This window comes from Moritella dasanensis ArB 0140 (genome assembly GCF_000276805.1).
Lineage (GTDB): Bacteria > Pseudomonadota > Gammaproteobacteria > Enterobacterales > Moritellaceae > Moritella > Moritella dasanensis.
In genome coordinates this window covers 1-57,671 of sequence record NZ_AKXQ01000010.1, presented here as the reverse complement: position 1 = coordinate 57,671, position 57,671 = coordinate 1, and the positions used below count along the sequence as shown (strand labels likewise).

Below are 57,671 nucleotides of genomic sequence, written 5' to 3'. Positions count from 1 at the left end.
CGCTCAAGGCGACCATAATAAAAATGCTTATTTGATTTATCAGCCAACGATCTATGGCGATAACACCATGAGTTCTACCTGCAATAGTGCTGGTAACAACGGTATTTTCTTAACCGAATTAGGCAAAAATAGTCAAGTTTCTCCCCTGTCTTCTGCACCGCAAATTAGTACCTACAGCAGTGCATCTGGTGGTACAACACCTCCAGTAGTAGTGCCGGTATTGCCGGTTTCATCTGCGGCCTGTAAAAACAACCATATTAATACCTTAATCGTCTCGCAGAATCACGACACAGTGACGGCCGTATTTAGCAAAGGTTATTATGGACAAAGTGCTGAATTAAAACAGTTAGTTAGCGGTACTTTAAAGCCCACTGGTAATAGTTATGATCTATCCTCAACTCAGCCAGTACTCATATTAAGTAAGCAACAAAAATCATTATTCGTGCTGCAAAATGCTGGTACTCCAGCGGTTGTGATTAATGCTCAAACCTTGAAATTACAAAGTGAAATCATAAAAAATGACATAGATAAAGCCGCATTCGTCAATAATGATAAACAGCTGATTGTCAGTGATCAAACTAATACCCTCCGTTGGATTGATATTGCGCAAGGTTCATCAATCGCAACATTAGCATTAGCTGAAAATGTGCTTAAACTCACTTCCGACCCCACTGGTAAATATAGTGCTGCGTTAACAAATAAAAACTTGTACCTTATTGATAATGAAACAAAATCCATCATCTACTCGCAAGCTTATACCCAGCGTAACGTGTACGGAATGAGCATGCTGAGTAATCGCATCATTATTAGCCGTGCGGGTGCGATTGATTATATTCAATTTGATAATTTGACCGGTACACCAATCAAAGTAGCCAAGCAGATGTTATCTAAAGACTTGCTACAAAATTGGTCAACAAAGTCCGGTGCTTCATTAACGGATATGACGCTTGCAGAACTACTGCGAGATATTGGCGAAGAGGATGTGATTAGCCAACAATTTAGTGATATTGACCTGCAGTGGCGACCAACAAGTGCCACTAATATAGAAGGCGTAAAAGAGGTTATTATAACGGGGGATTATCGCGGCCAACGCATTAGCATATCTAAAATGCTATAACATCAACTGGCAGCGATTAATTACTTAAATCCAGCACGAGTCCACTCAGCATCACCGACAGACGTTCAATTTTAATATTGGATAACTGTCGGTAATCAAAATACGGGCACACAACTAAACGGTTTTTGACATCAATTGCAAATTCATCGTCTATCCACACCAGGTTAGCCTCTAGCTTACCTGATGAAAGTAACGCCTTTGCATAAGTACGTCCGCATATAATATGAATAGTTTGGGTATTGGCATTAAGTACTGGCGGGCTAAATAACAAGGCAGTTGCACTACCCGTTTGCAGTAAATAACTATCACGGTACTGCTGCCAAGTCGGTGCACGTTGTGCAAAGTCAAAATCGGTAGGGTTTAAGGCATACAAGAGTTTTGCATAGACGTTAAATACTTTACGCCAGCCATTACCACAGGCTTGACCGATAGCATTCACTTCACCACTGACGAGTGAATTAACGTTGCTTATGTCTTGGTATTCCAACATATTCGGCGTATTTGCTAGATATACTGCAAAGGTAAATTTAGAACAGCCAAGGCCTATGTTTGTCATTATGTCACTACGCCTATATATTATTAAACAGAGGCGTATTATACATAGCTATTAGCAACTTAAAACATACTTCAGTTCAAGTAAAAGCAGAAACATTAATGACTCATGGTATAAGGTATCGAGCCTATGATCCTGCATCGAGAATTATTTCAATAGAGTGACTTTGATATCAGCTAATTCATTTTGGAACGATTCGAAAACAGTATCCTCGGTATAGATAACATATAATTCATTCACAATTCTAGCCAAAGGTAAGTCCTCTAAGCTGTCAGTATAAAATCGTAACAAACTGAATTCAATGTTATTATCTTCCATTTCGTTAACCACTGCGACCTTTTTAGCGTCACCGAGAAGTTCTATATAATGCCCATCAGATAAACTCGAAAATAAAACATGGTCAAACTGATCAAGGAAGGGTAAGCATTTTCCATAGATTTCAGGCGCAGCAGACGCAATTATATTTATGCCAGGTTGTTCTAAATGCTTTAATACTTGTTTATTGATAAATAAGCATAAATACCTGGAAAAAATAAATCCAGCGATACTCCAGTATTTACTTTCCGATTGAATTATTGTTAATCTTTTTTTAAATTCGAACCTACCTACAAGACCAGTACATCGATGATAATACAATCTTAAAATAGGTAGGAAAGTAAACAAATTAAAAGGTAACAAAATAAGTGTAAATATTACCCAGTGTTTAAAAGAATTAACTCTGATTAATGTTAGGTCAAGATCATAAATTGATACCATTTATCTTGCATCCAAAGCCCATGGACATCTTAATAATATTTTGGAATAAAGCGTGAAATCCGCATTATGAATCGGATTGGTAAAGGTTGTCGTTAATACAGCAGTCTTTACATCACAGCTATCATTGATATTTGAAATGAAGTCAAACACGTCTAACATCGTATTTCCGCTATCGACAGCATCATCTACAATGAGCACTTTACAACCTGGTTTTTTTAAACAAGAAGCATCACCAGAAATAAGTTTCACATCCGAAGCGCACCTTTTCACTTCGTTATTTTTAAATTTTCTCTCTTGATAATAGACTTCAAGGCTTCTTAAAGAATCTAATGAAAACTTAGGTAAATATTTTAACATATTGAGGATTTTCAACTTTTCTTTTTTCTTTGTTGCCGGTCTTTGTCTTTTGACAATTAATTGATTAAAATTCGTAAATGAACTTTTAGCCTCGACGACATACTTGCCACCAGTCGCAATGCCTATCACCACGTCAGGGCGGAAATCCCGCAATGCTAAACTCGCTAAATTGTCACACTTTTGTACAAAATCATCACCTATTAATGTTAATACTTTCATTTATACCTCTCTACGAATATCTAAATAAAGGTTTTAAATCACTTAATAATAATTATGTTGGGAAAGTTAAATATTAAAAAATATAGGTACTAAACAAAATCAAGGCGCGCTTATTCATCATAATATATACAGGCCGTCACTTATATTTAATGCCATGATATTTGCACTAACTCACCTGCAGCATAACTATAGACTAACTATTAATAATGGAGTGTTTCGTGCTGAAAGATGAGCGCAAAATAGAATTAAAACAATTATTTAAATATCTAAATAATTTATTATAAAATAACGTTTTCGTTAAATACGATGACTCACCATGTGCTTAATTTGGTCACAACAAGACTGTAACGCCCCCTCGAAAGGAGCAACAATCAGCTGTCATTGTCAGCATGGCGAACAAGTGTTTATGAATGACTAATTCCTTTATAAAATTAATCCAGATCAATAAAATCGCTGTTATACAGCCGTTTCAGCAGACAGTCATTTACAGCCTTATCTCACGATGTAAAAATCACATCACTCTCGATATTAAGGCTTATGCATGCAAACAACTCTCGACCAAGCGATGTTACAAATTGCACTCGATCTCAATTTAAACTTGCCGTCAGGGCATCATTACCAGCGTTTAATGCAGTCGCTACAGTCTGTGTTACCTTGCGATGCCAGTGCCTTGTTTATTCTTGATGATTCAGGTCTATTGTCTGCCGCTGCCGTAAATGGCTTGACTGATGAAGTATTAGGACAAAAATTTGATCCAATGCAGCACCCTCGCCTACGCGCGATTCTAGCCAGTCGCGAGCCCGTTCGATTCCCAGCGAGTTCGACCTTGCCAGACCCTTTTGATGGGTTATTAAAAGATGATCCGAACCGCTCGATTGATGTGCATGATTGCATGGGTTGTAGCTTATATGTGGAGGACCATTTAGTCGGCCTCATTACCCTTGACGCTATGCAGGTCGGGGCTTTCAAGCGTATTGATGATATTACTGTAGCCACTTTTGCAGCATTAGCGGCGGCAACAATAAGAAACGTTAATCAAGTTGAAGCATTGCAAAAAAGCCACCAGCAACAACAGAATATGAATCAAGTACTGATCCAAGAGGCCCGTAATAAAGGCGGTGAATTGGTTGGTATTAGTCCTGAAATACAAACCCTGCGCAACAACATCAACATGGTGGCTTATTCTGATTACGCCGTGTTAATCAGTGGTGAAACCGGTACAGGTAAAGAGCTAGTTGCCCACGCGGTACATTCACAATCCTCACGCGCAACCAAACCGATGATTTACGTAAACTGCGCCGCGTTACCAGAAAGCCTTGCTGAGAGTGAATTGTTTGGTCATATCAAAGGGGCATTTACCGGCGCTACCAGTAATCGCGCGGGTAAATTTGAGTTAGCAGATGGCGGGACTATTTTCTTAGATGAAATCGGTGAGTTACCGCTGTTAATGCAAGCTAAACTACTGCGAGTGATCCAACAAGGCGAAGTACAACGTGTTGGCGCAGATAAGAACTTAATGATCAATGTCCGCATTATCGCGGCAACTAACCGCGAGTTAACCGAAGAAGTCGCTGCGGGACGTTTTCGAAGTGATCTATACCATAGGTTAAATGTGTTTCCAATTAAGGTTCCACCACTACGCCATCGCCAAGGTGATATAGCGGTATTATCAGGGCACATACTCGATCGTGTACGCAGTCAATTCAATGTAGCTAAGTTGCAATTGCACCCACAAGCATTAACCGCACTTAATCATTACAGCTGGCCTGGTAACGTACGAGAATTAGAACATACTTTGATGCGTGCCGGACTCCGTGCAATTCAAGCACAGCACAGTTTGATCTTACAGCAACACTTATCCGATGAAGTGAGCCACACTTACACCTATTCAGCAGAAAGCGACTCGAATACAGAGGCTGATGATTTACCCACGACTTCATTTGAGCTACGTGGGGCAGTAGAAAGCTATCAAACCAAGCTTATTTCCCATGCCCTGCAGCAATCTAACTTCGTGTGGGCGCAAGCAGCAGAGTTTTTACAGATGGATCGCGGTAATTTATACAAGATGGGCAAAAAACTCGGTATTGAGCCTAAAAAATTACGCGCTGCAGAATTGGTTTAAACAACATTAACGCATTTCCGATGTGATAATTACATCATAAAGGTTGTAGTTATTACATCAAGTATAATATAGCAAAAACACAATACCGTTAAATATCAACAACATAAAAGTTGGCACATTAACTGCAATGTAGATTATGAGATCATCGTTAATTCGATATCAATCATATAATTATAATGGAGTTTCAAATGTTCTGTATTCAATGTGAGCAAACGGTTCAAACACCTACAGCTAAAGGCTGTTCTTATACTCAAGGTATGTGTGGTAAAACGGCTGATGTTTCAGACCTACAAGACATACTAGTATTTAATCTTCAAGGTGTGTCTTTCTGGGCCGAACTAGCACGTAAATACGACATCATCGATGCTGAAATTGATGCTTGGGCACCACGTGCATTCTTCTCTACATTAACTAACGTCAACTTTGTTCCAGAACGTATCACTGAATACACTGAAATTGCTGAGCGTTACAAGATCCAATTAAGCACACAAGTAATGGCAGCCGCTGCAGCAGCTGGCGACACATTACCTGCATTATCTCCAGCAGCGCAGTTTGTATTACCAAGCACAGCTGAAGAAATCATGAACTTCGCACCTGAAGCAGCGGTTAACCGTGGTCATGAAGAATTACACGAAGACATCATTGGTCTACGTTTATTATGTCTTTACGGCCTTAAAGGCGCTGCAGCATACATGGAACATGCCCATGTTCTTGGTCAAAGTGAAGAGTCTATCTGCGCTGAATACCATCAAATCATGGCATTCTTAGGTACTGAACCGACAGATGCGAATGCGCTACTTGAAACATCAATGCAAATTGGTTTATTAAACTACCGCATCATGGAAATTCTAGACCGTGGTGAAACGAATACGTTTGGTCACCCACAACCAACACAAGTAAACGTGAAACCAGTTGCTGGTAAATGTATTCTTGTTTCTGGTCATGATTTACATGATTTAGAAAAAATACTGCAACAAACCGAAGGCAAAGGCATCAACGTTTACACCAATGGTGAAATGTTACCAGCTCACGGCTACCCTGAACTAAACAAATACCCACACTTAGTTGGTAACTTCGGTAGCGCTTGGCAGAATCAGCAAAAAGAATTTGCTAACTTCCCTGGCGCAATTGTGATGACATCTAACTGTCTAATCAATCCAAACGTAGGTCAATACGCAGACCGTCTATTCACACGTAGCATCGTGGGTTGGCCTGGTGTTGTGCATATTGAAGGTGATGATTTCACGCAAGTTATCGAATGTGCATTAGCGCAAGACGGTATCGCGCACACAGAAATCGAACACATGATCACTGTTGGTTTTGGTCGTAACGCGCTAATGGAAGCTGCTCCTGCAGTTATCAAAGAAGTTAAAGCCGGTAACATCAAGCACTTCTTCCTAATCGGTGGTTGTGACGGTGATAAAGAAGAGCGTAGCTACTTCACTGACATCGCTGTGAATACACCTAAAGATTCAGTAGTACTAACGCTGGCTTGTGGTAAATACCGTTTCAATAAGAAAGAGTTTGGCGATATCAATGGTATCCCGCGTCTATTAGATGTTGGCCAATGTAACGATACTTATTCTGCAATTCAATTAGTGTTAGCACTGGCTGAAGAGTTTGATTGTGGTGTGAATGAATTACCGCTAAGCATTGTTTTATCTTGGTTCGAGCAAAAAGCAATTGTGGTGTTATTAACCTTATTCGCTTTAGGTATCAAAGGTATTTATACCGGTCCTACTGCTCCTGCGTTCTTAACTGACAACTTGATTAAAGCGCTACAAGATAACTTTGATATGCGCAGTGTTGGTGACGCTGAAACTGACTTAGTGACTATGTTGTCTGGTAAATAGCACTCGCTGAACAATGCGGTCATATTCCGATATGCCGCATTGGTTAAAGACGTTCGACACGCCGTAAACCCATCCATGGGGGCTTGAGGTTGGCATCCATGCCAACAACAGTCGACTTACTTTAATCAATGCTCATGGTTTCAATCTGCATTCATCTTAGAAATACAATAGCTGTTACTTATTCAATCTGCGTTTTAATCAGCGCGATGATTTTAATAACAGCTTTTTTAAAAAAAAATTATTCCTAAATTATCACTGCGATAGGTGCAATAATGTCTTCTTCAAATACGCCGTCTTCAACTATTTCGCCACCAGCACTTAAGCCCCTAAAATTAAATAGCGCTGGCTTAGGGCAATCAACGACGAGCAAAGAAAAACCTGCGCCTGTAAGCAGTAAACTACAAGCTCCCAAGTTAAATTTCTCTCTTGGTGGTTCTGATAACAACAATTCAAAAAGCACAGCTAAATCAGCTACTTCTAAGCTAACGCCCCCTAAGCTTAACTTTGCTCTTGGTGGTAATAAGTCGTCGGGTTCTTCAAAACTAGCAACACCAAAGCTGAGTTTTTCACTTGGTGAAACAGCTGTAAAACCTGTTGTGATAAAAAATGTAACAGCAACAACTTGGTCACCGACTACAACGTCATTAGTATTGGTAAAGCGTGAACTAGAAACGCATGACTCGATGAGCTTTACCTTTGCGGCAGCAGACCAAACCTTATTTGATTTTAAACCGGGTCAATTCGTGACATTAACGGTAGAAATCGACGGTAAAACCCATTATCGCGCGTATTCAATTAGCTCTGTGCCACAGCAAAAACAATTACGTTTAACCATTAAGCGTGTCCCTGACGGTTTAGTATCGAACTGGTTAGCGGATAACTTAGCTATCGGCGATAACTTATCGGCATTGAACATTGCCGGCCAATTCAATAGCAGCGATTGCCAACACAAAGCAAAACTACTTTTGGTTAGCGCAGGTTGTGGTATCACCCCAGTCATGTCGATTGCCAAAACATTATTAGCACAAGATAGCGACGCTGACATTGAATTCTTACATTGCGCCAGAGACAAAGACAACGTTATCTTCCATGCTGAAATGCAGACGTTAATCGCTCAACACCGCAATTTCAAAGTGCAATTATTACTGGAAAACAGTGATGGTTTTGCTACTTTCAGTCGTGAAAACAACAGTAACGCGCTAGCACATCAAACAGGCATGGTGAGTAAAGACGTTATTCAACAGTTATATCCAGATTTACAAGATCGCACTATCTTCTTATGTGGTCCTGTTGGCTTTATGAAAGCAGTAGAGAATATCGCTCAAGAAAGTGATTTTGACATGGCGAATTTCTTCCAAGAAAGCTTTACGCCAGCAGCAGACAACAAGCAGCAAGATAACATCACGTCAGGTGCATCAACAGCCAGTGTGATGTTGTACGTACCCGACTTTGCTGTAGAGAAAGAAGTTGCACAAGGTTCATCACTATTAGAGTTACTAGAGAATAATGGTGTGCCGATTATCGGCGCTTGTCGTGCAGGTGTGTGCGGCTCGTGTAAATGTAAAGTCACGAGCGGTGAAGTAAAGTCCACCAGCAGTGAAACGCTTACCGCTGCAGAAATTGAACAAGGGTTTGTATTAGCCTGTTCAAGTACAGTTGAGGGTGATGTGACTGTCGCACTCAGCTAGTAAAGCTAATGAGTGAAATAACATAATACACCATTATTTACAGGACCAATTTACAGGGTCAATAAGCATCGAGGTATCGTGAAGTGGCAGGCTTTATCGGTAGCTCGATTTTATTTTTCGAGCTATTCCTCAATCCCTCTTTACACTCAACTAATGTATGGCTAGTTCTCTCTTAGATCAATAACGCGAAGCCCTTTCTCCCCGAAGTCGCTTAACGCAGCTACTCACTCAGTGTATCTTCATATCGATTCCCACACATTTACCCATTCGTGTAATAGGATTAATTTTCATTATTACAACCGGTTATGAGCGTATCTGTTTAATATTTTTCACTCCGACTTATATCTACAACTATGCCCAAGTACCCATAATTGAGTACTTAATCTACCAAAAGTTTTAAATATCACATAGAATCTAGCTGCGCCAACTGAAATAGATTCCAGGGGCGTTTATCTCCGTGTTTACAGGACAAACACTCCTAATCATTTTATAACTTCAAGGCCACTGTAAATGAAATCCCTAGGATTCAAAACCACAATCATAACCTCGGTAGCAGCGTTAATTACACTATGCTTAATGGCATCTAACTGGCTCTCTTACATCACTTTAAAAGAAACAACAATTCAGAACGTTGATGAAATGTCAGCATCTCTCGTTAACAATGAAGCCTACAAAATTGAAAGTTGGTTTCAAGATAAAATGCAGGTTATCGACTCGTTAACGGCCCATTACCAAGCAGGAATAAGCGGCGACAGTTATGTTGAATTAGCAGCTTTAAGTGAGGATATGAGTGGATTAAGTATGGTTGTTTACGGTCTTGATGATGGTAGGTCATTTGCTTCTTTAGGTCCCAGAAATCCGAGCGAATACGACCCTAGAACTCGCGAATGGTATCAAAAGGCTAAGGCGACAAATGGTCTCGTTCTAACAGATGTCTATAATGCCGCTTCTACAGGGAAACCTGTTATATCAATATCAAAAAGTGTTAGCGATGGGGTTATTTTGGGTGATATAGAGCTGGATATCTTGGGTGAAGTCGTTAACGACATCCAATTTCCCGGCGCGGTGACTTTGATTTTAGATGATTCAGGTAAGGTAATCGCTTCTAACTCGAAAGTGATGACAATTGGGACTCATTTTGCGGATGTTGGTATGGGAGATGTACAGCAGGCAATATTCTCTCAAGATGAAAGTTATTTTAATTATGAACTCAATGGTGTCGAAAAATTATCTTTCACCAAGAGTATAGATCTAACCAAAGGGCAAAAATGGTATCTTTTTATTGGCGTTGACAAATCTGTTGCTTATGCCGCTGTAGACGAAGCACTAACCAACGCTATTGTGGCCTCATTTATCATGCTTACTATCGGGATTTTGCTTGGTTTTACAATATTAAATGTCATTTATCGCCCAATCCTTACTCTTAAAGAAGTCGTAGTAGACTTATCTCAGGGTAATGGCGACCTTACACGCCGACTTCCCATAACGAGTGATGATGATTTGGGTCAGATTTCAGGCGGAATTAACGCCTTCATCGCCAACTTACAAACATTGATGCTGGAAGTTTCGCAAAGTTCCGATCATATTTCAGGTAGCGTTGAACAGCTTAAGAGGCAAACGGATGCAAACAATGAGGTGTTAAATGCGCATTCGATAGAAACAGACCAAATCGTTGCAGCGGTCGAAGAGATGAGTGCCACAGCTGGAGATGTAGCTAATAACGCCGCAGAAGCGTCTCAATTCACCCACAGTGCAAACTTGCAAGTTTCAGATTCAAGGAATATCGTGACCAATGCGGCAACAACGGTATCGCAACTTGTTGAAGATGTTGAGCGTACATCGAACAGCATTGCCGAAATAGGAAAAGATACGGTTGATATCACGAGTGTACTAAAGGTTATAGGTGATATCGCGGATCAAACCAATCTGCTCGCGTTAAACGCCGCCATCGAAGCTGCACGCGCCGGAGAGCAAGGGAGAGGTTTTGCTGTCGTGGCCGATGAGGTCAGAGCATTAGCATCAAGAACTCAAGTTAGTACAGCTGAAATTGAGCAGACGCTTAGTAAGCTACAGAATGGTTCAAAGACCACAATAACGGCGATGGAATCTACAAAATTAACTTGCAAAAAAACAGCCGAAAGCACAACACTAGTAGCAAAAGATCTTGATGCTATCGCACTATCGGTTACGCAGATCAATGATTTGAATGCACAGATTGCGACCGCCGCTGAAGAGCAAAGTTCTGTTGCTGGTGAAATAACCCGTAACATGGCTTCTATCCGTGAAATAGTAGGCGAGCTATCTGCAAGTGGCGAAGCGACTGCGAGCGAAACCATCAACCTCGCTGCTGCGAATAGCCAGTTGAAATCCGTTGTTGGTAAATTCAAGTTACAGTAGTTATATGTTGAATGAATAGACCCTCAGCTAGGTGTGAAAATCCTGGCTGAATAAATTCAGCTGTCGCGTATTCGCATCATACAGCTGACCATGACGCATGTTATAGTTAATGGGGTGATGGCGGGTGTTTGCGGTTCATGTAAGTGTAAAGACTTCAACAATGAGGCTAATATACTGAACCAGATTAACTCTGCTAATCTTAATAAGATACATCGTAGAGGATAAACTCAATGAATTATAAACATATATTAGTTGCTGTCGATTTAACTAACCCCAGTGAAATAGTGATGGGTAAAGCGACCGCATTAGCAAGAGAGACTAATGCTAAGCTTTCGCTTATTTATGTTAGTGCGCATCATTTGAAAGTGTCGGCTCCTGGCGGCATTCCGTGGTTAGCGTCGCATGACATCGAAGATACAGACCCAGACGAAAAAGAACAGGAACAATACCAAACAGAGCTCAACGCATTAGCTGAACAGCTTGACTACCCCGTTGAAAATAGGTTGGTTTTAATGGGTGAGTTGGACGTGGAATTAACAATAGCTATCCATCAATTAGAAGCTGATCTATTAGTGTGTGGACACCACCATGATTTATGGAGTCGGTTATTATCTTCAATACGAAAAATTGCTAACGCCGTCGACACCGATTTACTAATTGTTTATCTTTAAAAATAATAGCTAAACTTCATTCAGGCCTTCAACTGCGATAGTTGAAGGCTAACTCCTCCCCCCGCCGTTGCTCTCTTCTATTAATTTCTCATTATTTAAAAATGCCCCTTGACCTGTCTAAGGCTTCATAGTTTATAGTCTAGCTATCAACGAGGGAGAATCGAATGTATAAAATTTCTGAATTAGCGCAAAAAGTTAACTTAAGCCGTACGACTTTGCTTTATTACGAAAAGCTCGGGTTAATTTCATCGAAACGACAAGCGAATGGCTACCGAAGCTATTCCGAGTTCGATCTCCAGCGCGTTAAGCTCTTGCAACAATTACAGGCCGGTGGATTGTCACTTAAAGAATGCCAAGCATGCCTTGAAGCCAAAATTAATCGTGAGCAATTACTGCAGCGACTACAGACATTGGATGAAGATATTGCCCAAAAGCAGAAGTCGAGAGAACTGCTTTCGTCCATGTTAGGCATGAGTTCAATGCGAGATTGGCACCAAGCGACAGATAAACACGCGCCATCAGCCCACTTAGATTGGTTAATGACGCAGGGATTCAGTGAAAAACAAGCGTTAAGGTTAAAGTGGTTATCAAAAGATATGAATAATCATGAGCAGTATATGCGTGAATTTGAGTTCATCTTTGATGGATTAGACAGACTCGGTCCAAGCTCTACAGGTGATGCAATAAAGGCATTGAGTAGCATTCCAGTTAAAACGGGTGAACTATTGGAAATTGGTTGCGGTAAAGGCGTCACGACAATCGCCCTCGCTAAACATACCCAATTTGCTATTACTGGGTTAGATAATGATGAATATAATCTGAGTTGCTTAAAAGAACATTTAGGACAGCAGCTATCCCTTAATAAATCATCGTCACTAGAACCCGCACGACCACCGTCACTACAACAAATAGAACTGATTTGTGCCAGCATGACTGATATGCCTTTTTCAGATCAACAATTTGACGTTATCTGGTCTGAAGGCAGCGCTTATATCATGGGGGTTAAGCAGGCATTGGAAAGCTGGAAACCCTTTATTAAACAAGACGGGTATTTAGTGGTTAGTGATTTAGTCTGGTTAACGGATTCACCCGATGATGAGGTTCAGCAATTCTGGCTAGACGCTTATCCTGACATGGCCAGCGTTGCCAGTCGACAACAAATGATAGAAGACGCTGGTTATCAGGTGGTTGATAGTTATACCTTGAGCCAAGCATCTTGGGACAACTACTTGCAGCCTTTACAGCAAAAGGTTGCTCAGTTAGAAGACCATGTTTTTGTATCCCTTGCTTTTGCAGATTTACAAAAAGAGTTAACAATTCACAGACAGTATTTAGGCCAATATGGCTATCAAATGTTTGTACTTAAACTTAGAAATTAAAGTGAAAATGAGAATAACAATGACTATTAATATGACAATCAGAACAGAAACAACAGCAGATCATAACGCAATAGAAACCTTAACTTATCGTGCCTTTGAGAATCACCCACACCATTCTCCCGGCGCAAAGCCGACCGAGCATCTTATTATTAATAAGTTACGTGATGCTGGCGTATTGACGGTATCTTTGGTGGCTGAAGATGACACAGGCATTATTTGCCATATCGCCCTCTCTCCTGTCGCGATTAATGGCGTTACAACTAATTGGTATGGACTTGGACCAGTAGCCGTTGCCCCAGAGCGCCAAGGTGAAGGGATTGGTCGCCAACTTATCGAAGTTAGTTTAACAGCAATAAAGTCCCAACATGCAGCTGGTGTCGTCTTACTGGGTGAACCTGAGTATTACGGTCGCTTTGGTTTCGAAACCCATGCAAACTTAACGCTTGAAGGCGTGCCGCCTGAATACTTTATGATTAAGTCATTATGTGATGATGACTGCACGACGACAGACAAGGCGACCGCAGACAAAGCAATACCTGTGGGCGAAGTCACTTATCATGCCGCTTTTAGTTAGCGACAAATTTGCGACTGTTTGTGATAATGACATACAGTATGATTTACGTTGTCCAAGATGTCGTAGAACAATCGTGATGTGCACAAATGGCATCAGCACGGATTGCAGCAAATAAACGAGAGGGATTAAGTATGTTTGATATTAGAAAGTTGTTCGGAATAGCCCCTAAAATGGAAAGTGATGGTTCGTTTAGTCCTTCTCCCGTCGCGTTGAAATTAGCGACAAAAAGTAAGACTAATTATGACCATAAGGTATATGCAAATCCTTATAAAGGCAGTCAGCCTAAAGTACTCATGGTTTGCTGTGAAGAAAACAATATGACGATGAAAAATGGTAAACGATTTTTCACCGGTAATCACCCCGTCGAGATGCTAGTTCCGATGCTGCATTTGGAACAAGCTGGTTTTGAAATTGATGTTTATACACCGACAGGTAAGCCAGCAGAAATTGAAATGTGGGCAATGCCACAAGAAGATGACGCGGTAAAAGCGCTTTATCAAAAACATAAAGCTAACTTTGAGAACCCTCATTCGCTAAGTGATTTTGTGACAAATTCAATGAATGATGAGTCACCCTATATTGCGGTTTATATACCAGGTGGTCACGGTGCTATGCTTGGATTGCCAGAAAATAAAGACCTAGGTCAGGTGATTCAATGGGTTCATGCACAAGACAAATATATGCTGTCTATCTGTCATGGCCCAGCAGCACTGTTAGCAGCAGGTCTTGGTGATGATAAAAACACCTTTGTTTACCGCGGCTACAAGATCGCAGCATTTCCTGATAGCTTAGATAAAATGACGCCACTGTTTGGTTATTTACCCGGTGCAATGCCGTGGTACTTTGGTGAAAAACTCCGAGACATGGGGCTAGAGATCGTCAATAAGAAAGCGGATGGTACCTGCCATCAAGACAGAAAGCTTATCACTGGTGATAGCCCTGATGCGGCGAATATGTTTGGTGTAATGGCTGCCGAAGCACTGCTTTCTAGCGTTTCTAAATAAACACATCATAACTAAAATAGGTGTCGTGTAGTCGATACCTATCTCATTTAAATGCTGTGAATAAACTCAATGTAGATCCAACAAAACTAATTCTACTTGTCCAATCTTAGAAAGCCTTTTACCACAAAAACCGATCACATATTTGACACCGTATTTAGATACTGGGTTTATACTTATTTTACTAACTAATACGGACTAACCTCATACTTAACAAAGTAGGTTTAATATGAATAAAGAACGTCCACTACTAAAATGGGGCATTACAGGTACTGTGATTTTTGCACTGTGCTGTTTTACTCCAATTCTAGTTATCGCTTTGGGGCTTGTGGGTCTTTCTGGACTACTTGGTTATTTAGATTACGTCCTACTGCCTGCACTCGTTTTTTTTATTGGGTTGACGGTTTACGCATTATTTAAAAGTAAGAAAAAAGATAAATCTGATTGCTGACATATAAGCCCAAAGAATGGAAAAATAAATGCATAAATGAATGCGATTCTAGTAAGCAGCAATTAATTCAAAACACTCTTATGACGATGTTGATACGTCTTTGGGCTTAGTCCATAAAAGCGTTTGAAGATACGACTAAAATGACTGCTACTGATAAACCCGAGTTCAAAACTAACTTGAGTTATCTGCATCCCCGTCTTAATCAATTCCGCTGCTTTCTTTAAGCGTTGTTGCTGCTGAAAAGCCAACGGCGTACAACCAAAATTAGCTTTAAACTGATTGAAGAATTTGGTTCTGCACATACATGCAATACGGCACAACTGGTCTATCTCAATACTCTCGTTTAAGTGCTGCTGAATAAACTCAACCGCCATGGTTAACCCACTGTGGTCTGGCTCTTGTTGGCAAAACGACATCATAAAATCACGACTTTGCTGGCGTAACAAACGTACCGTCAATTCCGATACCGCTAAATTAATCATGTAACTACGATCAGGATCGTCATCCACATACAACTCGGTCATACGTTGCAATAGTGCCTGCGTCTGCGAATTATGATGAGTATGTAGTAACTGTTGTTGATATTGCACAGGGCCAAATTCACTGTGCTTTTCAGCTTGGGCATTAAGGTTATCAGCTATCTTCGCGATACGGTCGGTGGATATTTCAATCGCAAGACAACGAGTTGGCGCAGCTAAACTGGCAATAGGAAAATCAATTTCAACGCTTTGACTTGGCGCTAATACAAAAGATTCATGGGGTACAAAGTCACTGTCATAATTCGAGTCCTGACTGTGCATGACCTTTTTACCGCTGATCATGGCACAAAACAACGGGTTTTCTGACTTCAACTCCACCCGCTTAGCTTGTTGAAAAGTATCATAAATACTTAACTGAGACTCGGGGCCGTCATAGCTGGTTTGGTTTTCTACCATGACTTCTGGCTTAAATTCTGGATCGAGGTTGGATCCTCTATTAGGCACTATCTGCATCACACACTTCCTTGTTATGGACTGACAGTCAATTTTTGCGAACTCCCAGCGCAGTTTATGACACACCGTCATGATAACTTCACTCTCTCGCAAAAAACAATAACTAAAGGAAAGAGTTATGATCTATGCAGCACCTGGAACCAAAGATGCACTTATAAATTTTAAGCCTCGCTACCAAAACTTCATTGGCGGTCAATGGGTGGAGCCTCAAAACGGCTGTTACTTTGACAACATCAGCCCAATCAATGGCGAAGTCATCTGTCAAATTCCACGTTCAAACTACTTAGATATCGAACTTGCATTGGACGCAGCACATAAAGCCAAAGATGCTTGGGGTTCAGCCTCAGTAACTGTTCGCTCTAATACCCTACTTAAAATCGCCGATCGTTTAGAACAAAACCTGACTAAACTAGCCATCGCCGAAACGTGGGATAATGGTAAAGCCATTCGTGAAACATTGGCCGCTGACATTCCTTTAGCGGTTGACCATTTCCGTTACTTCGCAGGTTGTTTACGCGCTCAAGAAGGTAGTATTGGCGATCTCGATGAGAATACTGTCTCATATCATTTTCATGAACCACTCGGTGTTGTTGGCCAAATAATTCCATGGAACTTCCCTATTTTAATGGCGGCATGGAAACTAGCACCAGCATTGGCTGCTGGTAACTGCGTGATCTTAAAACCTGCTGAACAAACACCCGCATCTATCTTGGTATTGATGGAATTAATTGAAGACTTACTACCAGCTGGTGTACTGAATATCGTCAACGGTTACGGCGCTGAAGCAGGCCAAGCACTGGCTAGCAGCACACGTATTGCTAAGATCGCCTTTACTGGTTCAACACCTGTTGGTTCGCATATTCTAAAATGCGCGGCGGAAAACATCATTCCATCAACCGTCGAACTCGGTGGTAAATCGCCAAACATCTTCTTCCCCGATATTATGAACCATGAAGATGCTTATCTGAGTAAATGTATCGAAGGCGTGGTATTAGCGTATTTCAATCAGGGTGAAGTCTGTACTTGTCCATCGCGCTTGTTAGTACATGAAGATATCTATGAACAGTTTATGGCTAAGATCATCGAACGTACCCAACAGATCAAACGTGGTAATCCATTGGATACCGAAACCATGGTTGGCGCGCAAGCGTCAAAAGAGCAATTTGAGAAGATCTTAAAGTACATCGAGATTGGTAAAGAAGAAGGCGCTGAACTGCTTATTGGTGGCGAGATAGAAGAAGTGCATACCGATCATGAAAATGGTTTCTATATCCAGCCGACCCTGTTTAAAGGCACCAATAAAATGCGTATCTTCCAAGAAGAGATTTTTGGCCCAGTGATCGCAGTAACCACCTTCAAAACTGAAGCCGAAGCATTAGAGATAGCCAATGATTCTGAATTTGGTTTAGGGGCGGGTGTTTGGAGTCGCGACATGAATGTGGCGTATCGTATGGGACGTAAAATCCAAGCTGGTCGTGTATGGACAAACTGTTACCACATGTACCCTGCCCACGCAGCATTTGGTGGTTATAAGAAATCCGGTGTAGGTCGCGAAACTCATAAAGTGGCGTTAGAGCATTACCAACAAACTAAAAACTTACTGGTTAGCTATGACGTTAACCCGCTTGGTTTCTTTTAATTAACCTTCTATTTTAATTAGCCTTCTATTCTAGTTTATTCAATTAGCAACTTAACGGTTATCTTATTATCGTTAGGTTGCTCAATTCTGATTCTGACCCTGCTGTTGTGTACTTTATAACTCATCCATGCCCAAATCAATTTAGAGCTGCAAATCACTCACAATATGCTCATATCGATTTGCCATACATTTTCTTATGTGAGGAATGGGAGTTGTTTGTCATATCATAAATGATTACGCGGCCCCTATTATGAACGCAATTGGAGTCCTAAACTAGGTTCGCTATAATGCTAAGGTGAAAACGGGTCCTTAGCGAGCATCGCAACAGCTTAAATATTCACTATCTGAGCAGCCTCTTGGGCACAGAGCGCCGCAACTATGTATTCCGAATATCAATTCACTCAGTCTGGACTGTCTTAATATGCCCTATCTTTGTTAAGGGGGAATATTATGTCTAATTAAACTGCATATGAAAATTTTTAATGCAATTATTTAAATGAATAAAAGGAGTAGATGTTCAGACTTTTATTACTATTTTATAACCAATAACAGTATTGAGTTTACTGTGGGTGAATTATCATATCACTGAGGTGATGTTTATCCACTAAATTAAGTCGGTTACCTTTATCAATAATGAACTTAGGTTAATACCAAATCTTAAGTTTTATATCAGTAGCATATTTATTATTGAATAAGGACGACGGACGATGAAGTTTTTTAAATACCACTTTTTAACACTATTAGTTACCCTACTTGTTGCAGGTTCCTTTGTATCATCTGCAAAGTTATCTGGGATTATCAACCCTTTTTCTTTGACCTTATTAAGGTTTGTTATTGCTGCTGGTTTGTTATTGCTGCTGGTTTACTCATGCCACTCATTCTTTTCAATAAAAAATATAGGAATGGGATAGCTAAGGCGCTACCTAGAAGTCTGGTTATGAGCCTATTTTATGCTATTTTTTTCATTTGCATGTTTGAAGCCCTAAATAGCACAACAGCTTTAAATACAGGTACTTTATATACGTTAGTGCCATTTATCACTGCAATATTCAGTTGGTTTATTTTTAACGAAAGAATATCTACAAAAATGCTTTTTGTTTATCTGTTAGGTATAGCCGGTACTTGTTGGGTGATCTTTGGTGGTGATATTCATGCACTTTTGGCGCTCTCTTTGAATAGTGGTGACGCTCTCTTTATGGCTGGCTGTATATCGATGGTTTGTTTTTCAATTTCGATGAAGTTGCTCTACCGAGGTGATGAGATGCTGGTGTCGGTATTCTGTACATTATTAGGGGGTGCTTTTTGGATGTTGTAGCGCTGCTGCTGTTTAACAAACCACTTGAATGGCATTTATTGGATGACAATTTACTGTTTCACATGGGATACCTCGCAATATTTACCACGCTTATATCCACATTTATCATTCAAAAAACGACGGTGGTACTTGGCCCAACGAAAGTAATGGCTTATATCTACTTAAGCCCCCTCTTCGTCGCAATACTTATGTGGATGTTTGAAGGGAAGACCATACCCAGCATTGTGCTCCCAGGTATGATCCTTTCGATTTCGGCAACGGTATTATTACAATTACAAAATAGGTTTAAAAAGTTAGGTGCTTAAGTATGGTTAGGAAAGCTAATTTTTAGAAAAATATTCAATAAGAAAATCAATAAACGTACGTACTTTTTGTGATTGCTCTTTGTGATAAGGATAAACCGCATAAAGTGCGTGTTTATCCGCTTCCCACGATGGTAACAGCTTAATTAACTCACCTGATGCGAGCTCTTTCTTAACGAACAGCTCTGGTGTAAGCGTGATCCCGAGACCAGCCAAAGTCGCTTGCTTTAGCGCTAAACTATTATTAACAACATATGAGCCAGATTCAAGATCGATAGCTTTAATTTCATTTTTTTTTCGAAATACCCAATGTCGAGGTGACGATGATAAGTTATAGATCAAGCAATTTTGAACACAGAGATCATCGGGAGATGTTAATACTTCGGCCTTCTCAAGATAACGAGGAGAAGCACAGAGAACACGTTTTATATCCATAATTTTTCGTGATTTAAGACTCGAGTTCTTTAATTCGCCACCACCTCGAATTGCAACGTCTATTCCCTCTCCAACCAAATCGACATATTGATCACTCATGATAACCTCAACAGATATCTCAGGGTGAAGCAGCATAAACTCACAGACAACAGGATTTAATTGCAATAGCCCCATTGACATCGGCATGCTGACTTTGATCAATCCTCTGAGCTGATGAGGTGATTCCATTATCGATAAATCAGCGTTGGATAACTCATCGAGTATAGTGCAAACATGATTGTAGTAGACTTGTCCATTTTCGGTAATATGCATTTTTCTAGTCGTGCGGTTTATCAACGGACTTTTTAGATAGTCTTCAAGTTCATTGATGTTTTTACTGATCGCGGCTTTAGACAACCCCATGTCTTCGGCTGCAGCCTTAAAACTACCGAGTTCAATAACACGGCGAAAGACAGTAATAGCTCTTAACTTATCCATTTATAATTCAAAACCTTCCAATTGTACACTACCAGTAAACTATGATATCACTGGCCTGGTGTTTATCCACTAAAAAAAAATAGTTATATTCATAACTCGTTAGCGACAAAACCCCAGAGTAGTAAATTACGATATTACTATTTATATCTCACTCAAATGAATAGCAGTATTTTTACCTTTTGTAAAAACAGGAGTATCACATGGCAGTTTTAGATAAAGGCGTATGGTATCCCAACAAAGCGCTGCACGAATTACTGAAAGAAGATAGTTTTAATCTTTCTGCGGTTCCTGAGCTGAGCCGATACCATTTATACATTTCCTACGCATGTCCGTTTGCACATCGTTGTGATTTGGTGATTAATTACCTTGGCTTGCAACACGCTATTTCAGTATCTTCGGTTGCAGCAAAACGCGACGTCGGCGGCTGGTTATTTGATAAAGAACACCCAAATAAAGTCAATGCAGAGCCAAGTTTGGTTGCGTTATACCAAAAAACAATGCCGACCTATTCAGGAAGCGTCTCGGTGCCAGTGCTCTGGGATAAAAAGCTAAATCGTATAATAAGTAATGATTCATCATCAATGGCAATGGATTTAGCGACTAAATGGTTGCCATTAGCCAGCAATCAAATTGAACTGGTTCCAGAGCATTTAAAAAATGAAATCACATCGCTAAATAATTGGTTGCATCAACATGTTAATCGTAAAGTTTATCACGTCGGTTTTGCGACCGATCAAACAAGCTATGACGCAGCCAGCGAAGTGCTATTTGAAGCTTTAGAGAAACTAAATACTCGTATTAAAAAAACACGATATTTGCACGGGAATAAAATCACGTTGTCTGATTTGTTCTTAATCCCGACGCTAGTACGTTTTGAGACTGTCTACGAAGTACATTTTAAGGCGAATAAGAAACGGCTCAAATCGTTTGAACATCTTTATAACTATATGCTCGATTTAGTTAGTATTTCAAGTATCAGAGATACCATCGATATCGATTATATGAAACTTCATTATTACTTTTCTCATAAGCACATAAATCCAACAGGTATTGTTCCCGCGGGCCCTGAAATATCTTGGTGAAACCCGCGGGTTAAAAACTAATGACAATACACTGCAACACAATAACAACAACGAAAACAAGGTGGAAATATGAATAAGCTACAAGTAAATCAGTTGATAACATCCCTATACAAGGCCGTAGATAAGAAAGATTTGAACTACTTAGAGTCTATCCTTGCCGAGCATGTAAATTTTCGCATCGGTAATTTCGATACCATTACCGATAAGCGCACGGCACTGGACGCTAATAAAAAATTCTTCGGTAGCATAGACTCTATGAAGCATAGCATCGACAAGATATGGTCCGTAGACAAAGATATCCTATGCAGTGGCATGGTAGATTATATTCGCCATGATGGCACTGGGCACAGTGCATATTTTTCCACCCAATTAACCCTTATTGATGGGAAAATTACCGAGTATTTTGTTTACGCCGATATTTCGGGACTTTGAATAATAGCGACGCTATTTGTTATCAGATCGAAAGCCATGTGGCAGACGCAACATGCTTTTTGCTTGTCAGCTATTTAGCAATTTAGCAATTTAGCAATTTAGCAATTAGCAATGATGCCAACTTAAACTAGTATATTTAAGCGACGACTAATTTGATTAAACGTCGCTTATCGTATCGGCCGTAAGATCCAAGCAGGCCGTGTATGGACAAACTGTTACCACATGTACCCTCCCAACGCAGCATTTGATGGTTATAAGAGATCCGGTGTTGGCACGAAACCCATAAGTAGCACTAGAGAATTACCAACAGATTAAAAACCTACTTGTTAGCCATTATCACTTAACCTCTTCATATAAGTGTATCAAGTGAGCAAAACCAACCCCAGAACAGAGTAAGACTTTTATTAAAACTCTCCCTTTCCTTAAAGTTACATTGATCCTTTTTCGATATTCGTTCGTATAGATTCATTAAGAATGATGAGTCGGTAGGGAAAACTAACGTACTTAGATATCACGGTATGGCAGACGTCGATGGTTATACCTGTTGCTGACTTACAAATGTTCTTCAATAAAATTGAAAATTTGTAAGTCCGATTAACCCATTGCTAAAAGATGAGGCGTTAATGAATATTTTCATTTTAGATACTGACATTCAAAAATGTGCACAATACCACTGTGATCAACATGTGGTGAAAATGATTTTAGAAAGTGTACAACTACTCTGTACTGCATTAAATAAAAAAGGCTTCGTAACTCCTTACAAGTCGACCCATTCAAATCACCCTTCTGTATTATGGGTTGAAGAGTCTTATGACAATTTTTTGTGGCTTAAACAATTAACGTTGGCACTCAATAAAGAATATAAATATCGATACAATAAAGAAGTAGATCACAAATCAATAGCAGCGCTAAATGAAATTAGTCACTATTCATTTCCGGCCATTGGTCTAACCGCGTTTCCTCAAGCGATGCCAGACAAGTATAAAGTTGATAGCGATGCCGTCAGTGCCTACAGAAATTTCTATATCGGGGATAAATCCAAATTTGCAAAGTGGACTAAACGTGTGGCGCCAAATTGGTTTATCGAAGGGTTATAAGCGCCGAATAAGGCATTAATGGAAGCCGCTGCATTTACTAAAAAATGGTGAGTTTAAGTGAGTTATTCCAAGACGTCCAAAGAATTGGATAAATCACAATACGATAGAGTTTCATGGCAGTGGGTTGGGTAAAGTTAGCTTTGACGTTAAGTTGCTGAGTGAGAAAAAGAGACTTGTAAAAAGCAATATACTGGCGAGATGAGTCGCCAGTATATTTACAAAAATCAGCAATAATTAAAAAGTATACCCAACATCAAGTGTATAAGAGCGTCCAGGTGCTGGTACTCTACCGGCAGGTGAAACATCTAAACCTCTAAAGTAATATTCATTATCAAATAAATTATTTACCGCAAAACCCACTGTTAATGCTTTATTACCTTGACGATATAACTCTGAAGCCACACTTAAATTAACGACGGTATAAGATGGTAATTGACCTGCAGTACCGGCATCATTCTCTTCTATTGTATTCGCTAGATCTGAAAATGATTTACTGTAGTAATAAGCCATTAGCCCCAAATCAACCCCGTTTAAATCGTATAAAGCACTAGCGGATACTTGATGATTAGAAGCATAAGGCAGTTCATTACCGGCAAATGCACCTTCAAGTTGCTCGGTATCTAAGTAGTTGTAAGCGCCGCGCAGTGTTAATTCTGGTAACGCCATTGGCGTGAATGAGCCTTCAACCTCAATCCCCTGATTACGGGTTTCACCGACATTTATAAACTGGCTAACAGGTCGACTGTATTGGATTTTATTTTCAAAATCGATGCGGTAAAGCGCCAGATTAAGGTTACTGCTTACTGTCGGAGTAAAGCGTATACCCGCTTCATAGTTCCATGAAAGTTCCGACTCAAGAGTTTGATCTTTTGGCCATAATTGACTTATCTGTGGCGTTCTTAGCGATTTCTGTGCATTCGCATAGGTAAACCACTGATCAGAGAATTCATAACCTAACGTTAAGCCCGGTAGGATCTCGGTAACATGGTTATCTTGCTTATAATTACCGCCAATATTGGTAAACGTCATGCGTACGTCTTCGACACGAACACCCGGCGTAAAGGTTAAACTATCATTGAAAAAACCAAGTTTATTACTCGCATAATAAGCCATGGCATTGGTATCCATATGCCAGTCACGTGGCGTTGTCGTGATGCCCGTAACATTATCGGTTTGGTTAAGCTGATAGCCAATATCTTCGTTAACATAACGCACACCCGCGATCCAATCTTGCGTTATTTTACCGTCAATATATAAATTCGTTCTAGTTTCAAGACCATATACTTTAAATTCTCGCGGTGACGTTCTTAAGTCTGTTGGATCTTGAGTTGTATCACCCCAATGGTCTCCTAAATTTCCATCGGTATCTTTGCCTTTATTATAAAAATCCCACTGAAAATTACGCTTACTTTTATTACCGAAAGCAATCACATCAACCACACCATAATCAATGACACTTAAATCACTTAATACATGGTTATACTTCACTGAGACACGCGTAGTATCAGCCGCAAACTCATCATTAGGGCGTAATGACTGATTACGATCTTCTTCGTATGCAGACGTATTTAACGCACCAGGTAGCGCTGTGTCTGCATCATAATATTGCACTGTTGCTTCTAAGGTATTACGATCATTAATATACCAGGCTGTTTGTAACATCCAGTTCTGTACGTCTGTATCTGAATTCTCGCGGAATGATTCGCCAGTTAAAATATTTGTATCAAAACGTAATGAGAAATTATCAGTCAGCGCACCACCAGTGCTGATATAAGTATCATAAAGATTGTGACTGTTACCGCTGAAGGTAATACGTTCGTTAATGCTAGTTTGCCACTGCTCAGGGATTGGTTTTGATACTAGATTGATAACACCACCAACATTATTCGGTCCATATTGTACAGCCGCACCACCACGCACCACATCAATTCGGTCAACCATCTGCAGAGATGCAGGAAATAATGACTGTCCAGTGTGGCCATAAGGCGCTAATGTCATCGGAATACCATCAAGTAAAAATTGGGTATAACCACTTCGACTCCCCTCCAAACCTCGCACTGATACATTTGGCAATACGCCGGTGCCAGTTTCATCCGCGATTTTAATACCAGGGACTTGTTGTAAGGCCGTATCAATTGAGCGAACCGCCGTTTTTTTCATCACTTCAGAAGTGATAATACTGCGATTCCCTTGGTAAGTTCGAACTTCAGCAACTTCCGAATTCCCTAATATACTGGCGCTAACAACCGAAGTTTCAATAACCTGCGTCTCAGCAGCATATGCATAACTCGACATAATGCCTGCGAATACCGCAATAACAAGGGGATTGATTTTGAAGTGAGGGTGATTGGCTTTCATGGTGAAATGTTCCTTATATTTACACAATGTTTATACAATATTAAAAATAAATCGCACGCCAAAAATACAACTCATATACCACAAGGTACGGGGATTTAATGCCGTGCTCATAGGTCATAAATAGCGTGTGGAAATCAACGGAGACAAACTTACTAGATTGGCGCCAATCTGTAAAGCTAAATGATAATAATTTTCATTACCAATAGCGATTTATCCATAAAGAGGTGTAAATGTATTAATATCAGAATTTTAATTTAGTAGTGACAATAGGAAGTATGCAATAAAACGGGAGGGTGCAGACTGTAATAGTCTGCTTACTGATAGGAATAGTCTACTTGCTACAAGGTCGCGTGGGACACTATTCACAAGGTGTTTATAGTGTCTTTTTCCAGGCATTGAGGTGTTGATAAATTAAATTCTGTAAACCTAATAGATCTTTATTTTTTAACGCTTCCACCATAGCAAAATGTTCATCACGGGACTGTTCAGAAACATGAGGGCTGCGCCAAGCATTGCGACTAACCCGAATGCCCTTCTCTCTTAATTCATTAATAAGATCACACAAAAATACATTCTGGCAATAGCTATAATAAAAACTATGAAAAGCATAATTAGCGCGTATCTGCGCCTGTAAATCCAATGATTCAACCGCCTTTGCAAAAGTAACAGCGTGTTCATATAGTTGTGCTAAACCAGCTTCATCAATTTGCATAATGACCTGAGCTGCAGCGCCTAACTCTAATAACAAACGCGTTTCCGTGATCTGTTCGCGCTCATCAGCACTGTGAACTCGGACCTTATGACCACGATAAGGAATATGCTCGAGCACATTACGGTTAGTTAACTCAGTAAGGACCTGACGCACAGTGAATCGGTTCGCATCCAGCATTTTCTCCAGTTCATTCTGACGTAAAAACTCACTGGTATCAATTTCATCACTATGAATTTTGTCTTGTAAAATATTGGCCAATTCAGCGATGCGCTGCTCGGATATGGTTTTTTTTGTCACATGTATCTCGATCTCAGAAGCTGTTAGGCAAAATACTAACTAAAACAAAAAATTATCACAACAATTAAATTGGCGCCAAAAATATTTTATTGCACAATTAACATGTTTAAAAGCAGAAAATAACTATCCAGTCACTGCAATTAACGGGAATACCACTTAAAAAGTGGCAGGGAAACTAACCATTGTTGTTATAACGGAATACACATCGGCTTGTTAGCAATCGGGTCCATCATTATCGTCGCATTTAACGAGAACACCTCTTTTAATAATTGGCTATTGAATACTTTATGCGGTTCATCCTGTGCAATTATCGCCCCCTTTTTCATGACAATTAGGTGATCACAATAGCGACAAGCTTGGTTTAGATCGTGTAATACCACTACCAAGGTTTTTCCCCGTCGATTCATCTTTTGCATCATCTCCATTAACTCTACCTGATACGTTAAATCAAGATAAGTGGTTGGCTCATCAAGCAAAATATAATCTGTATCTTGTGCTAGTACCATCGCGATCCATACCCGTTGTCGCTGTCCACCTGACAGACTATCAACAGCGCGGTCTGCCAGGTCGCATAAACCAGTTTCGATAAGCGCAGCTTGAACCTCGTCCCGATCCTGTTGACTTAATCCGCCCCAGTGCGAAAGATAAGGATTACGCCCGCAGCTAACCAGTTGTCGAACACTGATCCCTTCAGGAGTGATTGGAGATTGAGGGAGTATTGATAATAGCTGGGCTTTTGTCTTATGGCTTAATTTACTGAGATCTTGCCCTGCCAAACTCACTTTACCCTTAGTGGGTTTTAGACTACCGGAAATAGTCTTAAGTAAGGTCGACTTACCGCACCCATTAGGACCAATCAAGGCGGTTATTTTACCTTGCGGAATGGTTATATTCAGACCGTCCAATATAACGACGCCAGCATAACCTATAGTTAAATTTTCAATCGTTAACACATTACCAACCTTTATATCGATGGAGCAAAAAAATGAAATACGGCGCACCTAAAATAGCCGTCAATACGCCGGCTGGTAGTTCTAATGGCGGTGCTAGATTACGAGCGAGCGTATCAGCGCTAAGCACTAACAAAGCGCCAACTAAAGCAGCAATAGGTAATACAAGCTGATGGCGAGAGCCAACCAGTAATCGAGCTAAATGGGGAGCAAGCAAACCAACAAAACCGATAGTGCCACACACTGCGACACTGACACTGGCAAGCGCGACAGCAGATAATAAGGCCATAATCTGTAAGCGCTGGGTATCAACCCCTAATGCCTGTGCGGTTTCTTCACCTAACGCAAATAGATCTAAACGCCAAGCTAAGTAAAAGGAAAATGGCACGAGGGTCAGCAACCAAGGTAACAGTGGCCAAATATAACTCCAGTTACGTCCCCATAAACTCCCCGTCAACCAGATCATGGCACTGTTTACTTCAATAGGATGTATCACTAACAGAAAATTAATACAGCTGGATAAAAAAGCACTCATAGCAATACCGACTAGGGCTAAACGCGCCGGACTCGGTTGTTGCCAGCGACTCAATAACCAGATTATCAACGCCGCACTAAATCCGCCGAACAACGCGACAACAGGCAACCAAACACTGCCGATATTAGGCCAAACCAACAATACAGTACAAGCAGCTAAGCCAGCGCCACCACTGATCCCCATCAGATCGGGTGACGCGAGTGGATTACGGATAATACCTTGTGTTAATACTCCTGAAACCGCGAGGCCAGTTCCCACCAAGATAGCAATTAATATACGTGGCAAACGGTAATCATTAACAATGAAGTCCTGTTCCCCACCTTGCCATAACGTGTGTAATACCGTATTTATCGACAACGTTTGCGCACCATAAATCAAACTAATGCCTGCTAACATCAGCAATAGCATCGCGCCACCGAATAATAATTGTTTATAGCGGCTCATTTATGACTTACCTCTTAACACTAGATAGATAAAGAAAGGTGTGCCGATAAGCGCAGTCACAATACCAACTGGCGTTTCTGCTGGCGGCACAATACTGCGGGAAAGTAGATCTGCCCAGCACACTAACGCGCCACCAATCAGGCCGCTCGCAGGTACTAGCAAAAAATAGTTATGACGAAACAGTGCACGAGCAAGATGCGGGGCGATCAAACCAACAAATACGATAGGCCCAGCCAGCGTGACAGAGATAGAAGTAAATAATAATACCGTTAAACACACTCGCCCCCTTAGAAAGGTGACATTGATACCCAAGCTACTCGCTGTCTGTTCTCCCAACGCCGTTAGGTTAAGTCCTCTGCAAGTTGAAAGCGCTAGCACAAATGCCAATAAGCTAACAGGCCAAAGCTGTGACCAACTCTGCCAGTCCACTTCACTCAGTGAGCCGGATAACCAATGCAGCATACTGTACGCCATATCATCAGCAATGATTAGCGCTGCACGAGTCAGTGATGTCAATAAACCATTGATCGCAATACCAGCAAGTACCAGTCGCAAGGGATTCGCATTTTGCTGTAGCCCCCCGCCTAATAAGAAAACCAGCAATCCGCCTATTAATGCTCCGGCAAACGTAGCAACTTCACTGGGTATATGCGTCAAGACACCGAAACCTATGCTATTCAATGCCATCAAGCAAGCGGCCCCGGAATTAATCGCAAATAAAGTCGGGGATGCTAAAGGGTTACGTGTCAGCCCTTGCATTAACGCGCCAGCAATACCCAGATTTACGCCAATCAAACAGGCAACTAAACTACGTGGTAAACGCAGTAAAAAGATGATCTGTTGATTAATATCATTATTATCAGGCGCGCTGATAAGCCGCCATACATCTCCCGCTTGTAACAAAAAATCTGATTGGCCATATAACGAAATAATAAAACCAATTAATCCAACAGAACATAATGATAACGCTTTAAAGCCGTTAATTTGTCTCGTATTTAGGTACATATTCATCGCTGCATTTGACTTGCTAGTGCTGTTGCTATCTGCTCGGCAGCTAACATACCCGAAGCTAGCGACCAAACCTCAGGCGATACTTCAATTATCTGTTTAGACTTGGCCACTGATAACATTTTCCATAATGGGCTTTTTTGCCATTTATCCAGTACCGTATTCTTCGTGTATTTACCCACTAATAACCAATCTGGATTGGTTTTTAGTAATTGTTCAAAACTGGTTTGTAAATAAGTATTATCATTATCTGCAGACAACGGACTCTTCAAACCCAGTTCAGCAATCACGCTACCCGCATAAGAAGTCGGTGTATGTAACCACATTCCTTTGTCAGTAAGCACGGCAAATTGAAAGGTTGAAACAGTTTCCATCTGTTGTTTTAAGCCTTGCATCATTTTTTTGTGCTCAGCTAAGCGATTGGCGACCTCTTCACTTTTACCGACAGCTGTCGCAATTTTCTGCATCACCACGAGGTTTTCTTGATATGTAATGCCGCGGTTTTTTAATAATAAGGTTGGCGCAATACGCGTTAGATCTGAATAAATGGATTGGTGACGACCTGTATCAGCAATAATCAGATCAGGCTTCAACGCGGCTATCGCTTCGATGCTTGGCTGATAACGGGATCCTACAGATTGCCAGTCACCGATATGATCACGCACACTTTTTATCACTCTATTTTTATCGCCATCGTCAGCAATGCCCACAGGTGATACGCCAGCAACGGCAAGCGCATCAACAAAAGAAAAGGCTAATACGACAATACGAGTTGGTGTTGTAGTCAAGGTTAAGGTACCCGCATCATGCTCTATCGTGGCAGCTTGAACTGAAGAGATTCCCAATATCAATTGGATAATGACAAATAGTTTAAAGATAGGTTTAATGAGCATCTCACACCTCTAAAAATAAACGTAATAATAATCATTATCATAACCATTGTCATTAAGTATATTTTATTTCAGCATATAGCATTATTTATCATGCCTGTCAGATACGTCAAAATACCTCAAGAAGCAGCTAGAATTTAACTCTATAAAAAGTTTACAGCGTGCTACAGGATAGTTTGATTCAGGTTTTTTTACATGATTAAAACTTTGCGGTCTTTTGATACGGTTAAACAACTTGCATTTCCTCACCAACTAATAGATCATTTGTATAGTCAATTAACCTTAATTGGCTACTTCATTACACAACTATTAAAATTAGACGTTATCAAGGTTAGACACTATGAACAGTTCGCCGCGCTATATTCAGATCCAAGACTTCATCCTTGAAAAAATAAATACCCATGTTTGGCTGCCTGGTAACAAGATCCCAACAGAGCTAGAGCTAACCAAACAATTTAACGTCAGTCGGATGACAGTGAATAAAGCCATACGCGATCTAGTCAATCAAGGTCTGTTAGAAAGAACGCCACGTCTAGGTACGTTTGTGTGCCAGAAAAAGGTCGAATCATCCCTGAGTGATATCCGTAATATTGCCGATGAGATCCGCCAGCGCGGTAAAACCTACAGCAATAAAATACTGCGTCAGGTGACAATACCTGCTGATGATGAAATAGCGATGCGCTTGGGTGTTAAAATAGACACGGCTATTTTCTTTAGTGAAATCATACATTACGAAGACGATGTCGCATTACAGTTAGAAGTGCGTTGGGTCAACCCACTGTTCGCACCAGACTACATAACGCAAGACTTCAGCCTAGCGACACCTAATGAATACCTAACCAAAAACTGCCCACTAAGCTCGATTGAACATACTGTTGAAGCGGTTATGCCTGTCGCCTCTATCCAACAGCACTTAAACTTAACAGCACTACAGCCTTGCCTGTTACTCAATCGTCGCACTTGGAGTAAGCAAGATTTGATCAGTGTTGCCCTACTTTATCATCCAGCAGATAAATACAAACTAAGCCTGAAAGCTGAAATATAGCACTGCCTATTCCACGCCAAATCAAATGATTCAGCTAAACTATTACCTTCTCTTACGTTAAACGATTACCGTCAGACCGTGTCGATTCAATATCGACACACATCATAAAAAACACCTCAAATAATTAACAAAACAACAACCAGGTCACAACAAATCGATTTGTAACTTGCGCTACATCCTTAAATTGTCTATTTAATTGTATATACATTTAAACCTGCATTTTAATAAAGGTTTATAATGTAACTTATACTTTAATCTAACAACGTGAGTGACTGATGAGTTTATTGCTAACCAATACAACAATTGTATCTATGGATCAAAGTGATTCCGATTACCAAACCCAACCTCATTGTTACATTGCAATGGCGTACGGTAAGATCGTCGAGATTGGTGCAATGCAACAATGCCCAACAGCCACTTTCACTCAGGTTATCGATTGCCAAAACCGCCTTATCACGCCGGGTCTTATCGACAGTCACACCCATCTGGTATTTGCAGGCAACCGCGCTAAAGAATTTGAGCAACGCTTAACAGGCGTGCCGTATGAAACAATCGCTAAACAAGGTGGTGGTATTCTCTCAACGGTTAACGCCACTCGCGCAGCAACGGAAGCAGAATTAGTCGAACTCGCACTTAAGCGCCTATCAGCACTGACCGCAGATGGCGTCACTACGATTGAAATAAAATCAGGTTATGGGCTAACGCTCGAAGACGAATTGAAAATGTTACGCGCAGCCAAGCAATTAGAGCAGTACGCCAATATCAAGGTATCAACCACACTGCTCGCAGCTCACGCCGTACCACCAGAATATAAAGGCGATGCCGATAGCTACATCCGTTACGTGTGTAACGAAATCATACCCGCCGCTGTTGCCGCTAAGTTAGTCGATGCTGTGGATGTGTTTTGTGAAGGTATTGGTTTTAACTTAGCGCAAACCAAAGCCGTATTCGACGCCGCTTTATCGCATGGTTTAAACATCAAAGGTCACACCGAACAATTAAGTAATTTAGGTGGTAGCGAACTGGCTGCCAAAATGGGTGCGACCTCGGTTGATCATATCGAATACCTTGACGAACAAGGCGTGAAAGCACTGGCTGAACATGGCACTGTCGCTACCCTATTACCTGGCGCATTCTACTTTTTAAGAGAAACCCAATTACCGCCCATTGAACTGTTGCGTCAACATAACGTGCCAATGGCGTTAGCAACCGATTTCAATCCGGGCACCTCGCCTATCGCGTCATTAACTATGATGATGAATATGGGCTGTACCTTATTTAGATTAACGCCGGAAGAAGCACTGCGAGGCGTAACTTGTCATGCCGCCCGTGCATTAGGGTTACAAGATTCTCGCGGCCAAATTAAAGTCGGATACGATGCTGATTTAGCAATCTGGGATATCGACCATCCAGCACAGCTATCATATGAAGTAGGAACACCAAGACTACACGCACGCATCTTAAATGGAGCGCTTTGTCATGACTAAACCTATGTACCCGGCAACAAGTAATCCGACAACAAGTAATTACGAAACGACCAAAGCGGATATCTGGCAAGGTCGTATTGACGCCGAGGACGGCGAAGCTGGTATGCGTTTTCATCAAAAGGTGCTCGTAGCAGATAAAGACGAACTACTTACAACTGACAGCCAAGATGGTGTTGTGCTACTCGGTTTTGCGTGTGACGAAGGCGTTAAGCGTAATAAAGGCCGTGTGGGCGCAGTACAAGCACCAGATGTGATCCGTAAAGCGTTAGCCAATATGGCTTGGCATCATGACCATCCAGCTGTGATGACGACTAATGAAAGCACTAACACATCAAGCTTTATTGATGGCGGCAATATCTATTGCAACGATACTGATTTAGCCCGTAGCCAACAAGAACTGGCGAAACATGTTGAAGCCGCACTGAACAAACAGAATAAAGTCATCGTATTAGGCGGCGGACACGAGATCGCTTGGGGCACATTTCAAGGACTTTCTCGGCACTTACAAACAGTTTATCAGCACTTTCAACGCACAAACGTTAACAAAGCCAATGTAACTAAACCGAAAATCGGCATTATCAACTTCGATGCCCATTTTGATTTACGTACCTATTCAGCAGACGATAAAGCATTCCCCACCAGCTCTGGTACGCCTTTTAATCAAATAGCTAAACACTGCCAACAACTAGGCTGGGAATTTAACTACGCCTGCCTTGGTGTCAGTCGCGCCAGCAATACCCAAGCGCTATTTACCTTAGCCGATGAGCTTGGCGTGCATTATCGCGAAGACCACCAACTGGCCTCTTATCACCTTGCCGAACGTATCAGTGAACTAAATACATTTATAGATCAGGTCGATTACCTCTACTTAACCATAGATATTGATGTGTTCTCGGCAAGTACAGCACCTGGTGTCAGCGCACCCGCAGCGCGAGGTATATCCCTTGAAAGTGTCGAAGCTTTATTACAATCCATCTTTAATGCTAAAAACGACGCAGGAAAAGCCAAGTTATTAGTGGCAGATCTGGCCGAATATAACCCCAATTTCGATATAGACAACCAAACCGCAAGGCTTGCAGCGCGACTAACGTGGGATATCTCCCGCGCTATGTTCACACTTAAATAGCTCAAGCAAAAATAGCAGGCCAGATAAAAACTGAATTGCTCATTAATTAAAATACCAAACAAATTAAAGTGAAAAGGAAATCCCAATGACTGATAAACGTTTAGATACATCTCGTACTATCATTGCCCCGCACGGCACAAAGCTGAATACCAAGTCGTGGCAAACCGAAGCGCCATTACGCATGTTAATGAACAACCTGCATCCTGATGTTGCCGAACACCCACATTCATTGGTGGTTTACGGTGGCATAGGTCGAGCTGCACGTGATTGGGAATGTTACGACAAAATAGTCGAAGTACTTAAACGTTTAGAAGATGATGAAACCCTGTTAGTACAGTCCGGTAAACCAGTAGGCGTATTTCAAACTCACAGCAACGCACCGCGCGTACTCATTGCTAACTCAAACCTAGTACCACATTGGGCTAACTGGGAACACTTCAACAAGCTAGATAAAGCCGGCTTGATGATGTACGGACAAATGACCGCAGGTTCTTGGATCTACATTGGCTCTCAAGGCATTGTCCAAGGCACTTACGAAACATTCGTTGCCATGGCTAAACAACATTTTGATGGTCAAGCCCAAGGTCGTTGGGTATTAACGGGCGGTTTAGGTGGCATGGGTGGCGCGCAACCCCTTGCAGCAACCATGGCTGGTTTTTCTATGATCGCCGTTGAATGTGATGAATCACGTATCGACTACCGTTTACGCACAGGCTATGTTGATAAAAAAGCCACCACACTTGATGAAGCATTAGCGCTACTTGATGATGCAATCAAAAGTGGCAAACCAACCTCGATTAGTTTATTGGGTAATGTTGCCGATATCTTCCCAGAATTAGTCAAACGCGGCGTCGTGCCCGATTGTACTACCGACCAAACATCAGCACATGATCCACTGAATGGTTACTTGCCTCAAGGTTGGACCATGGCGCACGCTGCAGCAATGCGTAAAGAAGATGAAGCCGCCGTGGTTAAAGCCGCGAAACAGTCAATGGCAATTCAAGTTCAAGCCATGTTAGACCTACAAAAAGCAGGTTCTGCAACCGTTGATTATGGTAATAACATTCGCCAAATGGCCATGGAAGAAGGCGTAGAGAATGCGTTTGATTTCCCAGGTTTCGTTCCTGCTTATATACGCCCTTTATTTTGCGAAGGCATTGGTCCTTTCCGTTGGGTAGCATTGTCAGGTGATCCAGAAGATATCTACAAAACCGATCAGAAAGTAAAAGAACTGATCCCAGATAATCCGCAACTGCATAACTGGTTAGACATGGCGCGCGAGCGTATTCAGTTCCAAGGTTTACCAGCGCGTATTTGTTGGGTTGGTCTAAAAGACCGTCAACGTCTGGGATTAGCCTTTAACGAAATGGTTAAAAATGGCGAGCTAAAAGCGCCGATTGTGATTGGTCGAGATCACCTCGATTCCGGTTCAGTTGCCAGTCCTAACCGTGAAACCGAAGGTATGATGGATGGTTCTGATGCCGTATCTGATTGGCCACTATTAAACGCGCTGCTTAATACCGCCAGTGGCGCGACGTGGGTTTCACTGCATCATGGCGGCGGCGTTGGCATGGGCTTCTCTCAACATTCCGGTATGGTCGTACTTTGTGACGGTACTGATGACGCGCATCAACGTATTAGCCGTGTACTGCGTAACGATCCTGCGACAGGCGTGATGCGTCATGCCGATGCAGGTTATGACCTTGCCAAAACATGTGCTAAAGAACAGAATTTAGACCTACCTATGCTTGATACAGCTAATAACAATAATAATCATAATAAATAGATAATCTTGGAGAAATAAACATGTACCAACTAACAATTAAACCAGGGTTATTAACGCTGGCACAACTTCGTCAAATCAGCCGTGCACCAGTACAGGTATCACTTGATCCTAGCTGCCACGAAGATATCCACGCCAGCACTAAAGTCGTTAACGACGTAATTGCCGAAAACCGCGTTGCTTATGGTATTAATACTGGCTTTGGCTTACTGGCTAACACCCGCATTGCGCCTGAAGATTTAGAAACCCTGCAACGGAGTATCGTGTTATCCCATGCAGCTGGTATCGGCGAATTAATGAATGATGAAACCGTACGTTTGATGATGGTGCTTAAAATTAACAGCCTAGCACGTGGTTTCTCCGGTATTCGTTTATCAGTAATCGAAGCATTAATGCAGTTAGTTAATGCCGAAGTATACCCTTGCGTACCGAAAAAAGGTTCTGTAGGTGCATCTGGCGATCTTGCCCCGCTTGCTCACATGAGCACAGTGTTGTTGGGTGAAGGTGAAGCGCGTCATCAAGGTAAAATCATCACAGGTGAAGAAGCATTAGTCATCGCCGGTATGCAAAAAATAACCCTAGCACCGAAAGAAGGCTTAGCGCTGTTAAACGGTACGCAAGCTTCTACTGCGTTTGGTCTAGAAGGTTTGTTTGCTGCTGAAGATTTATTTGCTTCAGCCACTTTATGTGGCGCAATGACAGTTGAAGCCGCACTCGGTAGCCGTCGTCCGTTCGATCCACGTGTACACCGTGTTCGTGGTCATCGCACACAAATGGATTCTGCGACTATGTATCGCCATATTCTTGGTTTTAGTAGTGAGATTGGTAATTCTCATACTGCCTGTGAAAAAGTCCAAGACCCTTACTCGCTGCGTTGTCAGCCACAAGTAATGGGCGCGTGTTTACAGCAGATACGTAATTCTGCAGAAACATTTGAAGTCGAAGCCAATTCAGTATCGGATAACCCCTTGGTTTTTGCTGATGATGGTGACATTATTTCAGCCGGTAACTTCCACGCCGAACCGATTGCCATGGCCAGTGATAACCTTGCCTTAGCGATTGCAGAAATAGGCAGTTTGTCTGAACGTCGTATGGCGCTACTGATTGATAGCAGCTTAAGTAAATTACCACCTTTCTTAGTGGACAATGGCGGCGTTAACTCAGGTTTCATGATAGCGCAAGTTACCGCGGCTGCTTTGGCTAGTGAGAATAAATCATTAGCCCACCCAGCGTCAGTGGATAGTTTACCGACATCAGCTAACCAAGAAGATCACGTCTCTATGGCAACCTTCGCTGGCCGCCGTTTAAAAGACATGGCCGAAAATACCCGTGGTATCTTAGCGGTTGAATTGTTGTCAGCGGCGCAAGGACTCGATTTCAGAGCACCTCTTAAATCTTCGCCATTAGTAGAGCAAGCGAAAGCGGAATTACGCGAACGCGTGACCTTCTACGATAAAGATCGTTATTTTGCGCCCGACATTGCTAAAGCCAATCAGCTTATTCTCGAAGCTAGCCACAACAAGCTTGTTACTACAAACATGCTTCCGAGTTTATAAGTTCAGGAGCCGATACGCTTAATCTATATTCGCAGACTTGACTCTACATTAACGGTTAACCGTTAAAGATGGTCTGCGAATTTTTATATTTTATCTACGGTAATATCGACGCTTTGTTTCCCACCAACACGGGGATCGATATAACGACCGCTATCAATATTGGCACATTTTATCTAATCCCATCTACTCTAATCTAATCCAATCCAATCCAATTTCACTTTACCTTAAGGCTTAGACTCAACAATTACTTGCCCATTAATTACACAACGCACCTAGACATGACACGCTGTAAGCAATTAAACGAAGATAATATAACCTTCAGTCGTGTTGTACTATTCGATATAGGACATTTGTTGTATATTTGCGCTAATATATTTTATAGATATACCGTTTTTTAATTATCTATTTATCAAAAAATAAACTACCACAAAGGAAACACCTTTTGATTGATTCAGCATTAGCCGACACCATAAACTGGACCACAAAACTATCTCCAGAATTAATGACGCAACTGACATCAATTGCACAGGTAAAGAAGAACCTAAAAACCAGCGAACTCGAAGGGTCCGATATTGCCCATCAAGGTCTCAGTTTTATTCTTGAAGGTACCGTGGCAATCTGCTTACAAACACCAAACCTAAAAACTGTTAATAGCGTCGTTATGGGGAAAGGTGGTTGGTTTGGTGGATTTGAGGAAGGTGAATCTGACTATACGCCATTCTTTATAAGCCAGATAGATCCAGTATCTATCGTCCATTTCAAAAACAGCCAACTGCAGCGTATAGCCGAACAGCATGTCGAGATATACAAATGGTTTCACGGTATGTCATTTGATGTAAAAGCCAAATGGCTACAAGCACAAATAATAATGAGTGCAAATACCTTATCGCGTGTAATTTATCTGCTACTTGAAATCGCAACCAATAAGCAGAAGTTACAAGGCGAAATACCTAAAATCATGATCTCGCAGCAACAGATAAGCCGTATCACAGGTATTGCCCGTCAACGCGTTAATGAAGCAATTAAACAACTAGAAAAAGAAGAGATGGTACATTTAGGCAGAGGTTGTATTTATTTATCTGATATAGCTGGTTTGAGCGCTAAGCTCGATGACATAGATCTCAGTGTTAGTGATCCAAGAAGCTTCTTTTTTGAATCGCAAATAAAGGGCTGGATTTAAATATAATGTTGCCATTAATGTAAACCCAGTCACTTACTATCCACAGCCTTTAATGACCAATAGCATTCAATTGTTTATCATGGGGTTTGGCTAACAATATTACCGAACAAATAGCACCGACCAGTGCCAGTCCCATATCTGACTGGGTATCCCATATATAACCTTGGGTACCTAAAAACGCTTCAGCATCTTCACCCGTCGCCAATGCAACCCACCACTCAATCAGTTCGTAGAATGCACTAAAGGCTAAACTCACCGAAATAATGAATAATACTCGCCAACGCGCACCATTGACGACATTTTTGCGAATAAATAATTCTCGGGCAATCAATGCTGGTACAAATCCTTGGAAGAAATGCCCGACTTTATCGTAGTTATTACGCTCAGCACCAAATAGACCATCAAAGAAAGGGACTTCGGCATAGGTATAATGACCGCCTATCATCAGCACAATGCAATGTGCCAAAATGAAAAAGTACAATAGCGAGGTAAGCCTGAAAGACCGGTAAGTTGACGCCAGAATAACAGCACCAATAATGGCAGGTACGACTTCAAGAAACCAAGTAAACTGATCTTTAGGCTCAATACCAGACCATACTATTACCACAGTAAAAGTTAACATCCAAAGATATTTAATAACGCTACACTCCATAAATAATAGTTAGACTACTAAGTATATTAATGCTGCTCAAATGTTACAAGTGAAATGCCAATCCCCCCCGGCAACTTCTATTTCGATGCCTATCAGCGATTAACCAGCAGTGGTCAATAAGTGAACAACCCTGAAAATCGTCGATAAAATAACCGTGATAAATATCACATTATTACTTGCGGGGTAATTAATGTCATAACTTACTGATTATGAAGAAAGTTTAAATAGCATGTAAATACAATGATATAAGCTAATAAACCAGACTTCTAATCTAAGGAGGTAGATAAAACTGGAAAATCACACCAATGTCGGTATTATCTCGCCCCTCACCCCTTAGTGAGAATTTTATGCAAATAAATGCATGCCAGATTGGCGAAGATGTACCCGTAACAACGACTACCTCAGAGCGTCGCAAAAGCGACAAATTGGTTCCAGCATTAACGATTGGCTTCATTAGCCTATTCTTATTAGCTGCGATCATTGACCTCCCTCGTTTCACAACCTTAATTCAAGACTTATTTTCAGCCGCTGCTGGACAATTTGGTTACTTTTGGCAATGGCTAATGGTAGCAAACTTTGCAGTTGCATTATGCATCGCGGCGACCCGTTACGGTAAAACCCGTATGGGCATGAAAACCAAACCCGAAATAGGCACCTTCCGCTGGTTAGCAATGATCATGTGTACGCTATTAGCAGGTGGTGGTGTTTTCTGGTCTGCAGCAGAACCGATTTATCATTTCATTACTCCATCAGCAAGCTATCCTGACATTACAGGCTCGACTGTTGAAGCAATTGTGCCGGCTTTAAGCCAAAGCTTTTTGCATTGGGGCTTTCTCGCCTGGTCTGTACTGGGCACACTCGCAACGATTGTGTTGATGTATGCGCATCACCACCATGGTATTAAGCTACGCCCACGTGCGTTACTTTTCCCTATCGTTGGTAACCGTTTAGAAAACCATTGGTTTGGTGCTGTAATTGACGCTTGTTCAATTATCGCCGTAGCTGCTGGTACTATTGGTCCTATTGGCTTCTTAGCATCACAAATGGGCTACAGCCTTGAAGTGCTAACAGGCCTTAAAAACGACATGAACTCTCAGCTGATGATTTTAGCTGTGGTAGTGTTGATTTGCGCTGCATCAGCTGCATCAGGCATGGATAAAGGTTTGCAGTGGCTTAGCCGCTTAAACGTTATCGGTGCATTTGCATTGCTAATCGCAATCTTAGTCTTGGGTCCAACACAATTCATCTTTGAACAATTTGGTCGTGCCTTTGCAGTTTACTTGCAAGACATGCCAACCATGAGTATCACTAACGACAATCCAGGTTGGAATGTTTGGTGGACTTGGTTCTTCTGGGGTTGGTTCATTGGTTTTGCGCCTATGATGGCTATTTTCATTGCGCGTATCTCTGAAGGTCGTACTATTCGTGAGTTGGTATTGGCTGTTGCCGTTGGCGCACCAATTGCTACAAACTTCTGGTTCGCGGCACTCGGTGGCACAGGTATCTTCTTTGAGCTACAAACGCCTGGGATTATTTCTGGACCATTAGCTGAAGCAGGCTTGCCTGCGGTATTGCTAGCAACATTACAGCAACTACCATTAAGCTTTATCTTGTTACCTGCATTCTTGGTACTGACAACCACGTTTGTCGTGACAACGGGTGACTCTATGGCATATTCAATTGCTATGGTGGTATCAGGTGATAATGAACCAGATCGTAAACATCGCGTATTCTGGGCTGTGATCATGGGCTGTGTTGCGGCGGTATTATTGCTTGCAGGTGACGGTGGTTTGAATGCATTGCAATCATTCATTGTTATCACGGCTGTACCAGTATCATTCTTAATTGCTATCACCCTGATAACAGGCCCGATGGCTGCCATTAAGATGACGCATGCACAAGAAGCGTTAGCTGCTGAGAAAGAACTAGCACAAGCGTAATGGCTATTAGTTTTGTAACGCTATTAGTCTTACAAAGCTGTTAACCTACAAAAAAAGCCTGACTTTATAAGTGATATTTACTTAATAAAGTCAGGCTGTTTTTTATCTTCAAAATCGTTTTATCTTCGAAATCGTTTTAACCCTTCTAATCGTTCAAATAGTACTTCTTATCAATTCAACCGTTGATTCAGCGTCTTTATAGTCCACTGGTATTTCGATCTGCTTGCCTTCTTTAGTAACAAACAAAGATGGAAAACTGCTGCCACCTATCGAACGCGCAAACCTAATTTCAGTTAATAATGCTTGATGCGTTTTGAGCGCTAAAAACTCGGTCTCGAATTCGGTAATATCTAAACCAATACTTTTTGCTAAAGCCACCAGCATAGCGTTATCGCTCGGATTTTTAGCTTCGGTATAATAGCCGACTTGAATAGCATTCAGCATTGTTAATTCGGCACCTTGTGAACGCGCGGCAAGAATGGCACGACAAGCAGGATAAGTCGCACGTCGAGGGCTATTCTCGGTCCAAAATTCATAATTGAACTTGGTGCCGAGAAAGTTCTCAATTTTCTTCCAGTAAGAAGCAATTTGCGCCTGCATCATTTCTGGCATAGGGTCGTCGGTATCTGGTGCTAAACCGCCCAATACATAAATAACTTCAACGTCATCGGCAAGGGCTTGTTTAATTTGCTCCCACACCGGTTTATAACCCCAGCACCACGAACACATAGGATCATAAACATAATACAATTTTGGTTTTAAAGCTGACATTGACGTTTTCCTTTAATCACTGCGTTCTGAACGATTTTCAGCCACGATATCTGAATCTTGCTGGGCGTAAAAATCGACTCTGAAACTGGTCTCATCAGACATGAATTCAACTTTATGCCAATACTCAGGAGGGGAAATTGCGGTCTCATTTTGCCCAATCACTATTTCTTGTTCGATTGCACCACGCCTTTCAGCAAAGCCATAAAACTTTAACGAACCACTAATAACGTTAATTTCACCGTAAACACCCGCGCGGGTATTATGCAAATGCAGGAACATTTTAGGAATATTTGCAGGCGTAAAGACAGGAGTTGATTTGTAGTTCACAAAGTCTGTTGGGATAACAGGCATAAGCACCTCACTTTTATAGAAATACGTGAATGATAATTAATCATTGATTGCTATAAAATATACGCCCATTATGAGTGAGCGCAAGTAAGGTGTTATAACGGTTAGATGTTACAACAGTTATAACACCTATAAATACTAGGCGGTAAGCGACGCACCACGTGTTTGAATTACATCACGATACCAGAAAAAGCTTTCTTTACGAGTGCGTTCTAACGTGCCACTACCATCGTCACGACGGTCGACATAAATGAAGCCATAACGCTTATCCATCTCGGCAGTGGAATTAGCCACTAAATCGATCGGCCCCCAACTAGTGAACCCCATCAATTCAACACCGTCTAAAATCGCCTCTCTGGCCTGTACAAGGTGATCGTTCAAATATTGAATGCGATAATCATCTATGATCTCGCCATCCGCAGTCACTTCGTCACGCGCACCTAAGCCATTCTCAACAATAAACAATGGTTTTTGGTATCTGTCATGCAAGAAGTTCAATAATATCCGTAAACCTTTCGGATCGATTAACCAACCCCACTGACTTTTATCTAAATACGGATTCGGCACACTATCAACGATGTTACCGACTTCTTTTTGCTTAGGATCGGCACTCGCGCAACCACTGGCATAATAGCTAAACGAGATAAAATCGACACTGGCATGAGCAAGCGTCTCTAAATCGCCCTCTTCCATAATGACGTCAATATTGTTGTCTCTGAAGTAACGCAACATATACCCTGGATATCGACCACGGGTTTGTACATCGCCAAAGAATAACCATTTGTTGTTCTCATGCACCGCAGCCATGACATCATCGGGGTTACAGGTATAAGGATAATTCAGCGCACCCAATAACATATTACCAATTTTCCCATCGGGGATGATCTGTTTACACAGGGTAACCGCTTTGGCACTGGCAAGCAGTTGATGGTGTATGGCTTGATAAATCGCTTGTTCATCCGCAGCTTCGGGTAAACCGACGCCGGTATAAGGCGCATGCAGTGACATATTGATTTCATTAAAGGTCAGCCACAGTTTTACTTTATGCTGGTAACGTGTAAACACCGTCGTCGCATAGCGTTCAAAAAAACCAATCAGTTTTCTGTCAGCCCAACCACCGTAGTTTTCAACTAATCCCACTGGCATTTCATAATGCGATAACGTCACAAAAGGCTTGATATCATGCTTGGCTAATTCATCAAAAATACCATCATAATAAGCCAGACCCGCTTCATTGGGTTGGCTTTCATCGCCATTCGGAAATATACGCGTCCAGGCAATCGACAACCTTAGACACGTAAAGCCCATCTCTTTAAATAATTGAATGTCTTGTGGATAGCGATTGTAAAAATCGATGGCGAGATCTTTAATACCCGGTGTTTTATCCGCACTTTCTTGATGCTGGCTTAAAATGCCATTGGGCAATAAGTCTGCTGTTGATAAGCCTTTACCGTCTTGCTGAAATGCACCTTCGGTTTGGTTCGCAGCAATAGCGCCGCCCCATAGGAAATCCCGTGGAAATAGATTCATCTGTCCCTCAATTATTTATCACTATCCATGTTGAGCTCTAGAGTAAACGATCAAAAATAATAACTCATTGAAGAAGCTCACATTTTCAATATTGAATTAGGCTAACATTGATTTTATTAAAAATTTATAGATGTAATTATAATGAGTGGGATTTATGAATAACAATTATCAAGCATACTTATTATGATAACATTTGGTAATGAACTTCATCTTTTTCCCCTATCAATGTTAAAATTAACGTCTAACAACCGACGGCTAATCAAATAGAAGGTCTTCTATGCTGCAAAAAGAACTCAAACAAGCAAAAGCAATTGAAAACGTATATAACTCAGCATACTGGCATTTAGCACAAAAAGACTACACGCTTGCAGAAGTACGCGCCAAGCTTGAGCGCAAAACAGAAAATCAAGACTGGGTAGAAACGGTACTAGCCGACCTCATTGAGAAAGGTTACATCAAAAGCGATTTTGACTTTGCAATGCGTTTTGCTGAGTCTGCGTTTCATAACGAGCAAGGTAAATCAGCCATCACTCGTAAATTACGTGCTCGCGGTGTCGGCCAAAAAGAAATAGCAGAAGCCATCGAACAAGTTATGTATGATGAAAATATCGATCAGTTCGCCCTCGCCGAATCACGCTTAAGCAATACATTTCAAAACTTCCACAACACTACCAAAGAAAAAGTCTACTCTCAGTTCACCACCAAAGGCTTTTCACGCGCCGAAATTGACCATGCCCTGTCGATGCACCCAGAAAAAGACACCTTAAGATCTAAGCTTGAAGTTAAAGCTGAAAAAGCAGACCTGAGCAAAGAAGTCATGAAGCTATACCGTAAAGGCAAAGGTAAACGAGTGATACTCAATGAATTGCGTAAAAAGCTCATTGACGTTGAAGAGTTCGACAGTCTGATTGATCAACTTGAAGAAGCGGGTGATATCGATTTTTATCAAAGCTGTATTGATGTGTTGGCCAAAAAACGCCTTGATATTAAGAGTGGCGCAGGAAAATCGAAAGCTTACGCGTATTTATCTGGTAAAGGTTTTGACTCAGACCAAATCAAAGAAGCCCTGAATCCGTCTGATTAATGGCTAATTTGGCTGCCACTGCAATTTATTTGCAATAACTTTAGCCAAATCCTAAAAACTTTGTTATATAGTTTCATCAAAGATAACCCAGTACCGAAATCGAATAAGGAATAGACAATGACAAACCAACATACACACGGCGAAGAAGGTCACGTACACGGTCCAGGCTGTAGCCATGATCACGCACCACAAGCTCCTATCGTAAGAGATGGCGCTAAAGTAGGTCGTAACGATCCTTGCCTATGTGGTAGCGGTAAGAAATTTAAGAAGTGTTGCGGTTAATAAGCAACGCTTTAATAAATGTACTTTGAGCTAATATAGTAGACGTACTAAATTAGTCCAAAGTAGTACAGTTAATGACTGTCGTTATTAGCTGTACTAAAAAGCCCCCACAACTATTTCTCTTTCTCTCTATATAAAGAAAAATAGCTGTGGGGGCTTTTTGCTAACTGGGTATTGACTATTTAACGCTGTAATCGCTCGATTTTAGCCCATAAATAGAGAGAAGATACGTGCTAACCGTCAGCGGTAATCTTGGTAATAAGTTCTTGCTGTACTGCTTCTGATTTTTCAATTTCAATCTGGCATGTACCAGCAGCAATATGGCCACCGCCGCCGTATTTAAGCATTAGCTCACCGACGTTCGTTTTCGAGTTGCGGTCAAAGATAGATTTACCCGTCGCAAAGACGATATTTTGCTTTTGGAAGCCCCACATCTTGTGAATCGAAATATTACATTGTGGGAATAATGCGTAAATCATGAAGCGGTTACCGGCGAAAATAGTCTCTTCGTCCGTTAAATCAAGTAACACTAAGTTACCATGCTCGGTTGCACAGCGCTGAACCTGTTGTTTAAACATAGTTTCGTGTTCGCGGTACAGTTCAATGCGTTCTTTCACATCGGGTAATTGTAAAATGTCATCAATATTGTGGTCTTTACAATAATCAATCAGATCCATCATCAAGGCATAGTTAGATATTCTGAATTCGCGGAAACGCCCTAATCCAGTTCGCGCATCCATCAAGAAGTTCATCAGGTTCCAGCCCTGCGCGTTTAATACTTCGTCGCGATTGAACTGTGCAGAGTCACCTTTATCAACGGCCTCCATCATTTCAGTCCATTCAGCAGGGAATGTGTCTAGACCACCATAAAAATCCCACACAACACGTGCAGCAGAAGGCGCATCAGGATCAATGATGTGATTAGCGCGTTCGCCAGTATTACGGATTGTTTCAGAAAGATGGTGATCAAAAGTCAGATAGGCACTTTTAACATAAGGTAGATTAGTGACGATATCATTCGGGGTAATATCAATTTTCCCGTCTTGCATATCCTTAGGATGAACAAACTTAATGTCACTGATAAGGTCTTGCTGCTTCAATAATACTGCACATACCAAACCATCAAAATCACTTCGCGTTACCAGTCTATATTTTTGCTCTGACATATTCATTCCTTTGTCACATAAGTTTAAACCTAAGATGACTAAAGATAACCGCTTAGAAGTGTGAGAATCAAGCGGAGATTACCCCAGATAGGTGTTACTGTTATCCAAGCTTGATCTTGCGCGCAAAACGAGCCCAAGATGGATGAATAACAGTCATGATTTATTTCATTTTAACTTAACGACATCGCCCGACACTGTAGTCTGATAACCGTTCAATATCCATGCCCAAAACCAATCTTCTTGTACTTCTACATTAATAAGCGCGTCACCACCTTGGGTTGCAATAGCCGCATTTTGAGCACGTACAAAGCGGTCATTTTGTTGGATTGGAATAAACTGAAATAACATGATACCAGTTGCTGTAGCAGAACCAGGTCCAAGAACAGTATATTGACTCTCGTCGAGACTTTGTGTTTTCATCGATGTGCCAGAACAACCCGCTAAAACGACCGACAACAAAATAGTACTTAATGCTTTGACCACTTTCATTAACAAACCCTCAAATTGTAGTTAAAATCTATAAACAGTCATTAGCACTTATAAATAGACTCAGTAGTGCTAAGTCTAGTGATGCCTAAATAAAATGCCCACCAAGGGTAATAAATAGTGACAAATAAATCTTTATTTACTGATAACACGCAATTTTTTGATATTTAACCACAAGAAAACAATACCAAGTCCACCTTTTTACAACTCCAATTATGCAAAAATATAATGATGAGCTAAGTAGCACTTTAGTATGACCATGCCATTACTACTTTCAGCTGAAACGGTTTAATTTACTCGTAACACTTTATTGTTTCGCGTTAACTTGCTATAAACATATTTAAAACAATTAGTATGGCGTTTATTTGACATATAAACCTAACAGCCGTAACTATATTAGGGTATTAAAGGGAATTTACATGGGTTCGTTATCAGTTCAATGGAAGATAACTTTGCTTTCTGGATGTTGCATTTTGCTTGTCGCAATATCATTAATCAGTTTTACACTTTCATCATCAACTTCCAATCAAGAAATTATTCAGCTTCAAACCAGCGATTCTGTCGGTGAAAAATCCGAACAATTACTCATGAGTGAAGCCAACACACAAGCTTCGATCGTGCAAAAATACTTAGATGAAGCGACTTACCGTGCAGAAATGCTCGCCGAGAGTATTGCTTTCTTGCAGTATAACGCGGAAGAAAACTTTACTAGCAGTGACCAACTGCGTAATTCCGTCTCGGAATTGCTAAAGCGTTCGATCCAGAACTTCGATAATATGCACGCTGCATTTACGACGTTTTTACCCGATACTCTTGATGGTGAAGACGGTAATTATGCGAACGCCGATTATGTCAGTTCCAATGATCAAGGCCGTTTTTCTGCCTATTGGTATAAGAACAATCAAAACGAGCCGACGCTGACCATTAAAACTGAACAGCAGATCAACAACTCATCGCAGGCTGCCAGCGGACAAGCAGACAACTTCTGGTATAGCTGTAGCACGACTAATAACCGCACGTGTGTCATCGAACCTTACTTATATAATGAAAGCGGTATTTCGCAGTTAATCAGCACCATTACTGTTCCCCTGCGTAAAGACGGCGAGGTCATTGCAGTCACAGGTATAGACCTAAAAATCGATGTGCTGCAGCAATATGCATTAAGTGCCGACCAAGCGCTATTCTCTGGTGCAGGCAAGGTACAAATTGTCAGTAATAACGGTCAATTAATTGCAACCGATGGCGATGATTCTACCATTGGCTCACAAGTCAATGATCCGCAATTGAAGCAGTGGTTAGCGAATGGCGTAACCCAATCACAATGGAGTAGCGATCAGCAATCTCTAACAGTGTTCATGCCGATTAAACTTAATGCCGTAAACTGGGGCATTGTCATTACGATGCCAAGAACAAGCGTGATGGCCGATGCGTTAGCGCTAAATCAACTGATTGAAGTACAAGCTGCAGACAGCCTTAAGATCCAAATCATCACAGGGGTTATCGTTACCCTCTTTGGTTTATTGATTATTTGGTTTGCAGCAGTAAAATTAGTCGCGCCAATTAAAGCCGTCGCCAACCGTTTACAAGATATTGCCACTGGCGAAGGGGATTTAACCCAACGACTCGATGTCAGGTCTAGCGATGAAATTGGTGAACTCGCAACATGGTTCAACCGCTTTTTAGATAAGATCCAAGGCACAATTAAAGAAGTGATTGAAACCTCTAACGCCATCAGTAACACCTCAAAACAAGCCGAGGAGATCGCAGAACAATCACGCCAAGGCTGTGAGTCACAATTTAAAGAAGTGGATATGGTGGCAACGGCTTCTGAAGAGATGACGCAGACATCAGCATTGGTATTAGAGAATGCCGACAGAGCCGCGGAAATGGCTAGCCAAGCAGAACAGCTCGCGCAAGGTGGTCAATCAGTGGTTCAACAATCCGCTGATACCATGCAAGAATTAGTCGAAAGAATGGCGATGGCAGTACCAATCGCTACTGAGTTGGAAAAAAATAGCGGTAACATTAGCTCTATACTGTCGGTAATTGAAGGTATTTCCGAACAAACCAACCTACTAGCACTGAATGCAGCCATTGAAGCGGCAAGAGCCGGTGAACAAGGTCGAGGCTTTGCAGTGGTCGCCGATGAAGTTAGGTTGCTAGCAAGTCGTACTCACGACTCAGTCGACGAAATTAGAGTGGTTATCGAAGATCTACAATCAGGTACTCGCAGCGTCACAACCGCGATATCAGAAGGTAATCACCTTGCCCTTGAAACCGCGACACAAGTGAAACAAGCAGTCGAAAGTTTGGCTGACATCTCATCCTTCGTCGCTGATATCCAAACCATGAACAGTGAAATTGTTAACGCAGCCAGCGAGCAAAAAACAGTATCAACAGAAGTGAACGGTAACGTGGCAAATATCCGCGACCTAAGCCAGTCAATGTTAGATCAATCGACTGCCGCAGAAAAAGTAGGTCAGAATATTGCCCAGCTATCATCACAACAACAGGCATTAGTGGGTCAGTTTAAAGTAGATTAGTTAGTCAGTTAAAAGTGAATTAGCCGTTAACTAAAAATGCCCATCATCAGCCGTAATACTTGCTGATGATGGGCATTTTATTTTGTGATAAATGAAAGCGCTAAGCTTTAGAGTTAGCTTTCTTTAATTTAAGCTTAAGGCTTAAGCTTCAACACAGCATCAATATCAGCCGCGCTATGACGCTCAGGTACTTGCTCCCACTCCTCGCCAAATGAACGGTTAACAACGCGACCACGTTGCACAGCTTCTCTTTCTGAAATCATGGTAGCCCAACGCATAATATGGGTATAACTTTCGACTTGTAAGAACTCACCTGCATCATACAGTTTACCAAGTACGAGATTGCCGTACCAAGGCCAAATAGCTATATCGGCAATACTGTACTCTTCACCTGCAACATAGGTATGTTGCGCCAATTGCTTATCTAAAACATCTAACTGACGTTTAGCTTCCATGGCAAAGCGATTAATCGGGTATTCAAACTTTTCATCCGCGTAAGCATAGAAATGTCCAAAACCACCGCCTAAAAATGGTGCCGAGCCTTGCGCCCAGAACAACCAGTTAAACGTTTGCGTTCGAGCTGCGCCTTCTTTTGGTAAAAATTGACCAAACTTCTCAGCTAAATGCACCAAAATTGAAGCCGATTCAAAGACGTTAACCTCATCATCACCTGATTTGTCGACTAACGCGGGAATTTTTGAGTTTGGATTAGCGCCCACAAACCCTGACGAAAATTGTTCACCTTCACCGATGTTAATTAAATAGGCATCGTATTCAGCTTCTTTAATGCCTAATGCTAATAACTCTTCGAGCAGGATCGTTACTTTCTGGCCATTCGGCGTGCCCAACGAATAAAGTTGTAAAGCATGTTCGCCTACAGGTAATGCTTGTTCGTGAGTAGCGCCTGATACTGGACGATTAATACTAGCCCATTGATTACCGCCATCTGTGTTATGAACCCAAACTTTAGGTGGTGTATATCCATTTTCCATAATGTTCTCTCAATGCTATTGGTTTTGTTTAGGAGACGTGAGTGAGTCAATCACATATGCATGAAGCGGTTAGGCTGTTATAAAAGACTATATTGATGTGCGATATTACTCAAGGAGTATGGGACAATATTGTCCGCTAAGAAGATAGGCGTTGATGCTTTTTGTGAATTAAAGCACCCCGCCTCCCAGATAACCAGCTTACTGCTGTCTGGGAGCTAGGGTTGGATTAGTCATTTATATTACAAGATACTCGATAAGAATTTCTTTAATCTTGGATGAGAAGGGTTTTCAAAAAAGTTAGCTGGTACATCGTCAACAAGCAGTTGACCATCTTCCATAAACAACACTCGGTCGGCAACTTCGTTAGCAAAGCCCATTTCGTGAGTCACGACAACCATAGTCATGCCTTCTTCGGCTAGTGATTTCATCACCTCAAGTACCTCCCCAACCATTTCAGGATCGAGTGCTGATGTTGGTTCATCAAATAACATCAGATCAGGTTTCATGGCCAACGCTCTGGCAATTGCCACTCGCTGTTGTTGACCACCGGATAACTGACTTGGATACACATCCACTTTTTCAGCTAAACCGACTCGAGTAAGCAAGCTTATAGCATCTTTTTCGACTTGCTCCTTGCCCAAATTTGATACCTTTAATGGCGCTAGCTTCACGTTTTCTTTAACCGATAAATGCGGAAAAAGATTAAACGATTGAAACACCATACCGACGTTTTCACGTAGGGTATTAATATTGGTCGAGGAGTCATACATATTGATGCCATCAATCGTAATATCGCCTTCAGTCACCGTTTCCAACTGGTTTAACGTACGTAGAAATGTAGACTTACCCGACCCCGATGGGCCAATAATAACCACGACTTCACCGCGCTTAACAGTAACTGATACTTTTTTAAGGGCATGGCACTTGTTAGGATATATTTTATCTACATCAGTGGCGATCACCATATCATCGCCGTTATAATTTGCTCTAGTCACTGGTTGATAACCTCTTTTCTATGCGCTGAACGCCGAAAGATAACGTTGAAGTAAGTACAAGATAAAGTGCAGCTACCGCAAACCAAACCTCAAAGGTAGCGAAACTGCCCGCAACCACTTCTCGCCCAGCTTTGGTTAAATCAGTAATTGAGATCACTGATACCAGAGATGAATCTTTAATTAAGTTAATAAACTGACCAGCCATTGGCGGCAAAGTACGTTTAAATGCCTGTGGTAACACGACGTAGATCATCGCTTTTGGATAACTCATACCCAACGAACGTGCAGCTTCCATTTGACCAGGTGAAATAGACTGGATACCTGAACGTATGATCTCAGCAATGTAAGCACCGGTGAACACAGATAAAGCTGCAATACCCGCGGTAAATCGATCTAAATCGAAAATAGTGCCTAAGAAGAAGTAAACAATAAATATCTGCACAAGTAACGGTGTGCCACGGATCACTTCGACATATAAAAAGGCGAAGTTCCGGCTTAAAGGATTGGTGGAGATACGCATTAATGCCGCGACTAAACCAATAATAACTGCAAAAAACAGCGAGATAAGTGACAACTTAATCGTCATCAACAAACCTTGTAACAACACACCCATACTCTGTTGATCGAGGCTGGATACTGTATCACCTTCAAAAACCAAATCGCCATCACTGACAAATAGATCATCTGCTTTTGCGACAACCTGCGTTGGTTCACCGTTATCGAACTCAACAGTGATAAGACCTGCGTCATTAATGATGATGGTGCCATCATACTCAGCATACGTTTCTATTGGCGAGGTATCTATAATGTAGGGAACCACGCGATTCCATTGCCAAGTATAATCAATTTTTTGTGATGCTGAATAGATTGAAAATCCTACTGCGACCAAAACTATAAGAGACAGTAAGTGCCACATCCAATTATTTTTTTTATCGTGCATATTAATCCCAAATAAAGAGCTAAAAAGCCAGTAACAGAAGGCTACTGGCCCATTCGCTTATTTAACTTGTTTTAACCAAGCATCACTCTTGAACCACTTGTCATAGATACGATCATAGGTGCCATCACCTTTGACTTGACGCAAGAAGTTATTCAGGAAATTAAGCATGTCATGATCACCTTGTTTCACAGCCCAACCAAGCGGCTCGTAAGTAAAAGGTTCAAGAATAGATTCAACTTTATCGCTGTTTTGCGCAGCATAAATAGAAATAAATGGCATATCGTAAACCATTGCATCCGCTTTGCCGTTGATGACTTCTAAAGCCGCGTCTGTTTCTGTTTCAAACGCATTGTATTTGGCTTTTTTCAGCATTCTTTTGATAACAACTTCACCCGTTGTACCAAGTTTACCCGCCACTGTATATTTAGGATTGTTCAGATCTTTATAGCTGGTAATTTCACCCTTAAGTTTCGGGTTAATAATGATAGATTGACCGACAACAATATACGGGTCAGCAAAGTTAACTTTCAGATTACGCTTAGCAGTAACCGTCATACCCGCCATGATCACGTCACATTTACCGGTAATAAGTGCAGGGATAATACCGTCCCATGCCGTATTAACAGGTACATATTTAACACCCATTTGTTTTGCCATCATTTTACCTAAATCGACGTCAAAGCCGATGTAGCTATTATTCTTTGATTTCATCTCAAACGGCATATAGCCAGCATCAAAACATGCGCGTAACTCACCCGATTCAGCAATGCCATCTAATACAGCACCGGCATTAGCGCTTGCAGAACAGAAAATCATTGTACTTAAAGCGATAATTTTGCTGATTTTATTCTTTTTCATATTAATTCCTTGTTATATTTTCGAACAAATTAATCCATTAGTCGGTGTTTATTCATAATTACCATTACTTTGAGCATATCCAAGCAAAGATTACGCTTACATATTCATATCTAAAAACACTAAAAATCAGTGTTCCACTCTATGCAAACTCAATAAAGCAGCTAATTAGACCTAAATATAATGATAATTAAAAATATAGAACCACTATGCACCAGGCTGAACTAAATAACATTGAACTAAAACACATAACAAAGAATTAACACTGGTAACAACAAGAAAAATAATGCAAACGATAAAATAAGGTGGTCAATACTGATTAAAACGCAGAAAATAAGAGGTATATTTATTGATTGTTAAAAATAAGCCTCCCCTTAAGACCAAAATTAACAGGTTCTTTATAGATCCAGATTAATACGAACAACCTCTTCGCATAGATTACAGCAGGTACAGCACAACAAAGTCATCGCCATCAATTGGTAGCACACTAATCCGCTGCGGGTTAGACAGGGTTTAATTTATCCATAAAAAAGGCCTGAAAATCAGGCCTTTTTTATATTTTACTTTTTACAGCACAAACTTAGAACTGCTAAGCCAGTGTTAAGTTTTAATACCATGCATCCCACCGTTAAGGGTTAGAAACGGTATTTGATCCCGAACTCCCATGCATCAACATGGGTGTTGGCAAAATCATAACGGTTCCAGCCAAAATATACAGGCAATGCGGTTACAAACTCGACTTCAACCCCAGCTCCATAATGGGTGCCCCAACCACTGTCATCAAACTCACGGGTCATCGCTCCCGAGGATAACTCATACTTACTGGCCCAACGCATTTTGCCCACTTGCAATACTCCGCTGATATGATCAGTCAAAGCCAAATTAAAGATCATATCAAGCACGCCAGCATCTGCGGTGACCGGATAAACCTGCTGAGCACTATCTAAATAGCCGTTGGCATCAATAGCCTGCCCAGTTAGCGTTGTTTCAACCTGCCCTAAATTAACATAACCTAATTCAAATGCTAACCAGGGGGTAGTTTGTAGTCCGATATAACCGCGGAAACCCGGTCGAGACAAATCACTTTGGCTAACCTGAGCATCTAAGCCTAGCTGAGTTAGCTCACGCTCAAAATCATCGTTACGCTCTTCACTTTTGACCGCCAGTACGCTCATGCCGATGTAAAAACGTTTCTGCGTGGTTTTTTCCAATGCCATTGTTGTTGTCGGCGTCGTCACCCCCTGTAGTTCTTGAACAATGGGAGTCGCAGTTACCACAGTTGTCGTCGTACTTACTGGTGTATTTTCCGTCGACGTGCTGTCGGCGGCCTGAGCTGACTTCAACATAATAGCCATAGCAATCAAACTATACTGTAATACCCGCCAGTAAGTAGTGCCTGTTTTTGATTGCATTACGCCCCTTGTTAACGCCAATAATCCAAGTAATATCACTAAACTTTCAGACATTGACCCCGCGCCACCTTTACCCTTCGTTGTCACTTCAATGGGTTCAAAGAGTGCCGTAGCGACACCGCCAGGATCATTCACGGCACCATTGATTTCACCATCTGCATCATTCGGTCCGCCATCTTCAATGGTGAGCTGTACACACCAATGACCCAGTGTTAATCCCGCCACGTAAGCAACATTGCCCGGAGGTGGGCAATAGCCTTTTTCGCCGGGTGCCGAGCTCAGCTGATTATTGGCATTTTCTGTAAAATCGACCCAGTCTGTTGGCATCAGTTTTCGATAAATAGCATCGGCGGGGATTGCTTTAAACTGCGCCAGCACAATATTAACGCTTTGCCCTGCTACAGGCAGATCATCGACAATGAAATTGAAAATACCATTATCAAAATTATAACGGGTTAGCTCCTCAGCAACGCCGCTGCCCACTTCATGAAACTCGGCAATATTCTCGGCTGAGACGCCAGAACCCGCTTCATTACCGGTTTGACTAGTGCTTCCTGAGTCAAATGCCACATGCCCTAATCTCAGTGACAATCCGGCCTCAGTTTCCATTAAGAACGCCTGACTATTAATCACTTCGCCAGCAGACTCACTGCGTATTTCCTGAATAACATTACTGGCCAGTGCAATATGGTCAAGGTAATCAGGGATCCCATCAAGATCACTATCTGTTAAGCCCTCGCTTTCATCGCTAATACCATCACCATCGCTATCGCTACTACCAAGCGCTATCACATCTTTTATTACTCGCAGGGATGTTTCTACCATAGCGGTTTTTTCACCATCACTTATCTGCACCACTAACTTATAACTACCTGCAGCCAAGTCCGCTGGGTTAATAGTGAATTGACTATTCGTACTATCAATATCACCTAAAGCACCGTCACTGGATGACCAATCATAACTGTGGTTATCACCCGTATTTGGGTCGGCAACCACAGCGTGAATAGTGAACTCGTCATCATCATTATGGATAATTCGTTTAATCGCACTATTTTCCGTAACCGTTGCTGTAGCACTAAACCGTACCTTGGGGGCAACATTTTCTTCATAAATCGTGATTGTGTGGCTATCTTTAGCACCTATAACCGCATTAGTTGGTTGGTTCATGGTAACCGTAATGTTTTCAGTCCCCTCACCTACGCCATCATCCCTTACGTCAAAGGTCACGGTTGCTGTTATTTCACCTTTGACTGCACCTGTTATTTTTTGCAAGCTAACGCTTCTATCGGTAAGGTTATGATCTTCAGGGTTAACCGCTGTTCCCGATATAGTAAATGGAATAGTCACTGGATATATTGCAGCCTGTCCATTAAGGATAATATCAAAGGACACCTCGCCCTCTTCTGCGGTATCTTGGTTTTTACTGAACTCCACCAACGGAATAACATGCAGTTTTTGGGTTAGATTGGCGTTGTTACCAGCGGAATCTACTGCTGACCAGAGGATGTTATAGCAACCAGGTGCAAAATGGGTTTGCGCTGATTTGCCAACCGCATCATCTTCGCTAACACAGGCGAACAGATCATATTGAGCAGGCAAGGTTCCATCTTTACCATCTTCGACAGTTGGGACAACCAAACTGACTTTAGTAAATAACCCCGTGGCATTTACGGCTAAGTCTCCGATTAAATCTTCCAGCGCGGTAAATACAGGGGCGTAATCATCCCGAGTCGGATCAGTTCCAGCTAAATATTCATCTAAATTAGTGACGCCATCGCCATCTAAATCCAAACTAGCATCGCTAGCATCCAGCGGATCTAAGCCATTTGCAAGTTCAAACTCATTGCTCATGCCATCGCCATCGATATCGCTATCAACATCATCACCGATTTGATCGCCATCCAGATCGCCATCCACTGCAATGCTAAAGGAGAGTGAATCGCTGGCGCTGCCGTCTGATACACTCACTGTAATATTACTGGTGGTCACATCGACTTCTGCTGCCGTAGGCGTACCACTGACCACACCACTTATTGCGTTAATCGTTAACCAGCTTGGTTGATTACTTAGGCTATAAGTGAGTTCGGCTGACGTATTATCCACATCAGTTGCACTTGCCGTAAAGCCATAAGCAACGCCTGCGACAGCGAGTGTTATTGGTGATGCTGATATTACGGGCGCATCATTCACGTTGGTGACTTCAATACTAAACGCGGCTAAGTCATCGGTGACATTCGAGCCGTCTTTTACCGTCATAACAATGCTGGATGTCGTACCAACATGCGTATTAGTCGGGGTGCCCGACAATTCCCCAGTTATGGTATTGAACGTAGCCCAACTTGGTTTGCTACTGATACTGAATGTTTTTGTATCATCACTGTCCACATCTATCACCGTAGGCGTGAAGCTATAAACAACGTCTTCTGCGACTGTGGTTGCTGGTGTGCCGCTGATAACTGGTGCGTCATTTTCATTCGTCACCGTAAGATTGAAACCACTCAGGCTGGCTGTCGCAGCGCTGCCATCGGTCACCGTAATAATGATATTACTGGTTGTACCAATATTATCATTCGTTGGTGTACCAGATAACACACCCGTTATTGTACTGAATGTCGCCCAACTTGGTTTGTTATTAATGCTGAATGTTTTTGTATCACCACTGTCCACATCAGTCACTGTAGGCGTGAAGCTATAAGCAGCGTCTTCTGCGACTGTGGTTGCTGGTGTGCCGCTGATAACAGGTGCGTCATTGGTGTTGGTGACCGTAATAGTAAAGGGTACTAAACTATCCGCGACACCCTGGCTATCCGTTACCGTAATAACAATACCACTGGTTGCTTTAACATCGTCATTGCTTGGTGTACCAGATAACACACCCGTCGTTGAACTGAATGTTGCCCAACTTGGTTTGTTAATGATAGTGAATGCTTTAGTATCATCACTGTCCACATCTGTCACTGTCGGGATGAAGCTATAAGCGACATCTTCTGCGACTGTGATTGCTGGCGTGCCACTGATAACAGGCGCGTCATTGGTGTTGGTGACCGTAATAGTAAAGGGTACTAAACTATCCGCGACACCCTTGCTATCCGTTACCGTAATAACAATGCCACTAGTTGCTTTAACATCGTCATTGCTTGGTGTACCCGAAAGCCCGCCCGTGGTTGTGCTGAACGTTGCCCAACTTGGTTTGTTAGTGATAGTGAATGCTTTAGTGTCATCATTATCATCATCGCTGACCATCGGCGTGAAGTTATAAGCGACATCTTCTGCAACTGTGGTTGCTGGGCTGCCAGTTATAACTGGCGCGTCATTTTGACCATTAATACTGATGGACACGGTCACTGTATTCGAATCAAGCGAGCCATCATTAACTTTATAGCTAAATGAATCCG

49 protein-coding genes and 1 pseudogene (1 of these 50 running past the window's edge) are annotated in these 57,671 nt (G+C 41.6%); 28 read left to right on the top strand and 22 right to left on the bottom strand.

The window, feature by feature from the left end; translation table 11 throughout:
• Positions 1-1,117, top strand: the 3' portion of a protein-coding gene (locus A923_RS0110010; RefSeq protein WP_051039741.1) for a hypothetical protein. The gene continues 932 nt to the left of window position 1, outside the view; only the last 1,117 of its 2,049 coding nucleotides appear in the window; its start codon lies beyond the left edge, outside the window; the stop codon is at positions 1,115-1,117.
• A gap of 16 nt (positions 1,118-1,133) precedes the next feature.
• Here the strand turns inward: A923_RS0110010 and A923_RS0110005 are convergent, their stop codons facing one another.
• The 3 genes from A923_RS0110005 to A923_RS0109995 all read right to left on the bottom strand — a co-directional run bounded on the left by A923_RS0110005 (position 1,134) and on the right by A923_RS0109995 (position 3,002).
• A complete protein-coding gene (locus A923_RS0110005) occupies positions 1,134-1,673 on the bottom strand; it encodes a DUF6942 family protein (protein WP_017221539.1) in 540 nt (179 codons plus the stop codon).
• A 144-nt stretch (positions 1,674-1,817) separates the two neighbouring features.
• Positions 1,818-2,426 carry an HAD family hydrolase gene (locus tag A923_RS0110000; RefSeq protein ID WP_017221538.1) on the bottom strand — a complete coding sequence of 203 codons (609 nt, stop codon included), beginning with the start codon at positions 2,424-2,426 and terminating at the stop codon, positions 1,818-1,820.
• Positions 2,427-3,002 carry a phosphoribosyltransferase family protein gene (locus A923_RS0109995; protein ID WP_017221537.1) on the bottom strand — a complete coding sequence of 192 codons (576 nt, stop codon included), beginning with the start codon at positions 3,000-3,002 and terminating at the stop codon, positions 2,427-2,429.
• 541 nt (positions 3,003-3,543) lie between these two features.
• On the opposite strand from A923_RS0109995, the gene norR reads away from it, so the two are divergent.
• From norR to merF, 9 genes are all read left to right on the top strand, one after another.
• Positions 3,544-5,124: a nitric oxide reductase transcriptional regulator NorR gene (norR, locus tag A923_RS0109990; protein WP_017221536.1), complete on the top strand. Its 1,581-nt coding sequence runs from the start codon at positions 3,544-3,546 to the stop codon at positions 5,122-5,124.
• 188 nt (positions 5,125-5,312) lie between these two features.
• Positions 5,313-6,977, top strand: coding sequence for a hydroxylamine reductase (hcp, locus tag A923_RS0109985; RefSeq protein WP_017221535.1), 1,665 nt, complete (start codon positions 5,313-5,315; stop codon positions 6,975-6,977).
• 272 nt (positions 6,978-7,249) lie between these two features.
• Complete coding sequence (locus A923_RS22210; RefSeq protein ID WP_017221534.1) at positions 7,250-8,665, top strand: FAD-binding oxidoreductase; 1,416 nt, start codon at positions 7,250-7,252, stop codon at positions 8,663-8,665.
• A 510-nt stretch (positions 8,666-9,175) separates the two neighbouring features.
• Positions 9,176-11,062, top strand: a complete 1,887-nt coding sequence (locus A923_RS0109975; RefSeq protein WP_017221533.1) for a methyl-accepting chemotaxis protein — start codon at positions 9,176-9,178, stop codon at positions 11,060-11,062.
• 230 nt (positions 11,063-11,292) lie between these two features.
• The gene (locus A923_RS0109970; RefSeq protein WP_017221532.1) at positions 11,293-11,733 is read left to right on the top strand and encodes a universal stress protein; all 441 of its coding nucleotides are present in this window, start codon (positions 11,293-11,295) and stop codon (positions 11,731-11,733) included.
• 164 nt (positions 11,734-11,897) lie between these two features.
• Entirely contained in the window at positions 11,898-13,112 is a 1,215-nt protein-coding gene (locus A923_RS0109965) for a MerR family transcriptional regulator (RefSeq protein WP_017221531.1), read from the top strand.
• Between the two features lie 31 nt (positions 13,113-13,143).
• A complete protein-coding gene (locus A923_RS0109960; protein WP_237716202.1) occupies positions 13,144-13,686 on the top strand; it encodes a GNAT family N-acetyltransferase in 543 nt (180 codons plus the stop codon).
• A 131-nt stretch (positions 13,687-13,817) separates the two neighbouring features.
• Complete coding sequence (gene hchA / locus A923_RS0109955; RefSeq protein ID WP_017221529.1) at positions 13,818-14,690, top strand: glyoxalase III HchA; 873 nt, start codon at positions 13,818-13,820, stop codon at positions 14,688-14,690.
• Between the two features lie 226 nt (positions 14,691-14,916).
• A complete protein-coding gene (gene merF, locus A923_RS0109950) occupies positions 14,917-15,138 on the top strand; it encodes a mercury resistance system transport protein MerF (RefSeq protein WP_017221528.1) in 222 nt (73 codons plus the stop codon).
• 62 nt (positions 15,139-15,200) lie between these two features.
• Here merF and A923_RS0109945 read toward each other — a convergent pair whose 3' ends face one another.
• A complete protein-coding gene (locus A923_RS0109945; RefSeq protein ID WP_017221527.1) occupies positions 15,201-16,130 on the bottom strand; it encodes an AraC family transcriptional regulator in 930 nt (309 codons plus the stop codon).
• Positions 16,131-16,248: 118 nt separating this feature from the next.
• Between A923_RS0109945 and exaC the strand changes: the two genes are divergently transcribed.
• The 4 genes from exaC (at position 16,249) to A923_RS23230 (ending at position 19,389) form a co-directional block, all read left to right on the top strand.
• A complete protein-coding gene (gene exaC, locus A923_RS0109940) occupies positions 16,249-17,769 on the top strand; it encodes an acetaldehyde dehydrogenase ExaC (protein WP_017221526.1) in 1,521 nt (506 codons plus the stop codon).
• Positions 17,770-18,476: 707 nt separating this feature from the next.
• On the top strand, positions 18,477-18,680 hold the full coding sequence (locus tag A923_RS23240; protein WP_237716206.1) for a hypothetical protein: 204 nt from the start codon (positions 18,477-18,479) through the stop codon (positions 18,678-18,680).
• Positions 18,638-19,084, top strand: a complete 447-nt coding sequence (locus A923_RS23235) for an EamA family transporter (protein ID WP_237716201.1) — start codon at positions 18,638-18,640, stop codon at positions 19,082-19,084. Before A923_RS23240 ends, A923_RS23235 begins: the two co-directional genes overlap by 43 nt.
• The gene (locus tag A923_RS23230) at positions 19,072-19,389 is read left to right on the top strand and encodes an EamA family transporter (protein ID WP_237716200.1); all 318 of its coding nucleotides are present in this window, start codon (positions 19,072-19,074) and stop codon (positions 19,387-19,389) included. The genes A923_RS23235 and A923_RS23230 overlap by 13 nt, the downstream gene beginning before the upstream one ends.
• Positions 19,390-19,404: 15 nt before the next feature.
• On the opposite strand, the gene A923_RS0109930 is transcribed toward A923_RS23230, so the two are convergent.
• Positions 19,405-20,298: a LysR family transcriptional regulator gene (locus A923_RS0109930; RefSeq protein ID WP_017221525.1), complete on the bottom strand. Its 894-nt coding sequence runs from the start codon at positions 20,296-20,298 to the stop codon at positions 19,405-19,407.
• Positions 20,299-20,498: 200 nt separating this feature from the next.
• On the opposite strand from A923_RS0109930, the gene A923_RS0109925 reads away from it, so the two are divergent.
• The 4 genes and pseudogenes from A923_RS0109925 (at position 20,499) to A923_RS0109915 (ending at position 22,909) form a co-directional block, all read left to right on the top strand.
• A complete protein-coding gene (locus A923_RS0109925; RefSeq protein WP_017221524.1) occupies positions 20,499-21,380 on the top strand; it encodes a glutathione S-transferase C-terminal domain-containing protein in 882 nt (293 codons plus the stop codon).
• 69 nt (positions 21,381-21,449) lie between these two features.
• Entirely contained in the window at positions 21,450-21,812 is a 363-nt protein-coding gene (locus A923_RS0109920; RefSeq protein WP_017221523.1) for a nuclear transport factor 2 family protein, read from the top strand.
• A 156-nt stretch (positions 21,813-21,968) separates the two neighbouring features.
• Positions 21,969-22,182 (top strand): annotated as a pseudogene (locus A923_RS22775) (aldehyde dehydrogenase family protein); the annotation flags it as partial.
• Positions 22,183-22,435: 253 nt separating this feature from the next.
• The gene (locus A923_RS0109915) at positions 22,436-22,909 is read left to right on the top strand and encodes a pyrimidine dimer DNA glycosylase/endonuclease V (RefSeq protein WP_017221522.1); all 474 of its coding nucleotides are present in this window, start codon (positions 22,436-22,438) and stop codon (positions 22,907-22,909) included.
• A 234-nt stretch (positions 22,910-23,143) separates the two neighbouring features.
• Here A923_RS0109915 and A923_RS0109910 read toward each other — a convergent pair whose 3' ends face one another.
• From A923_RS0109910 to A923_RS0109885, 6 genes are all read right to left on the bottom strand, one after another.
• Positions 23,144-25,267: a TonB-dependent receptor family protein gene (locus tag A923_RS0109910; protein WP_017221521.1), complete on the bottom strand. Its 2,124-nt coding sequence runs from the start codon at positions 25,265-25,267 to the stop codon at positions 23,144-23,146.
• A gap of 373 nt (positions 25,268-25,640) precedes the next feature.
• The gene (locus A923_RS0109905; protein WP_017221520.1) at positions 25,641-26,276 is read right to left on the bottom strand and encodes a GntR family transcriptional regulator; all 636 of its coding nucleotides are present in this window, start codon (positions 26,274-26,276) and stop codon (positions 25,641-25,643) included.
• Positions 26,277-26,464: 188 nt separating this feature from the next.
• Entirely contained in the window at positions 26,465-27,229 is a 765-nt protein-coding gene (gene fecE, locus A923_RS0109900) for a Fe(3+) dicitrate ABC transporter ATP-binding protein FecE (RefSeq protein ID WP_017221519.1), read from the bottom strand.
• A 1-nt stretch (position 27,230) separates the two neighbouring features.
• The gene (locus A923_RS0109895) at positions 27,231-28,205 is read right to left on the bottom strand and encodes a FecCD family ABC transporter permease (RefSeq protein WP_017221518.1); all 975 of its coding nucleotides are present in this window, start codon (positions 28,203-28,205) and stop codon (positions 27,231-27,233) included.
• Positions 28,206-29,210: a FecCD family ABC transporter permease gene (locus tag A923_RS0109890; RefSeq protein WP_157532825.1), complete on the bottom strand. Its 1,005-nt coding sequence runs from the start codon at positions 29,208-29,210 to the stop codon at positions 28,206-28,208.
• A 2-nt stretch (positions 29,211-29,212) separates the two neighbouring features.
• A complete protein-coding gene (locus tag A923_RS0109885) occupies positions 29,213-30,106 on the bottom strand; it encodes a Fe(3+) dicitrate ABC transporter substrate-binding protein (protein ID WP_017221516.1) in 894 nt (297 codons plus the stop codon).
• Positions 30,107-30,443: 337 nt separating this feature from the next.
• Here A923_RS0109885 and hutC point away from each other — a divergent pair, with 337 nt between their 5' ends.
• The 6 genes from hutC (at position 30,444) to A923_RS0109855 (ending at position 38,280) form a co-directional block, all read left to right on the top strand.
• Positions 30,444-31,148: a histidine utilization repressor gene (gene hutC, locus A923_RS0109880; protein WP_017221515.1), complete on the top strand. Its 705-nt coding sequence runs from the start codon at positions 30,444-30,446 to the stop codon at positions 31,146-31,148.
• Between the two features lie 275 nt (positions 31,149-31,423).
• Positions 31,424-32,635: an imidazolonepropionase gene (hutI, locus tag A923_RS0109875; RefSeq protein ID WP_017221514.1), complete on the top strand. Its 1,212-nt coding sequence runs from the start codon at positions 31,424-31,426 to the stop codon at positions 32,633-32,635.
• The gene (gene hutG, locus A923_RS0109870; RefSeq protein WP_017221513.1) at positions 32,628-33,761 is read left to right on the top strand and encodes a formimidoylglutamase; all 1,134 of its coding nucleotides are present in this window, start codon (positions 32,628-32,630) and stop codon (positions 33,759-33,761) included. Before hutI ends, hutG begins: the two co-directional genes overlap by 8 nt.
• Before the next feature lie 85 nt (positions 33,762-33,846).
• Positions 33,847-35,547 carry a urocanate hydratase gene (gene hutU, locus A923_RS0109865; RefSeq protein WP_017221512.1) on the top strand — a complete coding sequence of 567 codons (1,701 nt, stop codon included), beginning with the start codon at positions 33,847-33,849 and terminating at the stop codon, positions 35,545-35,547.
• A 20-nt stretch (positions 35,548-35,567) separates the two neighbouring features.
• A complete protein-coding gene (gene hutH / locus A923_RS0109860) occupies positions 35,568-37,100 on the top strand; it encodes a histidine ammonia-lyase (protein ID WP_017221511.1) in 1,533 nt (510 codons plus the stop codon).
• Positions 37,101-37,542: 442 nt separating this feature from the next.
• Entirely contained in the window at positions 37,543-38,280 is a 738-nt protein-coding gene (locus A923_RS0109855) for a Crp/Fnr family transcriptional regulator (RefSeq protein WP_017221510.1), read from the top strand.
• 49 nt (positions 38,281-38,329) lie between these two features.
• Here the strand turns inward: A923_RS0109855 and A923_RS0109850 are convergent, their stop codons facing one another.
• Positions 38,330-38,902, bottom strand: coding sequence for a DUF2238 domain-containing protein (locus A923_RS0109850; RefSeq protein WP_017221509.1), 573 nt, complete (start codon positions 38,900-38,902; stop codon positions 38,330-38,332).
• A gap of 377 nt (positions 38,903-39,279) precedes the next feature.
• On the opposite strand from A923_RS0109850, the gene A923_RS0109845 reads away from it, so the two are divergent.
• Positions 39,280-40,872: a BCCT family transporter gene (locus A923_RS0109845; protein ID WP_017221508.1), complete on the top strand. Its 1,593-nt coding sequence runs from the start codon at positions 39,280-39,282 to the stop codon at positions 40,870-40,872.
• Positions 40,873-41,025: 153 nt separating this feature from the next.
• Here the strand turns inward: A923_RS0109845 and A923_RS0109840 are convergent, their stop codons facing one another.
• The 3 genes from A923_RS0109840 to A923_RS0109830 form a co-directional block, all read right to left on the bottom strand.
• Positions 41,026-41,643 carry a DsbA family protein gene (locus A923_RS0109840; protein ID WP_017221507.1) on the bottom strand — a complete coding sequence of 206 codons (618 nt, stop codon included), beginning with the start codon at positions 41,641-41,643 and terminating at the stop codon, positions 41,026-41,028.
• Between the two features lie 12 nt (positions 41,644-41,655).
• Entirely contained in the window at positions 41,656-41,994 is a 339-nt protein-coding gene (locus tag A923_RS0109835) for a TehB family protein (protein WP_017221506.1), read from the bottom strand.
• A gap of 135 nt (positions 41,995-42,129) precedes the next feature.
• Complete coding sequence (locus A923_RS0109830; protein WP_017221505.1) at positions 42,130-43,521, bottom strand: glycoside hydrolase family 1 protein; 1,392 nt, start codon at positions 43,519-43,521, stop codon at positions 42,130-42,132.
• A gap of 277 nt (positions 43,522-43,798) precedes the next feature.
• Between A923_RS0109830 and A923_RS0109825 the strand changes: the two genes are divergently transcribed.
• Positions 43,799-44,605 (top strand): RecX family transcriptional regulator, encoded by an 807-nt coding sequence (locus A923_RS0109825; RefSeq protein ID WP_017221504.1) that lies wholly within the window; start codon positions 43,799-43,801, stop codon positions 44,603-44,605.
• 117 nt (positions 44,606-44,722) lie between these two features.
• Positions 44,723-44,887, top strand: a complete 165-nt coding sequence (locus tag A923_RS0109820; protein WP_017221503.1) for an SEC-C metal-binding domain-containing protein — start codon at positions 44,723-44,725, stop codon at positions 44,885-44,887.
• Positions 44,888-45,120: 233 nt separating this feature from the next.
• Here the strand turns inward: A923_RS0109820 and A923_RS0109815 are convergent, their stop codons facing one another.
• Positions 45,121-46,053 (bottom strand): exopolyphosphatase, encoded by a 933-nt coding sequence (locus A923_RS0109815; protein ID WP_017221502.1) that lies wholly within the window; start codon positions 46,051-46,053, stop codon positions 45,121-45,123.
• Between the two features lie 165 nt (positions 46,054-46,218).
• Positions 46,219-46,542 (bottom strand): hypothetical protein, encoded by a 324-nt coding sequence (locus A923_RS0109810; protein WP_017221501.1) that lies wholly within the window; start codon positions 46,540-46,542, stop codon positions 46,219-46,221.
• A gap of 416 nt (positions 46,543-46,958) precedes the next feature.
• On the opposite strand from A923_RS0109810, the gene A923_RS0109805 reads away from it, so the two are divergent.
• The gene (locus A923_RS0109805; RefSeq protein ID WP_017221500.1) at positions 46,959-49,082 is read left to right on the top strand and encodes a methyl-accepting chemotaxis protein; all 2,124 of its coding nucleotides are present in this window, start codon (positions 46,959-46,961) and stop codon (positions 49,080-49,082) included.
• A gap of 134 nt (positions 49,083-49,216) precedes the next feature.
• Here the strand turns inward: A923_RS0109805 and yghU are convergent, their stop codons facing one another.
• The 5 genes from yghU to A923_RS0109780 form a co-directional block, all read right to left on the bottom strand.
• Positions 49,217-50,074 carry a glutathione-dependent disulfide-bond oxidoreductase gene (gene yghU, locus A923_RS0109800; RefSeq protein WP_017221499.1) on the bottom strand — a complete coding sequence of 286 codons (858 nt, stop codon included), beginning with the start codon at positions 50,072-50,074 and terminating at the stop codon, positions 49,217-49,219.
• Between the two features lie 239 nt (positions 50,075-50,313).
• Positions 50,314-51,039: an amino acid ABC transporter ATP-binding protein gene (locus tag A923_RS0109795; protein ID WP_026006180.1), complete on the bottom strand. Its 726-nt coding sequence runs from the start codon at positions 51,037-51,039 to the stop codon at positions 50,314-50,316.
• A gap of 22 nt (positions 51,040-51,061) precedes the next feature.
• On the bottom strand, positions 51,062-52,009 hold the full coding sequence (locus tag A923_RS0109790; RefSeq protein ID WP_017221497.1) for an amino acid ABC transporter permease: 948 nt from the start codon (positions 52,007-52,009) through the stop codon (positions 51,062-51,064).
• 57 nt (positions 52,010-52,066) lie between these two features.
• Positions 52,067-52,867, bottom strand: coding sequence for a transporter substrate-binding domain-containing protein (locus A923_RS0109785; protein WP_017221496.1), 801 nt, complete (start codon positions 52,865-52,867; stop codon positions 52,067-52,069).
• Between the two features lie 632 nt (positions 52,868-53,499).
• A partial coding sequence (locus A923_RS0109780) for a putative Ig domain-containing protein (RefSeq protein ID WP_017221495.1) occupies positions 53,500-57,671 on the bottom strand: 4,172 nt, incomplete at its 5' end.

Coding starts and splice junctions, on each gene's coding strand:
- A923_RS0109845 (WP_017221508.1), top strand. CDS start 39,280: ATGCAAATAAATGCATGCCAGATTGGCGAAGATGTACCCGTAACAACG.
- hutG (WP_017221513.1), top strand. CDS start 32,628: ATGACTAAACCTATGTACCCGGCAACAAGTAATCCGACAACAAGTAAT.
- A923_RS0109815 (WP_017221502.1), bottom strand. CDS start 46,053: ATGTCAGAGCAAAAATATAGACTGGTAACGCGAAGTGATTTTGATGGT.
- A923_RS0109965 (WP_017221531.1), top strand. CDS start 11,898: ATGTATAAAATTTCTGAATTAGCGCAAAAAGTTAACTTAAGCCGTACG.
- A923_RS0109915 (WP_017221522.1), top strand. CDS start 22,436: ATGAATATTTTCATTTTAGATACTGACATTCAAAAATGTGCACAATAC.
- A923_RS0110005 (WP_017221539.1), bottom strand. CDS start 1,673: ATGACAAACATAGGCCTTGGCTGTTCTAAATTTACCTTTGCAGTATAT.
- A923_RS23240 (WP_237716206.1), top strand. CDS start 18,477: ATGAAGTTTTTTAAATACCACTTTTTAACACTATTAGTTACCCTACTT.
- A923_RS0109785 (WP_017221496.1), bottom strand. CDS start 52,867: ATGAAAAAGAATAAAATCAGCAAAATTATCGCTTTAAGTACAATGATT.
- A923_RS0109995 (WP_017221537.1), bottom strand. CDS start 3,002: ATGAAAGTATTAACATTAATAGGTGATGATTTTGTACAAAAGTGTGAC.
- A923_RS0110000 (WP_017221538.1), bottom strand. CDS start 2,426: ATGGTATCAATTTATGATCTTGACCTAACATTAATCAGAGTTAATTCT.
- yghU (WP_017221499.1), bottom strand. CDS start 50,074: ATGGAAAATGGATATACACCACCTAAAGTTTGGGTTCATAACACAGAT.
- A923_RS0109825 (WP_017221504.1), top strand. CDS start 43,799: ATGCTGCAAAAAGAACTCAAACAAGCAAAAGCAATTGAAAACGTATAT.
- hcp (WP_017221535.1), top strand. CDS start 5,313: ATGTTCTGTATTCAATGTGAGCAAACGGTTCAAACACCTACAGCTAAA.
- norR (WP_017221536.1), top strand. CDS start 3,544: ATGCAAACAACTCTCGACCAAGCGATGTTACAAATTGCACTCGATCTC.
- A923_RS22210 (WP_017221534.1), top strand. CDS start 7,250: ATGTCTTCTTCAAATACGCCGTCTTCAACTATTTCGCCACCAGCACTT.
- merF (WP_017221528.1), top strand. CDS start 14,917: ATGAATAAAGAACGTCCACTACTAAAATGGGGCATTACAGGTACTGTG.
- A923_RS0109920 (WP_017221523.1), top strand. CDS start 21,450: ATGAATAAGCTACAAGTAAATCAGTTGATAACATCCCTATACAAGGCC.
- A923_RS0109810 (WP_017221501.1), bottom strand. CDS start 46,542: ATGAAAGTGGTCAAAGCATTAAGTACTATTTTGTTGTCGGTCGTTTTA.
- A923_RS0109795 (WP_026006180.1), bottom strand. CDS start 51,039: ATGGTGATCGCCACTGATGTAGATAAAATATATCCTAACAAGTGCCAT.
- A923_RS0109895 (WP_017221518.1), bottom strand. CDS start 28,205: ATGAGCCGCTATAAACAATTATTATTCGGTGGCGCGATGCTATTGCTG.
- A923_RS0109805 (WP_017221500.1), top strand. CDS start 46,959: ATGGGTTCGTTATCAGTTCAATGGAAGATAACTTTGCTTTCTGGATGT.
- A923_RS0109970 (WP_017221532.1), top strand. CDS start 11,293: ATGAATTATAAACATATATTAGTTGCTGTCGATTTAACTAACCCCAGT.
- A923_RS0109910 (WP_017221521.1), bottom strand. CDS start 25,267: ATGAAAGCCAATCACCCTCACTTCAAAATCAATCCCCTTGTTATTGCG.
- A923_RS0109975 (WP_017221533.1), top strand. CDS start 9,176: ATGAAATCCCTAGGATTCAAAACCACAATCATAACCTCGGTAGCAGCG.
- hutH (WP_017221511.1), top strand. CDS start 35,568: ATGTACCAACTAACAATTAAACCAGGGTTATTAACGCTGGCACAACTT.
- A923_RS0109925 (WP_017221524.1), top strand. CDS start 20,499: ATGGCAGTTTTAGATAAAGGCGTATGGTATCCCAACAAAGCGCTGCAC.
- A923_RS0109945 (WP_017221527.1), bottom strand. CDS start 16,130: ATGCAGATAGTGCCTAATAGAGGATCCAACCTCGATCCAGAATTTAAG.
- A923_RS0109840 (WP_017221507.1), bottom strand. CDS start 41,643: ATGTCAGCTTTAAAACCAAAATTGTATTATGTTTATGATCCTATGTGT.
- A923_RS0109890 (WP_157532825.1), bottom strand. CDS start 29,210: ATGTACCTAAATACGAGACAAATTAACGGCTTTAAAGCGTTATCATTA.
- A923_RS0109960 (WP_237716202.1), top strand. CDS start 13,144: ATGACAATCAGAACAGAAACAACAGCAGATCATAACGCAATAGAAACC.
- exaC (WP_017221526.1), top strand. CDS start 16,249: ATGATCTATGCAGCACCTGGAACCAAAGATGCACTTATAAATTTTAAG.
- A923_RS0109790 (WP_017221497.1), bottom strand. CDS start 52,009: ATGCACGATAAAAAAAATAATTGGATGTGGCACTTACTGTCTCTTATA.
- hchA (WP_017221529.1), top strand. CDS start 13,818: ATGTTTGATATTAGAAAGTTGTTCGGAATAGCCCCTAAAATGGAAAGT.
- hutI (WP_017221514.1), top strand. CDS start 31,424: ATGAGTTTATTGCTAACCAATACAACAATTGTATCTATGGATCAAAGT.
- A923_RS0109820 (WP_017221503.1), top strand. CDS start 44,723: ATGACAAACCAACATACACACGGCGAAGAAGGTCACGTACACGGTCCA.
- A923_RS0109930 (WP_017221525.1), bottom strand. CDS start 20,298: ATGGATAAGTTAAGAGCTATTACTGTCTTTCGCCGTGTTATTGAACTC.
- A923_RS0109835 (WP_017221506.1), bottom strand. CDS start 41,994: ATGCCTGTTATCCCAACAGACTTTGTGAACTACAAATCAACTCCTGTC.
- hutC (WP_017221515.1), top strand. CDS start 30,444: ATGAACAGTTCGCCGCGCTATATTCAGATCCAAGACTTCATCCTTGAA.
- A923_RS23235 (WP_237716201.1), top strand. CDS start 18,638: ATGCCACTCATTCTTTTCAATAAAAAATATAGGAATGGGATAGCTAAG.
- A923_RS0109830 (WP_017221505.1), bottom strand. CDS start 43,521: ATGAATCTATTTCCACGGGATTTCCTATGGGGCGGCGCTATTGCTGCG.
- A923_RS0109850 (WP_017221509.1), bottom strand. CDS start 38,902: ATGTTAACTTTTACTGTGGTAATAGTATGGTCTGGTATTGAGCCTAAA.
- A923_RS0109885 (WP_017221516.1), bottom strand. CDS start 30,106: ATGCTCATTAAACCTATCTTTAAACTATTTGTCATTATCCAATTGATA.
- hutU (WP_017221512.1), top strand. CDS start 33,847: ATGACTGATAAACGTTTAGATACATCTCGTACTATCATTGCCCCGCAC.